Genomic DNA, 57,671 nt, shown 5'->3' with positions numbered 1-57,671 from the left:
GAAGAGGGCGAAGTGAAACGTTTACTCAATGAGTTCTGGACGCGCTACCGTCATTCTGTTGGCAGCACCAATGGTAAAGACATGGACAGAGCGAAGGCGTTGAGTCTATTTGAACTTCATCATGATGCGAGCCAAACAGAAATTAGAAGAACATGGCGAAAACTGGCGCTCAAATGGCACCCAGATCGTGAGAAAGGAGACAGTGAACGTTTTCGAGTTCTCTGCGAAGCATGGAACGTACTACGCCATTAACGCGCTCATAAGCGGTTAAACTCTTCTTTGAGTATTGCAAGGATAGTCGTGTTCCACCAGCGTTGTTTAAAGTAGCGATTTTCAACCAGAGTCGCTTCAACCCGCATTCCAAGTCGTGAACATAGTCTGATTGCTGCTCGGTTTTCAGAGATGGTTTCCGCATAGGCTCGATGAATAGACAATTGGTCAAAGCCATATTGCAATAGGGCTCTCATTGCTTCTTCACTGGCTCCTTTTCCTTGTGTTCCACGCACCAAACCACAGCCGATGGACGCTTGTTGTTCGTTTTCGACGCGCAGAGCGGCAATGCCTAAGTAGCTACCGGTCATCTTATCGGTAATCGCCAAATGGAACTGTTGGCGCGGTTGTTGTTCAGCTTGTGTAATGAACATCTTAACCAGTTGCTCACTCTTGGTTTGTGAGCAATCTTGTTCATTGTAAAAACGTTGATACTTGGGATCTTGGCACTGTTTAACGTAGTGCTGAATGTCCTCTTGAGTAAAATCTCGTAAAATAAGATGTTCGGTTTCCAGTATAAAACTCATGATTCATGATCTAAAAAGCGCCAGTTAAGGCGCTTTATACATCAGTTACGGTTAAAACATCATTTCGATGGTTTAAATTGAGAGCTACGCATTCTATTTAGTGCTGCCATCACATCTAACGGGCGTGGTTTCGCTAGATCGCCTTGGTTTGGCATGAGCGCAGACCAATCACCATACAGCATTTCTTTAATTTCTTTCGCAGGATTATTTACCCAGCCAGGGCGCTGAGCCAGTTGGAACCATAGCCAGCCAATGGCATTGACTTCAGCGCTAGACTCTAGTTGTTCGAGCGCAGTCAGATCGGTGAACTCTTTGCCAAAGCGCAGTGAATCGATGCCTTTGGCTGCGACTCGAAATTTTCCATCGACTAAGATTTTTTGTAGAGCTGAACAGTTCAGTGCTCGTGGACGAAAGGTTTCTAACTCCGCTTCGCTTTCATTGTGACGCTCGGTTGGATGCTGAAGCACAACTTGTTTGGCTTTCGCGGTCACATCGACAGGCTGATAGTCATGCATCTGAATAACGGTATCGGCTACGTCTAGATAGTCACCTGAACCACCCATAACGATAATCGTCGATACATCCATTTGATCCCTTAGCTGACCGATGCGATCAACGAGCGGAGTAATAGGTTCATCGCCTTTACTTACCAACGCCTGCATTCGTTCATCACGAATCATAAAGTTGGTCGCTGAGGTGTCTTCATCGATGAGTAAACCACATGCGCCCGCTTCAATAGACTCTTGAAGCCATGCGGCTTGAGACGTTGAACCAGAGGCATCTTGAGTCGAGAAATCTCGAGTATCTTTGCCCATTGGCAGATGGTTAATGTAGTTAGACAGATTGAGATTGTGGACACAACGACCATCTTCAGCTCGGATCTTCATCGCTCCGTCGTTAGTGACTATGGTTTCACGACCGTCGCCAGGAATGTGATTGTAGATAGAGCGCTCAATTGCTGTTAGCAGCGTCGACTTACCGTGGAATCCACCACCGACGATCAGAGTAATGCCTTTCTTGATACCTAGGCCTGTGATCGCGCCTTGGTTTGGGGTCTCTATTGTCACCTCAAGTGATTGCGGAGCAACAAATGGGATGGCATCTTTCATTGGTAAGTCGCAGTTGCCAGCAACTCGAGGCAGTATCGAACCGTTCCCAACAAACGCGATAAGCCCTAATTTATTAAGTTGGCTACGCAAAGCATATTGGTCTTCAATGACCTCACAATGATGTTTCAAGGCTTCTAAGTCTAGTTCACGCTCAAGAGTGGCTCGACGTATGTACTTAGGCAAATGAAAAGTCAAAAGGTTATCCGCTTTTTTGCCTAACACTGAGCGTCCCTCTGCTGGCAGATTGACGCGAAAACGCAATTCTATGCCTTCATCGGTGAATAGAACTGCCGTGCTGTCGAGTACCGCTTGTCCTGTTAAACTGATACTGAGTAAAGAGTCTTGTTTGGCAAGTTGTGCGAAACTACGCGCAATAAAATCGCGCGCTGCAATCTGGTAGTGTGCAGATTTCTTCAGTAGCCAAGCGAGTCCTGTTAATGACCAAGGGCGAACGGCACGCACACGTGATGCTGAAGCGTATGGGTCACCCTGTACGTATTCAATATGGAATGTGTAGTCACCGAAGTCGTAATCGCCTTTGATTTGCTGGTACGCACGGTAGTTCTGTTTTTCAATTTTCTTTAGCTTTGCAGTTAACTGATCCATCTTGATATCGTCGGTTAGGAACACGAAAGGCGAGGATTATAGGAATCGCTCGCCTAAGAGTAAAGGACTAGTGTGGTTGTGATGAGTAACTATATTTCATCGACGAAGATATCTGATTGTAAAGATTGTTTTCGAATTCATCATAGGGCATTGGTTTACCATAAAGGTAGCCCTGACCGATATCACATCCTTCGGTGATGATAAACGCCTCGTGCTTTTCGTTTTCTATCCCCTCAACGGTAACTTGTAAGCTCAGCTTCTGTGCAATACTGATAATCGAGCGCATGATCTCTTTGTCTTGTTCACTTTCATCAAGTTGATGGACAAAGCTCTTATCGATTTTAATGGCGTCAAACGGAAATTTTTTCAGGTAATTGAATGATGCGTAGCCCGTACCAAAATCATCTAGTGACAGCGTCACTCCTAGCTTGTTTAGCGACTGCAGCGTGTTACGTGCAACGACTTCATCCGCAATCAGACCACTTTCAGTAATCTCAAGCTCTAAGTAGCGTGCAGGTAGTTCGTAGGCAGTGAGTAGATCTTCAATCTGATTGACAAATTGTGGACTTTGCAACTGCACTGCAGAAACATTGACACTGACGCGAAAGTTATCCACCTTGGCAGACCATTCTGCGGCTTTTTGAATCGCAGAACGAAGCACAAAGCTTCCCACTTCAAAGATGAGGCCGTTTTGTTCCGCTAAGTGGATTAGTGTTTCATTGGAAATATCACCGAGAATAGGGTGTCGCCAACGAAGAAGTGCTTCTGCTCCTACCCAACGATGGGTTTCCGGTGACACTTTAGGCTGGAAATAGAGAAGCAGGTCATCGTTACGAACAGCCTGAAGCAGGTAACTTTCAAGTTGGCTGATGTTTTTCTGTGTATCGGAGATGTCCTGAGAGTAAAAGCTGAATTTATGACCGGAATCTTTACAAGATTGCATCGCTTCAGAGGCGTATTTAAGTAGACTTTTAGCACACTGGCTTTCGTCTGAACTGGCGACACCAATATAGCTATGTAGGTGTAGGCTTTCCCCTTCGACAGTAAACTTTGATTGGCTGACATCGACCAACTCCTGACATAGCAGATAAATATCGCTGTCGTAGCTGTTGGTTTCAAAAATAAACACCAAGTCAGTGGAGCTTGGACGTGCGGTTATCACATTCAATGCTGAGTGTTGATGGAGTCGCTGACGAAATTCAATAAGGATGTGTTCCCAAGTTGAGTAGCCATACTTAGATTGAATACGTCGTCCGTTGGTAAAGCCGACGTGCAGTACACCGACTTTTCGGAATTGATTATCCGAGACATTTTGGATCAAACGACTTGCCTCTGACTCGAGTGCTGAACGATTCAAAAAACCTGTCCCCAAATCATGCAACTGCTGATAGCGTACTTGACGCTCGGCGGCGCGGCGCTTGTCGATCTCTTGGTTTAGAGAAAAGTTGAGTTTGACCAGATCTTGTGTTCGAGTTTGAACGCGCGATTCCAACTCGCTGTTGAGTTGTTGAAGGTGGTAGTTTTGAAAAACGGTTTTTAGTTGTGCCTCAATGGAGTCACGAAATGACATCAACAATTGTTGATAGGTTTGATTAAACGGGTTTTCAATATTATCGAGCGCGCAGATGGTTCCGAACATTTTACCGTTAGGCCAACGTAAGGGTAAGCCGCAATACGCTAGCATGCCGAATTTCATGTCAGGATTGTTTTGCCACTGGCTATCCTTGGACGCGTTAGGCACCAAAAGCAGCCGACTTTCGTTGATCACCGTTTCACAGTAAAGACCTTGGCCTAAACCCTCTTTGTCCCCAATGTGATAGGGATGGGCATTGTTATTGTTCACGCTAAACACTTCAATATGCTCTTTGTGCACGCGCATGATTAAAGCGGCTGGTACGGAAATAATCTCAGCTAAAAGGTTAACGATAACTTGCCATCCCGAGCTCATTTCATCAGGAATTACCATGTTGTCTGTATTTAACTTAGACATACAAACTCCCTGTTGTTAATTTTTTATAAGGGCAGTCCTTGCTCTCTGTTTTAAGGATAGTCGTTACGATGCACATACGGGTAAAGAAATGTTTAATAATTAAACGGTGGACGGCACAGGAGTTCAAGGATGCATGATGAAATAGACAAAAAAAAGCCCCAAGGCTCAGCTTTGGGGCAATCAATACACTTTGTCTTATTAATGAGACGTGGTTTTAAAACAATAACTTCATTTTATAAACTTATCAATATTGATGTCGGTTGAATAATCTACACCTTGCAAATCGAATCCGTTTAAATTGAGGAACTCATGCTTGAAGCCAGAGTAATCACCTAACTGCATGAAGTTGCCGCAATCCATTTCACTGATTAACTGCTTAACTTGTGATTGTGTATCCGCATCAAGTTCCCAGTCATCCATTCTAATCAGCCTTTCACCATCAACAGGGACAGGCTCAGAGCCGTAAAGTTTGCAACTAAACAGACGTAGCATTTGTTCGATACATCCCTCATGGGTGCCTTTCTCTTTCATCACTTTATACAGAGCGATAATGTATGGGCTTAGACCTGGTATAAAGACACTCGCTTTGGTCACCAACGCTTTACAGACGGTTGCGTATGCGCCGCCTTCGAAGTTCGCCATTTTCAGATTCAAGGCATGGCTGGTTTGATGCAGGTCTATTTTCGCTCGGCCTAATGTGCCATCAAGGTAGATTGGGTGAGTCAGTTCTGGGCCAATATAAGAAAAGGCGATCGTTTTACAACCATGAGCAAGCGACTCTGAATTGATCAGAGCATCGATCCATGCTTCCCAGTCTTCGCCACCCATGACCTTGCGTGTCGCTTCTGCCTCTTCTTCGCTCGCAGCTTCTAACTTTGAGTTGTACCACTTATCATTTTCAAGCAGTAGCGTAGTCCCTGACACAGGTTGACCAATAGGTTTAATAGCAGAGCGCCAGAACTGTCCTGGTTGTTCTTTTGGTCTCACGCCTGACGCAACACTGTAAATAATCAGGTCAACTTCACCTTCAAAATAGGTTTCGATCGCTTCAATGACGTCATCTTTTATCTGTTTAGAAAAAGCATCACCATGGATATTTACAGCGATTCGTCCCGCGCGTTTGGCGTGGCGTTTAAAATAGTAATTGTTGTAGAAACCCGCAGACCCTGTCCCTTGTTCAGAAGGTGCTTTTTCAAACGATACGCTAATGGTGTCAGCCTGAGCACCGAATGTCAGAGCAATTCGGGAGGCTAGGCCAAAGCCAGATGAACCACCGATGATTAAGACGCGTTGGGGCCCGTTGGTTATGAGTTGAGAAGACTTTACATATTCAATTTGGTTAAGCACGGCTTGCTCACAGCCTAATGGATGTGCGCTGCGTGCAACAACGCCATCTATTACAGGTTTTATAATCATTTTTTGTCCTTCACCTACTGAGGGTATTCGGAGAAAATTAACGTAAAGCTATGTAAACTTCATTGAGCTAGGGCAACTAGAAGTGATTAATTAACTGATTGGCAACAAAACTTGAAATCCAAGCTTGTGCCTCCGGCTTAGGGTGAAGGCCATCGTCCATCATCCACTCAGGTTTGATAATCACACCTTCAAGGAAAAAGGGCAGTAAGGGGACATCGAGCTTTGCGGCTAATGAAGGATAAACGGCTGAAAAGGCTTCAGTGTAACGCTTGCCATAGTTTGGCAGTACATGGATCTGCATAATAAGTGGTTTGGCATTTGTTTGCCTAATTAATGCCACCATTTGTGATAAGTTGTTTCCAATCAGACCCGGTGGAAAGCCACGCAGTCCATCATTGGCTCCAAGTTCTATTAGGACGTAGTCAGGTTTGTGCTGCTCTAACAGTTTAGGAAGACGTGCTAAACCATTGCCCGTTGTGTCGCCAGAAATGCTAGCATTGATTACGGTAACATGTTGATCCTTATTGGCGAGATCTTGCGTAAGAAGAGATGGCCATGCTTGCTCGATCGGCATTTGGTAGCCAGCGCTAAGGCTATCACCGAGAATCATCAGGGTTTTGCTATACGCAGGATTAATAAAAGTCAGTAAAAGTACAAAGGAAAGTAGTCGAAACATGCAAACATCCGTAATTAAAGCACACTCATTGTCTAAGATAGTCTCTACTAAACAAGAGCAATTAACAATCCTTGAAGACGTCAATCTCGACATCAAGGAAGGAGAAAGTGTCGCTATTGTAGGGACATCTGGTGCTGGAAAATCGACACTGATGACATTGCTGGCAGGTTTGGACATCCCCACCAGTGGTGAAGTGAACCTTCTAGGACAATCGTTACACACGCTTGATGATGAAGCGAGAGCGGCTATTCGCAGTGAATCGGTTGGCTTTGTGTTTCAAAGTTTTTTACTCATCCCGAGCCTTAGCGCGTTAGACAACGTCACTCTCCCTTGTTTGCTGAAAGGTGAAAGCGAAGATAAGCAAAGGGCGACGACGTTACTTGAATCTGTAGGGCTTGGAAATCGTATCCATCACTCTCCAACGCAGTTATCCGGTGGGGAGCAGCAGCGTGTAGCTTTGGCACGTGCTTTTATGATTCAGCCTAAAGTACTGTTTGCCGACGAGCCAACGGGTAATTTAGATGAACAAACGGCGAGCACGATCATTGAGCTACTGTTTGAACTGAATAAAAAGCATGGTACGACACTGGTTTTGGTGACGCATGATCAGAAACTCGCGAAACGTTGCGATAGGGTGTTGACCATGAAAGCAGGCAAGCTGGAGGCTTAGTGATGGGGAAATCAAATCACGGAGCATTTAACAGTCAGATGATACGCTGGAGCATTAGCGAGATCAGACAAGGCCAATTATGGCCAGTCTCGATTGCATTGGTGATGATCATCGCGTGTATATTTGCCCTCACCGCGCTTGCAGAGAGAATGGAACAAGTGGTGGTCAAGCAGGGTAAGCAAGCATTGACCGCAGACACAGTATTTACCTCGTCAAACCCTTTGCCTGCCACGCTCACAAAGCTCGTAGAACAAAGTGGTCTCACTGCTTCACAACAGACACGTTTTGCAACCATGGCATTTAGCGACAATGCGATGAAACTTATCACCGTTAAGTCTGTTGATAGTCGCTACCCGCTGCAAGGGGAGATGCGACTGAGTGATGACAAGCTTGAATATTCAAAAGTGGAACCTGGGCAGCTTTGGCTAGACGAACGGCTATTTGCACAGCTACAAGTTGAAATTGGTGACGCCGTCACAGTTGGCGACGCGGATTTTACCGTCAGTGGGCGAATAGTCGAGGAACCCGGACTGAGTTTTAACCCGTTTCAACAAATGCCATCTGCGTTTATTCATAGTGATGATCTAAGTAAAACAGGTGCGGTGCAAATCGGTAGCAGAGTTCGCTACAGCCTGTTCATTGACGCAAACCAGTCGGAGATTGAACAGCTCAAAGCGAACGTCACATTGACACCTAGTGACCGTTGGCGTGACCAAAATAGTGCTAGCCGAACCAATGAAGTATTTCAGAGAACGGAACAATACCTTTCCCTAACGGTGGCGATAGTGATCATCATGGCAGCGACGACATTGGTGTTAACTTGCCAGCACTACGTAGCAACGAGGAAAAGAGCCATTGCGATGCTCAAGAGTTTAGGGGCGAGCAAACGTTGGTTAACTCGCTGGTTGCTGACTCAGGTATCCATTCTTCTTATTTCTGCTATTGTACTGGGCACGTCTTTAGGCATACTGCTTGAGTTTTTGCTAAGAATACCATTGGTCGATTTATTACCTAATCCACTGCCTAGCTATGGTATCAAACCGGCAATAATAGCAATAACCACCAGTATTCTGATTGCCATTCCTGCGTTAGGAATTCCGCTGCTCAATTTGATTAACGTCAGTGCGGTAAATGTGATGCAAGCTGAGCAACATTCTCTGCAAAGCAAGCAAAGATATCTGTTACTTTTGTTCCCGCTAATCCCCATGTTAGTCGCGTATTACGATAATTTATTGGTGTGGATAGTGTTAGCCGGAATGGGCGTATTGTTCATTGTGTTAGGGCTACTGAGTGTAGTGATTACAAAATCACTCGCTAAGATGCCTTTGTCTCCTCCGCTCAAGTTAGCGTTGAGCAGAATAAATCGTTCTATGTCAGCGACAGGAATTCAGTTCGGTGCTTTAGCTCTCTCTTTGATGTTGCTGTCAACGATGTGGCTAGTACGAACCGATCTGCTATCCGATTGGAGTAGAACCATACCCAAAGATGCCCCCAACGCGTTCGCCCTTAACATTGCACCTTACGAAAAAGAGGGTTACTTGAAAGTTCTGGATGATAACGCTATTGAGCGTTCTCAGGACTATCCAATCATTCGCGGTCGCTTACTTGATATTAACGGGGTTGACGCTAAGTCGCTGGCCAATGGTCCTGAGTCGAGTGACGCGTTGAGAAGAGAGATAAACTTTACGTTTGCTGATGGCATTCCGGCTCACAATCAATTGATCACAGGTCAATGGAGTGAAACCAATGGTGTGTCCGTCGAACAGGATGTGGCCGATGAACTCAATTTATCTATTGGCGATGAGTTAGGTTTTGTCATTAATAGCCAAACCGTGACGGCAACAGTTAACTCGATTCGTTCTGTTGAGTGGCGGGATATGAAGCCTAACTTTTACTTTATCTTTACCAAAGACGTACTAGCCAACATACCGGCTACTTACTTAGTGAGTTTTCGGGTTGAAGATAGTCACAACGAATTGCTCAATGGTTTATCTCGTCAATACCCCACAGTCAGTCTGATGGATATACGAGTGATGGGCGCTAAGATTCAGCAACTGCTTGAACAGATTGTTTGGTCGATAACATTACTGGCAGCAATCGGTGTATTGTCTGGATTATTGTTGATTTTCACCTTGTTGCGTTTGAGCTTAGGGCAGCGACAGGATGAAATTCAACTTTACCGGACGCTAGGAGCGAGTAAAAAGCGTGTAGAACAAACCATTTGGGCTGAATATGGATTGATGTCTTTGATTGCGGCTTTAATCGCATCAATCGGATCAGAAGCTGTCGTTGGGGCTCTGATGGTGTACGGATTTGATCTTAAGCCCAACCTACATCTCGTGCTGTGGATTACACTGCCGTTAGGTACTTTTTTCACATTGGCGCTGGTGGTTAACAGCCTAATAAAAGGCCTACTAACCCCTATAAATAAGGCAGTTAGCTAAATCTATTCGGCCAAGTTGTTCAGTTATCCACAAAAACGGTGGATAAAGTTTGGGATAACTTGGCCTGTAGATAAGTTACAATTTGCCACAAGCCTCTATAGCAAAAGCCCGTCAACGATTTGTTATTCACAGAAGCAATTATTTCTGGTTTCACCATTTTTGAGTCAAGCACTTTTTTCATTTTTTTCGTCAAAATGTCACTAATTCACCATGCAAAAATTGTGATTTTATTCACTCGTTAATGGCAGTAAAATATCCTGAGAATGAACGAATTAGCCACATTAATGCAATCTGAATCGCAACAAATTCGCACTCCTAGCGTCGCCATTATTGGCGGCGGTATCGCAGGAGCAACGGCCGCTGTCCACATGGCGGAGTTGGGCCTAAACGTACACCTAATCGAGAAAGGATCTGGGCTGGTCGGTGGTCCGCCGATATGCCATCTCCATGCTGGTGGAAATTTGTACAGAGAGATCTCGACTGAACAATGTATCGAGCTACTAAAACAATCCATCGATACCATTCGCTTGTATCCGCAAACCGTCAATAAACGTCCAACGGTCATCGCGGTGCCATACAGTGATGGAGGCTCGCCTGAAGAGCTCTACGAGCGCCTTATTACGATTCAAGACTGCTATGCTGAACTTGTAAAACAAGACATAGCCAACAAGGTGCTTGGTGAACCCGCAGACTACTACAAGTTTTATAGTCGTGATGAAATTGAAGCCCTGGCATGCTTAGAGCAACCCCAAAATCCTACTACCATTGATGAATGGCTGATTCCTTTTGCCAAGCATGTTGATTTGGAGGTGTTAAAATTTCCGGTTGTTGCTGTTCAAGAGTATGGGTGGAGTGTTTTTCGAATTGCAGCAGCAGCGACGTTGGCTCTAGAAAAAATGCCTAACTGCCAACTTAAGGCACAAACTCAAGTGATAGGTGTTGAAGAGTCAGACCAAGGTTGGACAGTGGAGTGTATCGACAGAGAGGGAAACATTGAGTTTCTTCAGGTAGATTACTTGGTCAACGCTTGTGGTTATGAGACAGGATCAATCGATGACTTAGCGCAGAAACCACGTGAACGTCTGGTCGAGTTTAAAGCGGCCTATGTGACACATTGGCCACAATGCGAAGAACTTTGGCCTGAAGTAATTTTCCACGGACCACGTGGCACACCAAACGGAATGGCACAGCTGACACCTTATCCTGATGGTATTTTTCAATTGCATGGCATGACCAAAGACATCACATTATTTGAAGATGGTTTAGTTGCTTCTAGCGCTGATTCATCACAGCCAAGCTTACCACTGCGGTTGAAAACTAAAATCCAGAAAGGCTGGGATGAGGACGTTATTATTCAACGAAGTCGACGTGCAATAGAACATATGGCGCGATTTATCCCTGATTACTCCGTGGCTCATGAGTTCGGTACACCATTGTTTGGTGCACAGCAAATACCCGGCAAGGATGACACATTGCGTGCGGCTGATGTGACGTTTGAAGGCAAGCACTACGCGCGGGTGGAGGTGGTGAAAGGTTCATCAGCCTACGAAGCGGCGGTAAAACTCGTCCAGCAGTGGCAACTGTTTCACTACCAAGACCTGACGATTGAGCAGCTTCATCCGATCACGCTTGCTCTTAGTGAGGCAGAGATTGAGAGCAGAGCGAAAGAACTGGCGCAAGCGAGAACATATCCACAGCAACTCGCTCAATATTATGGTCAATAGCGGTTATTAGGGCCGCGTGGCCCTAATAGCCGAAGAATCGTGCCCATTGACACCACACATCCTGCAAACCCAGTAAATCACCCCGTACAAAGCGGACTTTTTGCCCAGGTTTCGCTTGCGCAAGGCGAGGCAGGTCAATCCTTGCCACACAACCGATTTTTGGATAGCCGCCGATAGTCTGCCTATCATTTAGAAGCACTATGGGTTCACCACTTGGCGGGATCTGAACTGAACCTAGTGCAATTCCTTCGCTTAAATATTCTTTTTCCGGCGCTGCAATCTTATTACCAGAGAGTCGATAACCCATGCGATTGATCAATTGGCTGACATCAAATTCAAGATTGTACAACCCATTAATAGCGTCACGTGAAAAATCACCTACCTGATAACCTTCTATTAGACGTAGTTCGATAGGCAGGTTGTAATCCGGTTTATAGCGGAACGTCATTTGTACTGGTCGACGATGGGGGACATGCGGCGCAAATTTGAGTACATCTCCAAGTGATAGTGGACAGCCTGATGCTAACCCACCCAACTGATCTCGCGTTACGGTTGCGGCACTGCCTAACTGAGGTGGAACGATGAATCCGCCTTTAATCGCTAGGTAACTGCGTAAGCCATTTTTAGGTAGTCCAAATGTAAGACGTTGACCTTTGCTCGCTTTAAACGTTGACCAGTTTTCAAGTGGTTGCTCATCCAGCCGTGCGGCAAGATCACCACCAGCGATGGCCATTTCACAGCTTGAATGAATAAGAAACTCTGCCTGACCTAAGGTTATTTCAAGTGTGGGCATGTTGACCGTGTTGCCCAGCAAATGGTTCGCCCAGCTATAGGCGTAGTCATCAACAGGCCCACCTTGTGTTATACCAAAATGCGCAAGGCCAAATCGACCAAAGTCTTGGATCAAAGTCTGTTGACCCGGTTTAATGACTTCAACGTAGCACTCGTTTATCATTGCCATCCCTCAGTTATTTGCCCGCCTAGACTAATAAATTCATCTAATTCAATGCGTTTTAAACGTACACGTGTACCGATAGTAAAAGGCAGGATAGGGTGACTATTGGGATGGTAAAGGTCGATAGGACAATTGCCTATGATGTTCCACCCTCCAGGACTATCGCTTGGATAAATCGCGGTTTGGTGGTTCGCGATACCGACGCTGCCCTTTGGTAAAGATACCCGAGGAGTGCGTTTTCGTGGCAGTTGAATAGCGGGGTCAACTTGGCTAAGAAAGGCAAATCCTGCTGAAAATCCAATCGCACCTACCGTGTACTCAGCATCGCAGTGGCGTGAAATCACGTCGTCAATGGCTATTCCTTTTTCAGTATAGAGTTCAAGGTCTGGACCCACTGAAACATCATAATAGATAGGCAGCTCTAAGATATCTGGCTGATGGTACTCCGGCATGTGATGTAACGCTTCGGTCACGAGTTTTTCCAAATAGGGGACGAACTCAAAAATTGAAATGCGGTGAGGAAGGTAGTCAATAAGGATTGAATCAAAGGAGGGAGTGACATTCATCACCCAGACCCCAAGCTGGTTGCTGAGATAATGACTGATTTCTCCAATGACCCAAGAAAGGTGGTCGTTAGGATCACTATGAAAACGGATTAAAATTGAACATTCCGCAACGGGATCAATGGACGTGTCAATGTTCATTAGCCCGACCTCTCTTGTTGGATTAACGATCTGATTTTCTCGATGATCTTGATTCCCTGTTCGTTATCACCATGCACGCAAATCGTGTCTGCATCGAGAGCAATAGAGAATCCGTCTATCGTGCGAACTTTCCCATACTGAACAATTTGTTGAACTTGATTGAGAATATCGTCTTCGCTGCTAATAACGGCGTTCGGCATACTGCGGGGCGCAAGTTGTCCATTGGCTTGATAGCGTCGATCAGAAAAAGCTTCAAATAACAGAGGCACATCATATCGATCGGCGATGTCGAGGAGTCGTTGATTATCTGTGATAGCGAGAGTCATTAAAGGTAAGTTAAAGCTAGAGACAGCATCAACCACGGCCTCAAAGATAACCATATCTTTTTGCATGTCGTTATATAGTGCCCCGTGGGGCTTTATGTAACTGAGCTCGCAGTTGTGGCTCTCACATAACCCTTTAATCGCTCCAATTTGGTAGATAAGCATCGCAGTAATTTCTTCTGCTGGCATTGGAATACTGCGTCTGCCGAACCCTTGCAGATCGGGGTAACTGGGATGCGCGCCGACCTTAACGTTATATTTGATCGCAAGTTTAATTGTATCACTCATGATCTTAGGGTCGGAGGCATGAAATCCGCATGCGATGTTCGCCATATCAATATGTGGCATGACTGATCGGTCATTACCCATTGTCCAAGAACCGAAGCTCTCACCCATATCACAATTGAGACTGATTGAACGTTTTATCATCAATGAAAGAATTCCCTAATCAAATCACCTAGTAACATGTTTCAATTGACTAAATTAAACAGTGATCGGTTTCATTTTTTAGCCAACAAACTGAAAAAACTAATTTGTTATGTGTGTAATTAAATATTGATAAGTGGAATAATATAATTTGCTAATATTGTCAGGTTCCTGAATGTATAAAAGATCACTATTCTCCATGGTTCTCCTCACAGCTTCGACGGTTGCTCATAGCGAGAGCGATCTCGATGAATTGGTATCAATGAGTTTAGAAGAGCTTTCCCTACTGCATGTAACTGTCGATTCTGCTTCGAAGTTTTCTCAAGATCTCGCTGATATTCCTGCTGCGGTTTATGTACTGAATGGAGAGCGGATTAAGCGAAGTGGCGCAAGATCGTTAGCTGACGCTCTTAATCTAGTGCCGGGGCTTAGAGTGAGTCACTATTCCGCGGCGGAGCCGATCGTATCTTCACGTGGCTTTCACAGTGGCCTATTTAATAAAATGTTGGTTCTTCAAGACGGACGTAGCCTTTATAGTCCGATATATGGTGGCGTCTATTGGGCGGATGTAGATTATCCGATGGATGACATTGACCGCATTGAAGTGCTTCGTGGGCCTGCTGGGAGTATTTGGGGAGGGAATGCGGAAAACGGTGTGATCAACATTGTGACGAAGTCAGCGACGGAAACGTTAGGCGGGCAAGTCTCCTTCAGTTATCAAAAGTATGGCAGTTATGATCTCTCGGTACGCCAGGGTTTATCGCTATCATCAGACATATATGCTCGTGCCTACTATAAGCATAAGTCTGAAGTCTACCAGCCCATCACGCCAGATACGCGCTGGAACATGCACAGTGCAGGCATTGTTGTCGAGCGGCCTCATCAGTGGATATTACGCCTAGGAGGAGAGAAAAGTAGCGTCATTCAAGATATGTTCACGGTTGACTACGCTAATGGCTTTGCCACTGGGACAAGTTATTCCAATGAAACCATCACTAGCCATTCCTATTACGCACAACTCGATACTCGCCAAACTCTCTCAGACAATACAGAAAGTAATTATCGCTTCTGGCTTCAACAAAACTACGACTCTGCTTATGATGCCCCCGGAAAATATTCAACTTTTGACGCCGAGTTCAACTTCTCGACGCAACTGACTCCGCGTCAGCAGATTATTTATGGCGGTGGTTACCGCTATATCGCTCTCGATCTAATGCATCAGTTCTCAGGCTATGATCTCAACTCAGTGGATTATTATGTACGGTTGTACAATATCGACTCTGCTGCCGACAGTATTGTAAATAGTTATATCCAGCATGAAGGACAATGGACTAACAAGCTAAAAACGGTTGTGGGTGTTAAAGCTGAGTATTTTGAACAGGGAGATAGCTTAGAACTTTCTCCGCAATTAAGAGCCATTTACGATGTTGATTTCATTAGCAGCGTATGGGCTGGAGTAGGCAGGGGTATCGTTGCTCCTTCTTATATGGATACCAACTCCATTTTCATTGCCAATCATCTGTATTGTCCAGCAGGAAGAGATTGTTCAAGTGATTTCCGTCATCTTGAATACTTCTATCAACTGACCCTGCCTTCGGCAGAGCGAGATCTAGAAACTGTCATTACCTACGATATAGGCTATCGCTTAATTACGGAGGATGTCGAGCTTGATGCGTCTGTGTTTTACAGCCATTACGACAATATCGATGGCGTCGAATATCAAGGGCGTTATCCGGGTTATGACCAAATTGACATCTACCAGTTAACTTATAGCTATGTTGTCGACTCTTATGGGGTAGAAATTGCCACTCGTTGGATGATCAACGAGTCTTTGTCCTTGTATGGTAGTTATAGTTATCTCACTCTAGATCATGATTGGCAGCCTTCGTCTACGAGTAACGGAAGTGCAGAAGGAAGCTTATCTATAGATTCTCAACATTTGGCGTCTTTGCAAATGTTATGGCAGGTCACTCAACAAATTCAGTTTGACCTTTTGCTCAAAGGGCAAGAGGTGAATTACGTGAGTAATGCCCATTTGGACAATTACCTCACGCTTGATGTGAGGTTGGCGTGGCAAGCTAACCCTAGTGCGCCGTTAGTTGAACTATTGGTACAAAACCTTGCCGAGAATCAGGGATTCTATGAAGACATAAACAGTTTCTATTTGCGTGAGGAACTCATCGCGTTGAGGCTGAGTTATGAATACTAAGCATTTTCGCTCATTCTGGCTTATTGTTATTGGACTACTACTGGGTAGTAAGCAAGCTTGTGCAGCGCCGTATAGTGAAGATCAAATTAAGGCCGTCTACCTCTATCGCATCGTGAGCTTTATTTATTGGGAAGCGGAGGAGCAGATGGATAGCATCAATATTTGTCTTCCCGACAGTGAAAAAATCCGAAGTCTACTCTCCGAGATTACCCAAGGAAAAATAGTACGAGATAAGCCTATTCGAATTACTAGCGATAATTGTAATCTTGTCTATTTATCGCAAAGAAGCAGTTTGTCGCTGCTCAACTCTTATCCCAAAAGCACGGTTACTGTCAGTGACGTTACGCGTTTTACTGAATACGGCGGCACCGTGGAGCTGGCGACTAAAGCAGGACGAATAAAACCTAAAGTTAACCTCGACAACCTTGGCAGCTATCGAATATCTTCAAATTTATTACGTGTTTCAGACGTTGAGGGGGAGCTATGATGAAATCACTCACCGATCTGTCACTCAAAAGTAAATTGATCATACCGATCATCGTGTTTACTGGACTTGTTTTCCTATTGTCTCAGGGGTATGCGTTTTACCATGCTGTGGATACACAGAGAGATAATCTAATCAACCGAGTCAGTGTGCTGGCCAAAGGTGTGGCGTATAACTTACAAGCGGCCATTCTATTTGATGACAGTTTAGCCGCGAAGGAAGTGTTGGATGCTTTCTCTGCGGATGAAGAAGTGGCGAGGGTTAAACTCTACACTCCTGACGGTCAATTGTTCGCTATGTATGAGAGAGAGGGTCCTGTAGCACCAGTTCCGACAGAAGGACAACGGAATGAGATCAACCGACAAGGGTATTCGATCGGTAAGGATCATATTTTCTTGCTGGTTCCTGTCGAGCTAGAACAAGAAGTGATTGCCAAACTGAGGGTGATTATATCGAAATCCTCCTTCCAAGAACTCTATGATCGCGCGTTGTTCGATAGTCTGATGTTCTTGCTCTTGATGGTGTTAGCTGGCGTTGTATTGTACATGACCGTGCAGAAATACATTGTCGAACCAGTCTACCAGTTAAATATCGGTATGCGTTCGTTTATCGACAGAAAGCAAAATACTCTAAATGTACACCCGACGGCTAATGACGAAATTGGTGCGCTGGTTCGTGCCTTTAACACCATGCTGGATAGATTGAAGCAAAGAGACCAACAAGTTGAATACACATTAGATAGGTTGGAAGAAGAGAAATCGTTCGCCAATGAAGTGGTCGAGGCGGTAAAACATGCGCTCATGGTGGTCAATTCAACCGGTGAAATTATTCATTTTAATGCTTCCGCTTGCCAAGTGTTCCGTTGTACGAGCGCGTTTCTTAAAGGTGCGAATATTCTCGACTTTATTGGTGGGCGAAACTCGGAGAGCATTAAGCAGGCACTCAAACAGCAGCATGAATTTATCGACCAACAGTTTTGGGTAACGGATGTGTTTGAACAGCGTCAGTTACTTCAAGTCAGTTGCGCCAAACTGACCAAGTTAGGTCAGCTTCTGTTTGCGATTCAGGACGTTACGGAGGTTGAACTAGCGCTACAAAGGCAGCGACTAGCTGCTGGCGTGTTTGAACACAGTCAGGACGCGTTGATAGTCACTGATGAAAATGACGTTATTACCATGGTCAACCCTGCATTGACATTGTTGCTTGGCTACCCTCAAGAGTCATTATTGGGAAAAAACACCGATGACATCTTCGAATGGCAGCAATTCCGCTCGCTTATGCCAACAATCAAAGAGGCGGTGATAAGTTATGGGCAATGGCAAGGTGAGGTATGGGAAAAACACATCTACGGACATCAAGTTCCTATGTTTGTAAAGGTTTCGCGTATCGTAAACAATGACGACGAGAATGCATTTGACTATGTCTATATTTTAACCGATTTGTCGAACCTTAAGGAGATGGAAAGGCTAGAACATCTGGCGCACCATGATTCCCTTACCGGTCTAGCGAATCGAGCCAAGCTTTATCGGGTACTGACGGAAGTACTCAAAAGTGAACAAGAAAACAGAACTGGTCTCGCGTTACTCTATCTCGATTTGGATGGGTTCAAAGGTGTGAATGACACCTATGGCCACGACGCGGGGGATGAGGTGCTTAAACAGGTATCAGAACGCCTTTTGTCACAGGTGAGAACCAATGACTTAGTCGCAAGGCTTTCCGGTGATGAATTTGTGGTGTTAATCAACAATACGACCAAGCAATCTATATCTTTATTAGCCGAGCGTCTAATTGCATTGATCCATAAAGACATTGTTTACAAAGGCCGTGTTTTGAACGTAGGTGCTAGTATTGGCGTACACTTTGTAGAGGACTACGACGAGAGTATGGACGAAATGCTTAAAGCAGCGGACATGGCAATGTACCAAGCCAAGGCGAGTGGAAAAGGTCGATTTGTCATCAATCAGGATTGATTGTTCTGCTAAGTGTATCCCTATCCTGTATTTTACCCCGACTTTTGGTTAATATTTGCCTTAATAATTCAGAAGGTTAGTGATATGAATATTTTGGTTACCGGCGGCATGGGTTACATTGGCAGCCACACCTGTATACAGATGATTGAAGCGGGTATGACGCCAGTCATCTTTGACAATTTGTACAACAGCAAAGCATCTGTACTGGATCGTATCCAAGATGTAACGGGCGTTCGACCGATGTTTATCGAGGGCGATATCCGCGATAAGGCGCTGCTCGTTGATGTGCTAAAGAGTAATGACATTCAGGCGGTTATTCATTTTGCTGGGCTTAAAGCGGTCGGTGAGTCGGTCGCGATGCCGCTGGAATACTATGACAATAACGTCAATGGCAGCCTGGTCTTGGTTGCCGCGATGCGCGAGGCCAATGTGAAAACACTCGTTTTTTCGTCTTCTGCAACTGTGTATGGCGATCCGGCGAGTGTGCCAATTACTGAAGACTTCCCGACTAGTGCGACGAACCCTTATGGTCGTAGTAAATTGATGGTTGAAGAGTGTCTATCCGATTTTCAAAAAGCAAACCCTGAGTGGAGTATTACGCTTTTGCGCTACTTCAATCCTGTTGGCTCACATCCATCAGGTGAACTCGGTGAAGATCCGCAAGGCATTCCAAACAACCTTATGCCGTTCGTCTCTCAAGTCGCTGTTGGTCGTCGAGAATTCTTGTCTGTATTTGGCAATGATTATCCAACCAAAGATGGTACGGGTGTTCGAGATTACATTCATGTGATGGATCTATCAGATGGTCACGTTGCCGCGTTAGACAAGGTCGGTCAAAAATCGGGTCTACATATCTATAACTTGGGGACAGGCAATGGCTACAGTGTTATTGAAATGGTAAAAGCTTTTGAACTTGCCTCTGGTAAAAATGTGCCTTACCAGATTGTCGCGCGTCGCCCCGGTGATATTGCAGAGTGTTGGGCCGATCCAAGTAAAGCCATCAAAGAGCTTGGTTGGCAGGCGAAGCGAACTCTTGAAGAAATGACGAGTGACACATGGCGATGGCAGTCGAACAATCCACAGGGTTACCCAAATAAATAGCAAAAAAAACCACCGCAAATGCGGTGGTTTTTTTTACGCTTGATACAAAATAGGCAAAATTGTGTCAGCGCGGAGGGGAAACGTTATTCCGCCTCTTTATCTTTACCTAGCGATAGTATCCATAGAGAGATTGCAGCGACTACCGCAAAGCCAGATAAAATGATAAAAGGCATGGCACCATAGCCGAGGATATGCCAGATAACGGATTCTAAAGTACTCATTTTCTGTGCTCCTTATTGCCAGCCTTCAACACCGTGCATGTCAGGCAGTTTGTGTGCAATACCTTTGTGACAGTCTACACACGTTTTCTCACCAGAGGCTAGGGCAGTAGAGTGCTGTTTTGCACTACGCTGACCTTGCTCAGAGAAATCCATATACTCAAATTCGTGACAGTTACGACATTCAAGTGAGTCATTCTTCTTCAAGCGAGACCATTCTCGTTCAGCTAAGTACGCTCGACGCTCCTCGAATTTCTCAGGTGTGTCGATGGTATTTGTTACAAAATGCGCAAACAACTCTTTCGATGCTTGAACCTTACGAACAATCTTATCTGTCCACTCGTGTGGTACGTGACAGTCTGAACAGACTGCACGTACACCAGAGCGGTTAGAGTAGTGGATTGTTTCTTGAATTTCCTCGACGATAGGTGCGTGACAGCCAGAACAGAATTCCTCTGTATTGGTTGCCTCCATCCCCGTGTTAAATGCGCCCCAGAATAGAAGACCACCAGCGAAACCCATAAATAGAACTACACCGACCGCAGCTTTACTTGGGGTTGCCAATCGTTTCCAAAACGCTTTCAATAATTTCATAGATAACCTCTTATTTACTCACGTGCTGCTTATTTAAGCGCATCGACACTCTTGAACTCATTTTCAACAAGCGGTTTTGCATTGGCTTGAGGAACGTGACATTGAAGACAGAAGTAACGGCGAGGTGATACGTCAGCCAGTACTGCGTCTTCGCGGTTAACGTAGTGCGTTACACTGATCTTAGTTGCGCCCATCTCTTTTGCATTCTTCCAGCTGTGACATGCGAGACATTTGTTCGCATTCAGAGATACCTCATAGCTACGAATGTTGTGAGGGATCAACGGTGGCTGGTAAACAAAGCTACTGTCGAGTACTTGTTCGCGTGGGTATTTTTTAAACTCATCAGCAGAGCGAGTTGCTTCTAATTCACTCACACCACGTAATGACTCTAAGCCACCGATACCACCAGGATTCTCAAGCTCAGCTACAGCCGCACCACTCATTAAAGCACCAACAGATAACAGTGCAATTAGGAATTTTTTCATTATTCATTCTCCGCCTATCGGCTAAATTCTTATCCCTGACTGACGAATCAGTCAGGGCATGCAAACTTACGCAATCTTAGTGATCTTGACTGGACATTTCTTGAAGTCAGTCTGTTTAGACAGAGGATCAGTCGCGTCTAGGATCAGTTTGTTAATCAGAATGCGTGCATCAAAGAACGGTACAAAGACCAAGCCTTCTGGTGGACGGTTACGGCCGCGAGTTTCAACACGTACACGTACTTCACCACGTTTGTTCGCAATCAGAACTTCATCGCCACGACGGATACCGCGTGTTTTTGCATCCGCAGGGTGCATGTAACATACGGCGTCTGGAACCGCTTTATACAGTTCAGGAACACGACGTGTCATGGTACCTGTGTGCCAGTGTTCTAGAACACGGCCAGTACATAGCCACATGTCGTATTCAGCATCAGGCGACTCTGGTGGCGCTTCGTAAGGCGCAGAAATAATCAGTGCTTTACCATCTGGCTTACCGTAGAAGTCCCATCCTGAACCTGCCTTCGCATATGGATCTGAGCCTTCTTTGTAACGCCATAGTGTTTCTTTGCCATCGACAACAGGCCAGCGTAGACCGCGAGTTTGTTGGTATACATCGTATGGGGCTAAGTCGTGTGCTTTACCACGGCCAAAGATCGCATATTCTTCGAAAAGACCTTTTTGAACGTAGTAACCGAAGTGGTGAGCATCGTCATTTAGCTCACGTGCTTCTTCAATTGGGAACTTGTTGATAACGCCGTTGGCGAACAACATGTCATACATAGTCTTACCGCGGTATTGAGGTGCTTTCGCAAGTTGTTCTTCTGTCCAAACTTCTTCCATCTTGAAGCGTTTAGAGAACTCCATCACCTGCCATAAATCAGATTTAGCTTCGCCAACCGTACCGACTTGTTGGTACCAAGCTTGTGTACGACGTTCTGCGTTACCATAAGCGCCTTCTTTTTCGATCCACATTGCTGTAGGTAGAACAAGATCCGCTGCTTGTGCTGTTGCTGTTGGGTATGGATCAGAACATACGATAAAGTTTTCTGGATTGCGGTAACCTGGAAGACGTTCGCCGTTGATGTTTGGGCCCGCTTGCATATTGTTGTTACACATAACCCAGTAAGCATTCAACTTACCATCTTTAAGCATACGGTCTTGCAATACAGCGTGGTAACCCGGTTTAGGTGGGATAACGCCATCTGGAATGTTCCAAATACCTTCTGCGATCTTACGGTGTTTCGGATTTGCTACGACCATATCTGCTGGTAGACGGTGAGCAAATGTGCCAACTTCACGCGCAGTACCACATGCTGATGGCTGACCCGTTAGTGAGAATGGGCTGTTACCCGGAGTCGCAATCTTACCTGTCAGTAGGTGGATGTTGTAGATTAGGCTGTTCATCCATACACCGCGAGTATGTTGGTTCATACCCATTGTCCATAGAGACATCACTTTAGTGTTTGGATCTGCGTACTGTTTAGCCAGTTCAATCAGTTGTTGTTGAGACACGCCTGACATTTCAGACGTTTTTTCAACGGTGTATGGCGCGACAGATTTCTTGTACTCTTCAAACGAAATCGCAGACATCTTGCCTGAGTTAGGATTTGCCGCCGCTTTTTGCAGTGGGTCATCGTCACGTAGGCCGTAACCGATATCAGTATCTGCTTGCTTAAAGTTGGTGTGTTTGTTTACAAAGTCCCAGTTTACCGCGTTATTTTGGATGATGTAGTTAGCGATGAAGTTTGCAATTGCTAGGTCAGACTGAGGTTCAAAGATGTAACCTTGGTCAGCCAATTCGAATGAACGGTGGTAGTAAGTTGATAGCACGTTGACTTTAACGTGTGGGTGACTTAGACGACGGTCAGTGATGCGAGTCCAAAGAACTGGGTGCATCTCTGCCATGTTTGAACCCCAAAGAACGAAAGAGTCCGCGTTTTCAAAGTCATCGTAACATCCCATTGGTTCATCAATACCGAAGGTACGCATGAATGCGACTACAGCGGAAGCCATACAGTGACGAGCATTAGGGTCGATGTTGTTAGAGCGGAAGCCAGCTTTCATCATTTTAGCGGCTGCGTAACCTTCCATCACAGTCCATTGGCCTGAACCAAACATACCTATGCCAGAAGGACCTTGCTTTTTAAGTGCTTCTTTCCACTTTTCAGCCATGGTGTCAAATGCAACATCCCAAGAGACAGGAGTGAATTCACCCTCTTTGTCATATTGGCCATTTTTCATGCGTAGCAGAGGCTGTGTAAGACGGTCTTGACCATACATGATTTTTGAAAGGAAGTAGCCTTTGATACAGTTTAGCCCCTTGTTAACAGGCGCTTCTGGATCACCTTGGGTAGCCACTACTTTGCCGTTTTGTGTCCCTACAAGAACAGAACAGCCAGTACCACAGAAACGACAAGGCGCTTTGTCCCAGGTAATTTTTGTTTGGTCTGAGCTAGCGATCAGGTTGGTTGCAGACGCTGGTAGAGTGATACCTGCGACTGCCGCTGCTGATGCTGCTGCGTTTGCTTTCACAAACGCTCGTCTTGTCATCTTCATACTTCACCCTCGATTTGGGAATGTTGAGTTCCAGTGTTATTGTCGTTTAATTCGTTGTCATCGAGACTACTTTCAATTTGGTGGTAAACCAACGCAGTGCTCAATACATTCGGTAAATTGTTTATTGCTTCGATTGTGTCGGTGATAAAACCTTGGTTTTCTGTTTCTAAAACCACGACTATTTTCCCTTCAGGGCTATCACCATAAATCTCTGCATTATCGTTTTGCTCAATCTGTTGCTTAACTTCGTTAAGATGTTCAGGAGAGCAGTGGACGACTAAGCTAGAAATATGCACTTCGTTAAGTGACATGATGGATTCCGTTTAAACTAAATTGCTCACATTGATTGACGAAGTAGGGCATACAGAAACACATGCGCCACATCCGCTACATTCATCAAACTCTATTTTCGGTTGTGCGACTTTGCCGATTTGTAATTTGAATTTGATTGCCATGGTTTCGCACATATCGCCACAGCTTCGGCATTCGACATTATTAGTCGCCAAACAGCTTTCGCTGATTGACGCTTTTGCATTCCAAGGTTGTTGTGATTGAGGCAAAAATAAGGGTTCAGGGCACGCTTGGGCACACTGATAGCAAAATGTGCATTCATCAATCGAAAAATCGACAGTTGGAAAACCACCGTCACCTTTTACAATGATGTTCGTTTCGCAATTTTCGGCACATTTTCCGCAACGGGTACATAAATCTGTAAAAACACCAGAATTTGCCAACCAAGGGAGCCTGATTGAGGTATCATCGATTTTGTTACGAGAAAAAAAGCTGCGCTTTGCTAGATCGACCACTGAAATCCTTAATATCACGATTATTATGAACTAAGCATAGCTCACAATTGTCATTAACAAACTGTCATTTAAGTTCATACAAATTGTAGTTTTTGACATATTTGTATAAATACCCCTTAGGGGTTAATTAGCAGGGGTTCTTGTTTTAGATCAATTAATTCCGACGGCTTTGATCACATATTGTGCGTGTCGCACAAACTAGGTAGAACAAATATCAGCGATAGATTCAACAAGTGGTGAGACAGTGTTAAAAAGTGTGAAAAACTCCGTTACTAGAACCATTGCCAAAGCGATGGGTCTTATCCTTGCACTCTCGGTGGCGACAACGAGTTTTGCCATCATCACTTTGGCTTCCAGTCTTAATGATGCTGAGGCAGTCAACGTAGCAGGATCGATGCGTATGCAGAGCTATCGACTTGCTCATGATATCCAGTCTGAATCTGTCGATTATGAAGCGCACATTACCATGTTTGAACGTTCTGTTTATGCTCCGTCAATGAAGGCATTGAAAGGCTGGACGGTACCTGACGATATTACCCATGATTACTACCGCCTGATTGTACGTTGGCACGAACTCAAGCAGGTGTTAAAGAGCCATGACAGGGATCGTTATTTGCTCCTCGTTGCTGGATTTGTAAATCAAATTGATGCTTTTGTGTTCAAATTACAAAACTTCTCGGAGCAGAAACTGATCAAGCTCGCATGGGTTGGGGGATTAGGTCTTGGTGGGATTCTTATAGTCGGCATCTTTGTGGTTCATTACACACGACGTGAAATCGTAAGACCTTTGAACGCATTGGTTTATGCCAGTGAACAAATTCAATCGCGTTCATTTGACGTTGAGCTCAATGTTTCGAGCGACAATGAGATGGGAATTTTAACCCGTACTTTCAACAATATGGCCGCGGAACTTGGTAAGCTGTATCGAGGGCTTGAAAAAGCGGTTAATGAGAAAACGCAGAGGCTTCAGCATGCCAACAACTCGCTGAAAGTACTATATAAATCATCGCAGGAACTCACTGCTTCCAGGATTGGTCAGGATAACTTTCAAGCCATCTTAGCTCACATTGCAAGCTTAGAAGGCATCGCGGCGGTTAAATTAGAAATCACTGCCGAGGGTGAACGCCCACTAATACTGACACAAGGTGACGAATGTGCCGGATGCGATTCGAACTGCCAGAGCCAGCCGTTGTCATTAGATGGCGTGGAGTTAGGGACGCTTTACTGGAAAGTATCATTGCCGTGTCCGGATCAAGCTCTGATCGATAACTTTGTCCAAATACTCTCGCGGGCAGTCTATTACAATCAGACGCAAAGACAGGCTGAGCAGCTGCTTCTGATGGAAGAGCGTGCGACCATTGCCCGTGAGTTACATGACTCATTAGCGCAGTCGTTATCGTATCTCAAGATTCAAGTCTCTTTGCTTAAAAGAGGAATTGCTAAACTACCTAATAGCAAAGAGCTTGATAAAACGACGCCAATTCTTGCTGAACTTGATACCGGGTTGTCGGCGGCTTACACCCAGCTAAGGGAACTTTTGACAACCTTTAGATTGACGATCAAAGAGGGCAGTTTTGGAAACGCACTGAGTGAAATGACATCTCAATTGGCAGAGCAGACTGATGCAAAAATCATTTTAAGCAATGAATTATCATCCATTGAACTAGATGCAAATCAACAAGTACATCTACTTCAATTGATAAGAGAAGCAACCATAAATGCTATAAAGCACGCAAATGCACAACACATTTGTATTCAATGTCATGAAACCGATACACACGTCCTAGTCTCGGTCAGTGATGATGGTGTAGGGTTTGATCAATCAATTGAAAAGCTCAACCATTACGGATTAAGCATTATGAAAGAGCGCGCCTCTCGATTAAGTGGAAATCTTGTCGTTAACAGTCGTGACAATAAAGGTTGTGAAGTACTATTAGAGTATCCCAAGATTAAGGAAACGAACATTGACCGTATGTAGAGTATTACTAGTGGATGATCATCCACTGATGAGACGTGGTATTCAGCAGCTTTTGAGCTTTGAAGACGATTTTGATGTGGTGGCGGAAGCAAGCAATGGCGCTGATGCCGTTGCCAAAAACCATGAGCATATACCTGATCTCGTGTTACTCGACCTCAATATGAAGGGGATGTCTGGACTTGATACGCTCGGGGCACTTCGTGCAGATGGTTGCGATGCAGCAATTGTTATCCTAACAGTATCAGACAGCCCGGCAGATATCGAAGCGATCGTCAAAGCAGGCGCTGACGGTTATTTACTTAAAGATACGGAACCTGACGAGCTGGTGGAGCTACTGCGTTTATCGTTACGCGGTAACAAAGCATACAGCCGAGAAGTAGCCAAATATCTTAGCGAACGTGAGAACAGCACGGACGTCTTTGATGAACTCACAGACCGTGAGTTACAAATCTTAAAAGAAGTGGCAAAAGGCTTTCGTAACAAACAGATTGCAGACACACTTTTTATCTCTGAATCGACGGTGAAAGTGCACATGAAGAGCCTACTTAAGAAGCTCAAGGTTCCATCTCGCACAGCAGCAACCGTGTTATACCTAGAACGATACGGTGATAATAAGTAACTGTCACCAATACAAAAAAGGGCGCTGATAGCGCCCTTTTTAGTGCCTAGTCGGCGAACTACGCGTTCATTGGAACCAGTACTATCGTACTAATGATGACCGTTGCCAAACCACACAGTACAGGAACCGAAGTACGTTTCACGACTTCGAACGGACTGATGTTTGCCATGCCTGAAGTTGCTACGATAACACCTGATACTGGCGAAATAGTACGACCTAGGTTAGACGCCTGTAGCATCGGAATGATTAGGAATGCTGGGTTGAGGCCCATTTTAGCGGCTAATGAAGGAGCAAGCTCTACGAATGCGTAAAAAGGCGCATTACCTGAACCCGTCGCAATGGCCGCGGCAACTGTTAGACCAGTCAAGATCAGCATCAATGCAATACCGCCTGCGCCCGCTGTTTCTGCTAAGTGCAGTAGGTTATCAATAGCGCCGACAGACATAAGACCTTGAGCGAACACACCAGCTGCGACCAATAGCATCACAACACCTTTAAACGCGTCAGCCATACCTTGGTAACAAGACTCTAGGTCTTCAAGAGTTCTTTGCCCGTCAAAACGCTTAACAACATAATCAACCAAAGCGCCGATGAAAATCGAAAGCACTACAATGGTGTAGATGTCTAGTTTGAGGCCTGGGATAGTACGACCGTTAAACAGGAACACACCAATAATCGGTAAGAATGGTAACACGGCATAAAACGCTGGCGCGTTTACTTCAATCTCAGAAACATCGACTCGCTCCATTGGAGAGTTTTGCTTTTGATCGAGGTATTTGTTCCAAAAGAAAGCGGCTACTGCCATCACGATGATCGCACAGATTGAGACTGGAAGTACGGTTTGGACGGCGAATACATCCAAATCTAATCCTGACTTCTCAGCTGCAATGACCACATCTCCAGACGTTGGTGAAAGAATGATCGCAGCAGGGGACGCACAAACAGCAACCGCAGCTGGACGAGAAATGCCCATAGCCGTCATCATTGGGAATAGTGTTGCCATTAATAGAACACCAAGGCCTGTTGCAGAACTCACGGCTAATGACATGAGACACGCGACAATATAGGCTGCAACGAGCAGTACGTATGGAGACTTGATGACAGAGAGTGGTTTTGAAAACTGTTTTACTACAACATTGTTAGCACCAATATGAGTCATATAAGCAGCAAAGCCACATAACAGCATGATCTGCATACCTAAACCGCCACCACGGTACTGAAGCATGTATTTGACGTACTCTAGTGCGTCAGTGACCATGTTTCCTGTTGATGTGATCTTTGCGGGCAATACGGTGTGGCCGATAATCCCCGTAACAATCAACAGAAAAATACCGGCAGTGAGTAGGACACCAGCGGGTTTGTAGCCTTTGACAATGAAATAGCCAACGGTGATCGTCACAACGAGGCCAATCAAGAGTTCCAGCATAGAAATCTCCTCAAGATATGAAAAATATAAAGAAACTGTTTCAAACTATGTCAAAGAATGTACAGAATTCTATCTTGTGGCACGAGGGCAATTTGCCGTTCTAATGATCTGGAACAATAATTCGATAAAGCTTTTGCAGTTAGAGATATGTATTGTAAGTGTGTGGTTTCTTGGATGTTAAAATTACAGCCAATGATTGATGGGGCATATACAAAATGGGGAGGAGGTATTGTTCTCAGCGAGAGTTTTAGGACAACTTATTTAAATCGCCGTTTGTCACATTTTACTTACTCAATTCCTCAAAGTTGTGTGTTGCGAACGGATGGATGGCCTCTAGTGGAGCCGGCATTGCGAGAAAATACCCTTGGAACATATCGATCTCTAACTGACGCATTGCATCAAGCTGCTGTTGAGTCTCAATACCCTCAACTACCGTTTTTGCATTGAGTTTTTTTGCAAGGTTAATGCTAGACAGCAAGCCACTTTTATCGCCGTCCATGCACGATAGCATCAATGTACGATCAATTTTTATTATTCCGGGTCTTAACGCTTCAACCCGCTTTTGGTTTGAGGCATTTATACCATAGTCATCTACCGCGATTGTGAACTTATTCTCAGCAAGTTTGTCCATCGCTCGGCGCAGGTTCTCTTCACTCGATGCAGCGAGTTCAATCACTTCCATGACAATTTGCGAGCTACTTAGCTCAAGAGCTTTGAGACGCTGATTTAGCAAGCAAGAATCAATACTTTCGATGGCGAGATATTCCCCAGCGGACGGGAGGACATTAAGGAAGAGTTGCAGATGACGGTATTTTGAACGCGCAAAGTTTCGAATGTGAATGACTCGACTTAAACGCTCTACATTGATCTTGTCATCAAAGTCAGTCTGGTCAGAATGGAAAAAGAGATCAGGGCGGACGCAACCATGTCCTTCACGGTGAATCCTTACCAAAGCTTCAACACCGATAACTTGGTCCTGGCGGTCGAAAATCGGTTGGAACACACTATTGAGTTTTAGGTCTTTATAAGTGCCGACGTACTGCGAATTTTCATTGATGGAAAGGCAATCCACAAATTGCTGCTTAGTGGATAGAATCATACCTACAATAGACCTCGATAATCGACAAAGTTAACCACAGTGGGTTGTTCTCAACATTGCGACATAATATTGACACGGCCGTAAATCTGTCAATTAAACTTTGGGCTAAAGACTCGAATTTTGAAGGCATATCCAACTATTGGTTAATTAATCGTTTACTAGCAGACAGATTAACTGAACGTTTTGTCATTAGTGGCTAAGTAGTAAACATGGTTTGATGCGTTTTTGTCCACGCTAGAGGGGAAATTAGCGGGCGATACTATCGTTCGTCAAAAAAATCTTTATTGCGAATATATTTGGACATCAAATGATAGGAAAAAGGGCGTATTGCCCAAGAAATAATCGATAGCACAAGCCGGCGTATCGTTGGTGTATTTTCGTGAATTTTTCCATTATAGAGCCAGAGCAACTTACCCACATGACGGTAGGCTAGAGGGATAGGGGGTAAGAAAGTAACGACATCGAGATCACAGCAAATACGATAGGTTTTATGGGAGAGTAGATAGTGTCGGGTAAAAGAACCACCCCCTATCGCTGGCTGGCCAAATGTCACTACTCGTTTGATCCTATGTGGATGCATTCGCTCGACGCAATCAGCCATAACACAAGCCAGAGCTCCCCCTGAAGAGTGCCCTGTAAAAGTCACCCGTTTACCTTGTTCAATGAGTGGGGAGAGTACGTCGAGCAGTTTATCTATAACTGTGGTTCCTAAATGGTCACTGTTTTTATTCGGATTGCTCTCTTGATTAAGCAAATAGAAGTAGCCAGCATGAATTGCGTATGGCAACAGGGTATGATCATGAGGCGATCTTTTCCAAATCGCGAGATTGAGTAACCAGTCGTAGGGATTGTGAGACCCTTTAATGACAACGATGACTTCTTCTTGTTGCTCATTCCACAGCACACGAATCATTGGCTGACCAAAGCGGTTATGGATAACCCTTTGTCCTCTAGGCGAAAAACCAAATTGAGTTTGCCTAATGGCAGGACGATAGGCGAGATTACACAAAATAGCGTATCGTTCGTACTGGTAGCGTTTAAGAGCTTTCACTTCAACCTCTTTATCTCGACAAAGAGGGAGTAGTATTGTTGGAGAACGTGACCTTACGATGACATGACGGCGTTTAACTAAGTTGTATGACTGAATAGAGCTGAATGTATTTACGCACCAGCTGTTTATCCGTAGCGCGCTTTAATGGATGGGTAAACTTTACGAAATAAGGGCTGAGGCTAAAATGCTGTTCTAGAGATTGAGCCAGTAGAGATTCACTTTCATACAGAGTGATCCCCTGAACACGGTATTCATCTATCTCGTCTGGTAATTGGCCTGTCCACCAATGTAGTAACTCTCGACTCTGTTTGCTACGCGTTATCCAATGGTCAGTAAGTAATAGTAATAGATCGTTCGGTTGGACGGCGTATCCATACTCTTCTTGCCAATGGGCTATGGTTTTAAACAGCTTCTTACGACATGAAGGCCCAGCGCTAACAAGGTGAGAAGTCAAAATCCACACCGTGCCTATTTCTGAACTGACTCGATAGTGATGGGGAAGATCGATGTTGTTTACCGTATCAAGAGACTTATAGTCGTAGTCATGACCAAACTCATTCAGCGTGCGTGAAAGACGACGCGCAAAGGCTAAACCCAAATGATGCTCGTTCATCCCCTTATTGTGAATTGTTGGGTAGTGCTTTTCACATAACGCCATGCAGTCAGCCTGAAATTCGTTGACGCTCTGTACTAATACATCCAATAACAAGATCAATCTCTCCATAATAAGCACTAAGCGTAACTAGACTAACATGCTGCGATAAAGTTTCGTTACACTTAATCGATTAAAACTTGAGGAGCTTTAGGGGTTTATGTCTAAGATTGAATTTACATCACAACAAAAACAGGCGATGGCGCAGCGGCTTCAGAACTACTTAGAAGACGAACTTGATATTGAAATTGGACAATTCGATAGTGAATTTCTGCTTGAGTTTATTACCAAGAATTTTGGTGGCGCTTTTTACAACAAAGGCCTATCTGATGCGCAAGCGGTAATGGAAAGAAGAATGTTAGATATTGGCGATGAAATCTATCAAGCCGAGCAATTGAGTGATTATTAAGTTCCTTCAAATTTTTTGAACGACTTAATCAACACCAACGGATGTCGTGAAAGTAAAGAATAGTAAATAATCTGTTGCAAGAAAGACGGGAAATGTAGTCTAAAGAGCACAAAAGTAACGCTAAGGTATAGGGCTGTTGAATGAAATCAGACGTAAAAAATTACAACCCAGTAGCAAGAGCAATCCATTGGTTGTCAGCGATTGTGGTTATCGCCATGTTCGGCGTCGGACTGTGGATGGTCGATCTATCCTATTACAGTCAGTGGTATAAGACCGCACCGCACTGGCACAAATCAGTTGGATTATTGCTAGCAGGGTTAACCATCTTTAGATTTGTATGGAAATTAGTGACGCCGTCACCACGAACTGAAGGCAGCCCGCTAGAAATCATTGGCGCCAAATTGGCTCATATGGCGATGTACGTTCTGTTTATCGTGCTGTTTGTCTCGGGATATTTGATTTCGACGGAAGACGGCCGAGCGATTGACGTTTTCAACTGGTTTAGTGTACCCGCGCTAGGGGCTCTGTTTGAAAATCAGGCAGATATCTCTGGTCAGGTTCATTTCTATACGGCTTGGGCACTCATTATTCTTGCTGCTGTTCATGCAATTGCAGCTTTAAAACACCACTTTATTAATAAAGACAATACGTTACGTAAAATGCTAGGCATAAACTAGTTATTACGTGCACAACGTTATCAAAAACGTGAAAAACAACACGCTACGTAAGATGATAGGAGCTTCATAATGAAAAAAACAATTTTTGCTGCAGGACTGGCTATGGTTATGGCATTGCCTTTTGGTGCGAGTGCAGCAGATTACATGATCGATACTAAAGGTGCTCACGCTTCAGTTAACTTTAAAGTAAGCCACCTAGGTTACAGTTTTATCAAAGGTCGTTTTAACAAGTTCGATGGTGAGTTTTCTTATGATCCTGCTAACGTAGCGGCATCAAAAGTAATGGTAAATGTTGATACGACAAGTTTAGACTCGAACCATGCAGAGCGTGATAAACATATTCGTAGTTCTGACTTTATTGACGCTTCTAAGTACTCTACAGCAACCTTTACCAGTACCAGTGTTGTTGATAAAGGCGACGGCAAACTGGCTGTAAATGGTGAACTGAATCTTCACGGTGTGACTAAGCCAATTACAATTGACGCTGAGTTCATTGGTGCAGGTCAAGATCCTTGGGGTAATGAGCGTGCTGGCTTCTACGGCACAACGCGTCTTGAGCTTGCAGACTTCAATATCGCAGTGATGGGTGCATCAAGTTATGTAGACATGGAACTGCACGTTGAAGGTGTTAAGAAATAACACCAGCAGCGGAAGTGACAAAAAAGCCCCTTAGCCTGAGCTAAGGGGCTTTTTTTGGTCAAGCGACTTATTTCCCGACCAAAACTTCTAGCCAACGTGTTGTTATTCTGTCTTTTACGCTGTTTCTAGATGGCGTTGTTCAACGATGCTCACTCGTTCACCGTAAATAGGGCGCAGTGCGGCAAGAACAGTTTCTCGTGAGACCACACCGACCAATTTACCTTGCTCAAGAACAGGCAGTACATGCGGTTGGTTTACTTTCATCGATTTCGCACGCTCTTCTAAAGAGAGTGTGGTGAAGCGAGTCGCCATCCCCATGCTCGTTGTTGGGTATAGCTGTTCTTTGTCGATACAAAGGAATTCAGCGATATCAACCAGTTTGTCTTTGCTATCGATAGCGATAACTTCGCGTGACATTAAATCAACCACTTTTTGATCGCTCGTTGGAATGTAATCCTGACACCATAGGTCGACCATCACGTCATGTGCAGAGAAGAAACCTACTAAACGACCTTCGATATCACAAACGGGTGCACTGGCAAGATGGTTGTCTAAAAGAGTGTCGATCGCTGTTGGAGTTGGCATGTCTGCGCGTAGTACGACCGGCGCGCTATTCATAATGTCTTTAGCCGTTAGGTTGTTGTTCATAGTTAGTTCCTTAACCGTATTTAACTGAGTTGTTGTAATGGCCGATACATTGGCTGCTTTTAGATGTGGTCTGCGATAAATTCCCCAGTTCGCAAGTCCCACCAAAACTGCTCCCCCAACAATGTTTCCAAGTGTCACTGGAATCAGGTTGGCGAAGACAAATTGCTTAACGTTTAGGTCTGCATAGTGTGTCGCTGATACGCCGACTTGTTGCCAAAAACTATCGGGAGCAAAGTTCTGGATAACGATCCCCAATGGCACCATAAACATGTTGGCTACGCAGTGTTCGAAGCCGCTTGAGACGAACATGGCAACAGGCATAATGGTCATTGCTGCCTTTGTCATTGCGTTTGCACTGCTAAACGTTAACCATATTGCTAGACAAACCAATAAGTTACATAACACACCTAATGCGAATGCCTGGATGGTGGTGTGGTGTAGTTTATGCTGAGCAATGTTGAGCGCATTCAATCCCCACTGACCTTGATCCAATTGATACATGCCAGCGGCACTGACGATGATCAACAGCAGCATTGCACCAATAAAGTTACCGAAGTAGACCTTGCCCCAGATAGAGATCATCTTGGTAAAGCTAATCTGTTTATTGGCCCAAGAGATGCTCGATAACACTGAACTGGTAAACAGTTCTCCACCACATATGACGATGAGAATGAGCCCCATACTGAAGGCCAAGCCTCCAGCTAATCGGCTTAACCCCCAACCACTGTCAGCACTGCCTGTTGTGACTGTTATGTAAAACAGAAATGCCAGACCGATAAACGCGCCAGCCATAATCGCTAGGCTTAACGTCATGCCGCTGCTCTTTTTGGCTTTGCTTAACGCAAATTTTTCAGCTTCGGCCATCATTTCGATGGGCGAAAAGTACTGATTATTGACTTGAGTTGATGACATAGCCGCTCCTCAACGTGTACTGCATAAATCTCCTCCTGTGTGTATGCAGCGAATAACTCACCACTGCCCAACCAGATTAGGGTCAGGAGCACTAGAGGTAAAATTGATAATTTTTAAAAACCACATCAAAAATATTGATATGCCGTGGCAGGAGCGTAAAATGAAACGGTTTGCGTATATGTCGGGTCAATCTGACATTTGAACGTAGTAATGTGTGTAGAAAACACCATCAATAGCAAAGGATTGGATCGCTATGCGATATTCATTAAAACAGCTTGCAGTATTTGATTCAGTTGCCGATACCGGCAGTGTCAGTTTGGCTGCTGATAAACTCGCATTAACTCAGTCTGCGACAAGCATGTCTTTGGCTCAATTGGAGAAGATGCTCGGCCGTCCGCTCTTTGAGCGCCAAGGAAAGCAGATGGCTCTGACCCATTGGGGAATGTGGCTTCGCCCCAAAGCAAAACGCCTCTTGCAAGATGCTCAACAGATTGAAATGGGCTTCTATGAACAGCATTTACTTAGTGGCCACGTTAAGCTTGGCGCAAGCCAAACACCAGCAGAACATTTGGTGCCTGACCTTATCAGTATTATTGATAACTCTTTTCCTGAAATGCGTATTTCACTTAACGTCAAAAGTACCGACAGCGTTATCGAGGGTGTACTCGACTACAAATATGACCTGGGTATCATCGAAGGACGTTGTGATGACAACCGCTTGCATCAGGAGGTTTGGTGCCGGGATCATCTCACAGTGGTTGCTGCTGCTCATCATCCTTTCGCTCGCCATGAAACAGTGAGCTTGGCACAGCTTGAGCAGGCTCGTTGGGTATTGCGAGAGCACGGCAGCGGGACACGAATGATTTTTGACAGTTCGATACACCATTTGATTGAAGATCTCGATGTATGGCGTGAATACGAACACGTTCCAGTGCTTCGCAGTATGGTTGAAAACGGTCAATATCTTACTTGTTTACCCTATCTTGATGTTGAGCGATTCATTGAAAGTGGTCAGCTTGTCGCTCTGAATGTCCCAGAACTCAGTATGGAGCGGACTCTCTCTTTTATATGGCGAGCCGACATGATTGAAAACCCGCTTGTCGAGTGCATTAAGCGAGAAGGGGCACGCATGATGAAAGGCAAACCGTCAGTGTTGTAGCCAACGACCCTGCACCTTATTAACTAAAACTGTTGAAATATCGATTACGTCACAAGTTTAATGATTTTTAATGCAATTTCATTATTAATTGTGTGATCTTCGTTGTGTGTTATTGGCGTGAAATTGCCTAGTATGCTTACTTGAACTTTTGATGTGTGGTTAAACACACCGAGCGAGGCGTAATGAGCACTCTAGTCGCAATTTCACTTACAACAGGCATTTTATCCGGACTTTGGGGGTGGGTAGCTATCTCTCTAGGGCTGCTTTCATGGGCAGGTTTCTTGGGCTGTACTAGCTATTTTGCGTCGCCAAACGACGGAATAAAAGGGTTATCAGTTAGTTTGATAACTAATATGAGTGGCGTTTTTTGGGCAATGGTGATCATTTACGCATCTCAATTCGCTTCACTGGAAATCCTTGGCTACGTGATTACAGCCCTTGTTGCATTTTTGATGTGTGTGCAGGCGAAACAAGCTTGGCTCGGTTATATCCCTGGCACCTTTATTGGTTCATGCGCAACCTTTGCAGCCGATGGTAACTGGAAGCTAGTGATTCCTTCCCTGATTTTAGGTGGCATTTTTGGTTACCTAATGAAAGCGAGCGGCATGTGGCTTCATCAGAAGTTGAACCAATCTCAGGCTAATAGCCGTTTACAAGCGCGTTCTTAGCTTTAGATAACCATCCTGACTGCTATACCGAAGCTGTTCAGGAACCCCCGATTGATTTGTATCAGTATTTTTTGATACGCGGCATCTAGTTATAGATGCCGCTTTTTTATGTGTTGCCATTTGCCATTGTGACGACACGCTTCAATGTCCAGCGTAATAAGATTGGAATGCATTCGTTACCTTTGGTTTCGCAGTGGGAAACGATGGCGAGCGCGAGATCCGGTTTGGCGTATTTTTTCAGCACTCGAGTGACGACTTTTTTCGCGGGAATAGGGTGATCTAGTGGAATCTTGACCATATTTTTAAAAAACGGCTCGAATCCATTGTTATACAAGAAGTGCTCTATATCTCGATCCGGCAGTTCGGTGAGTCTGTGTCGCTCTTGGTCATGACCCAACTGAGCTTTAACGGTGGCTGCGTACTTTTTACCGGCGGCATCGCCATCTGTTACAACATGCCAGTCAATTCCAAATGCTTTGGCAACTTTGATCAGCGACTTTAGACCTGACTGAGCAAACTCGATGATTTGCACGCCTTCCGCGGCGAGGTTGTAGCCGCACTGGTTAGCCAATTCGTTAAATAGCCACACCTCAGTCTCGCCCTCAACCAATAGCCAACACCGAGCAAACAGCGCACCTGAGCGATGGAAACGAATATGGAATCCGATGCGGCGCAAATCGTCGCGGCCAAATCCTTGCTCAGACAAGTAAGTGGTAATAGTACGATCCGACTGTCTAACTAAGCGTCTAATGCTGGATAATGGAACCTGACCAAGTAACTCGCCACTATTGGTTGTTAATATTTTTTGCATAGGTAAAAGTTGCAGTAAACCCCATGCGCGCGCGAGGTGGGTAGGGTGCAAACGGCCTTCTGGATCTTCAATGATCAACAGTGGGCGAGCGCAACGTCTTAGTGTCGTTGGGCCTTTTGCTTGAAGATAGGCATTTAACAGCCCCATAAACAGCAAGCGAGTTTGTTTGTCTTTTGTTTCCTCAACTACCTGAGAAATACTTTTGGTACCTTGAGGCGCATTAAAGAAAATACCATCACGCTGTTTGCGTGGATTCTTGCGTGAATTGGATTTAAAAGAAAAGTAGTGTTCGACTAAGGCATTCATTGAATTCAGGCTACTACGCATTTCACCTTTGTTGACGTGGCCGGGAATCGCCATTAAACGGCGGCAAGTATTGTCTATCCGTTTCTCTACACGGGAACTGACACTGTTTCCGTTGTGAATAGGGCGTTCAAAACGACGTGAATCCTTGAGTCGAATAACAGGATGGAGACTCATCAGTTCTTGTGCCAGCTTTTCGGAGTGATGCAACGGCAATGGGTTTCCTTCGATATCGAGAAAACTGTACTTAGTCTCGATATCATACGCCACACGTGATGCACTCAATCGATAGATAATACGATGAACCCCTTGTTCGTCTTCAACCCAAACGGGTTTGATCTTTCGATAGCGACCTGCGTGAATTTCGTTTTTATCAGTAGAAACCAAACTTAGTACGATTTGTAGGTGCTGAGTCTGGGGATGGGCGATGGAATAATCGACGTGGAAGTCTGTCATTTCGAAACTATACGGTGTGCCCTCTGGTGGGAGTGAAACAGAAAGCGCGTCTAGGAGTGATGATTTACCCCAAGTATTTTCACCAATGAGGGTGGTGAGTTCATCGAATGCGATTGAAAGACGTTTGATTCCACGAAACCCGGAAATCTCAATTCGCTCTAGCTTCATAGAGTGACCTCAATGACTGTTGTTATGATAAGCATAATAGAAAAATGCTGACATAGCAGACATTTAGCTCACAAAGTCTTAACCTGACATCAATCTCAACTCGTTTTATAACTATGACCGTCATCATACATTCAGATGTATATGACATATCGTTCTCAATATAAATGTGAAATATAATGAATCTGTCATGTTGGATAAGGTAGGATGTAGCGGAAAAGAGAGAAAAGATATGACAGATAAAAAAAATAAAACAACACGGCTGCGGATAGCTCACATCAATGATACACATTCCTATTTTGAACCTACATCTCTTCAGTTATCTATCAATGTCGATGGACACTCGTTAGCGCCCTATGTTAGTGCCGGGGGCTTTGCTCGTATCGCCACGCGAGTAAAACAGTTGCGTGAAGAGGCACAATCTCAAGAGCAAGAATTTGTTTTTCTTCATGCGGGAGATTGCTTTCAAGGGACCCTGTACTTCTCTTTGTTTAAGGGAGAAGCAAACGCCACCATGCTTAACGGCTTAGATATTGATGCGATGGCGTTAGGCAATCATGAACTAGACATGGGCAATGAACCCGTCGCTCAGTTTGCAACTCAGATTAATTTCCCGCTGCTTGCTGGCAATTGGGATCTAAGTAACGAATCCCTCAATAAGGCACATAGGCTGTCAATCAATCCAAAGGTGGTGAGCTATAACGCCGTCACTCATAGCGCTGGTTGGATAGAGAAACCGTTTGGTGACGATAAGATTGCTATTTTTTCTTTAGCGCTCGACAAGATGGCCGACATCTCAAATCCAGACTGGGACACGCCCTTTATTAACGCGATTGAAACGGCAAAAAATACGGTAGCACAGATGCACCTCGCAGGAATCAACAAGATTATCTTGCTCAGTCATATGGGATACGAAGCCGATTTAGATCTCGCCAACCATGTCGATGGCATCAGTGTGATTGTTGGCGGACATAGTCATCGCTTGCAGGGGGATTTCAGTGATTTAGGTTTAACCAAAGACGATGATTATGGCGTAAAAGTCAATCAAACCTACGTAGTACAAGCGGGCTATCATGCCTTGAGCCTTGGTCATTGCGACTTGGAGTTTGCGGCCAATGGTGAACTGATCTCATTCAACGGTCAAAATGAGCTACTCCTTGGTCGACGACTGTTTATTGATGCCAGCATGAGCGAAACTCATGACGACACACCATATCAACAAGCACGTGAGTTTATTCACGTACATCCAAATGTTGTTGTGTGTAAAAAAGATCCTGCACTCCAGACGGTGTTGCAAGAGAAGTATCGTAATCAGGTGGTGGCTTTACAAGGTAAGATATTGCGACAGCCGATAGAAAATTGCGTCACATCCGCGTCCCAGATGAGCAAGGCCCAAGTCAACTCGCCCCTTTGGTAGCACAGTCATTCCATTACAAGATGACCCAGATGGGGTACGACGTAGATTTTGCGCTCCATAATGCCGGAGGAGTGAGGAACTCACTTAATGCGGGAAACGTATCTGTTGCGGATGTGGCAGGTAAGCTACTGCCATTTGCCGTACCGATCGGTATCTACAAAATTAAAGGTCAATACTTGCCGCTCATTTTAGAAGGGGCAATTAATAACGCGCTAAACAATGGTGTTGAAGGGACAGGGGATGGCTCATTTCCTTACACACATAATCTGCGCTTTACTTATCTGTCTGAGGCGGAAATCGGTAAGCGTATACAGGATTTAATGATTTTAGATTCGAGTGGCAACTGGCAGCCAGTTGACCACCAGCGTATATATCACGGTTCTTCATCGGCATATACGATGAAAGGTAAAGAAGGTTACGACGCGATTTTGAATATGGAAGATGAAGGGGTTATAACCTCAGTCTCCATGGCCGACTGCTTCATTCGACTGCTGGAAGATAAGCCGCAAACGCTCAATCGTCTACAGCCCGAAATCAGTTCTATTCAATGGCACAAAGGTTGCTAGTTACTCCTTGGGTTCATGCTATGTATCAATAATACTCAAGGGGGTATTATGTGGAGTAAAGATTGGATAGACGTTGCAGTGGTCATTAGCTGGATTAGCGTATGGTCTGCATTAGTTTACTTTATTCCTGTGGGTGGCGTTTAACCGTCACAACGAACACCACAGGGCACCAAACAAAAGGAGCAAGTAAATTTGCTCCTTTTCGAATTTAGCTATGGACGAATGCCTGATTGAGGCATAGAATCCGCCTTGTTTGGGGAGTAGTCGCCTCTGGTTTACTTATCGTCATCTCGTTAGATTCTATCTTTCCGGTAAGTATAAGTAATTCTGATGGAATCCATCGGGATTATTTCGACGAGACCAACGTAATCAAATGGCACTTAACATAAAAAAGTTAGGTGAATTGTTTGCTTGCGGTTGGGATCGTTACATTTCATGACTCTGTTGATCCCTCCGCATTTGGAGGACATATGACCCCTATTACTTACATCTGCTTCGGCATTCTGATCCTTTCACTGGTTGCCCTTGATATCTGGCAAACTCGTGGTGGGAAAATTACCATCAAAAAAGCCGCAATCTGGAGCATCTTCTGGTTTGCATTTGCTTTTCTTTTTGCTGCGTCTATCTACTTGTTCTGGGATCTCTATGCGCCTAGCAGTCTATACACGCCGGAAAAAGCAACCGTCTCATTCATCACCGGTTACTTGTTAGAGAAGTCTCTGAGTGTTGATAATCTGTTTGTGTTTGCAATCATATTCCATCAATACATGGTCCCTGAGCATCTTCGTCCACGTGCGCTTCTATGGGGTGTGATTGGGGCGTTGATCTTACGTGCAATTATGATCGCAGTAGGGGCTCAACTGCTCGCTCAATATCACTGGATACTGTATGTATTTGCTCTATTCTTGATTTGGACCGGTATCCAATTGGCGCGTGATAAAGGCGATGAGGAAATTAACCCATTACCAGAGCGCATTATCCGCAAATTCGTCCCAGTCAGTGACCAGTTTGCTGGTAATGCTTTAACTGTTGTAGAGCAAGGTAAGCGCATTGCAACGCCGATGTTTATCGTTATCGCGGTTATCGCTTTTATGGATGTTATGTTTGCTCTCGATTCCATCCCAGCCATCTTCGCAGTCACGCAAGAGCCTTTCCTTGTATTAGCCGCAAATGTATTTGCACTTCTTGGGTTACGCTCGCTTTACTTTGTATTGCAGGGCATGATGGATAAGTTTATCTATCTCAAGCCTGCGCTGTCCTTCATCATGGTGTTTATCGGCATTAAGATGATGTTAGTAGGTTCGGCATGGGAAATACCAACAGCGGTCTCGTTGTGCGTATTGTTGGTTACGATGACGGTAGCTGTGGTGGCTTCGATCATGAAACAGAGAAATGACCCAGAACAAATCATTGTGACTACCAATAAATAAACTAATTAGTTTTCGAGTAACATCCCGTTTTGAAATGCGAAATGTTGTAAAATATTTGTGATACCAAAACGGGATACACCACTGTGACTGACTAAGTATTCATTATAAGTGGCAAATTACGGTTTTTTATTTACTTAATCTGGATTAAATAAAACGCAGGGTGTTAATGGGTTGTTTTATTAAAAAATCTAATGTGAACATCCAAAAATTGTCATTTTTTGCGCGAAAAAATATTGCCTATCATTAGCGCAACAAAACGAATTAAGCAGTTTATAGAGAGGCAATCATGGCACAAGCAATGCAAATGGGTACTATCGAAGCACCTATCTCTATGGATAAAAAAACCTACTCGGTTTCTTTCAAAGGATTGATTGCACACCTACTAGATATTCTATTTACAGATAACAGCGAACCAAGTACGCAATACGCGACTGATTTGTCTGGTCATATGCAAAAAGATATCGGTCTATACCGCTAATAGAAATATTAGAAGAAATGCTAGCCATGTTGCAGGCATTTTTTTTATCTGTACATAGAAATAAAAAAAGCGTTCATTTGAACGCTTTTTTCGTACTCGGGGGAATTACTTCTTACGGCAGTATTCTGCGATAACGTACATAGATTGACCACCGTTCGCTTTACCAGAAACAAGCTTAGGATCATCGCCGATGCTAATGCCACGGATAACCGTGCCTTGCTTGATGACTTGGTTAGTGCCTTTAACTGGCAGGTCTTTGATAACTGTTACGTCGTCACCTTTTTTAAGTTCAACGCCGTTGCAATCAAGAGGTTTGTCATCAGCCGACATACCTGTCATTGCCCAGTTCATTTGATCTTCTTCCATGTACATCATGTCTAGCGCGTCTTGTGCCCAGCTTTCTGAGTTCAAACGAGTTAGTTGACGCCAAGCCGTTACCTGAACAGCCGGTACCTGGCTCCACATGCTGTCGTTTAGACAACGCCAGTGGTTAATGTCTTTTGGCTCATCGATTTCACCCAGACATTTGTCACAGACCATGATGCCGTAATCTACTGTCACGTGGCTGTGCGGTGGAACAGCGTATGCCGTTAATGGTGCATCAGCAGCACATAGTTCACATTTAGATTGGCAGCGTTCTAGCATAGTAGCTTCAGAAGACATAATGGACTCACATATATTAGGTGTTAATAACGCGGCTATTATGCACTTTATCCATCGAAATGAAAGGGCTATTGGGAATAGCAAAGGTTTTCCCTCTGTAAAATTGCCAAATACTGACTTTTGTAATCAATCGAGTAACAAAATGCATCGTGTCAATAGCTTACGTTGTGTGACAATGTCACATTGTTAGCATTTTCTTTACCTCTTTAGTCTCAATAGGCATAATCAAGCGCGTCTTTATTTCAAATTAATAGGTCACGGAAGTTGGAATTACTATCCATTGATTTCTTAGGCAAGCCCCTTCGTCTAGAAGGTTCTATGGCTGGCTGGCAACAATTGTTTTGGAACAATCAGCTTGTCTCTCAGCTCGATGCGGATTGTGAACGTGGAAGGGATACGGAGCATATGTTCACGCTAATGAATGGTGAACAAACGCTTGAATGCCGATTAAAAGCGACCTTGGTGTGGCAACCTTTCACTTTGGACTTCCAAGCCAGTGCAAATGGGGAAGTTATCGCTAAGGGCAGTCGTAACACCAAGGACATCGAGCAACAAGTCCCGTATACGCCACCGCCGCAAGAAAGGCGTTTTAGCCTTATAGGATTAATCTCGCTAGGCATGAAAGCGATCAAGAGCGCCAAGTTGATTAAAGTTGTTCTTGCCTCTGCTAGCCTTGCAGCTTACTCCTGGTTGTTCTCTTTTCAATTTGCGCTCGCTTTGATTGCTTGTCTGGTTTTTCATGAGTATGGGCATGTTAAAGCGATGAAATACTTCGGTATGAAAACCAAGGGTATCTACCTAGTGCCATTTCTCGGTGGATTGGCTCTGAGTGATGAGAAAATAAACACCCGTTGGCAGGACGTCGTTATCTCGATAATGGGGCCTATGTTTGGATTGATTTTGTCTGTCGTACTGTTAGTGATTTATTTGATCACAGGCGAAATGTTCTTTGCGGGTCTAGCGGTGTTCAATGCATTCCTAAATCTATTTAACTTGTTGCCGATTTTGCCTCTCGACGGCGGGCACGTGTTAAAAAGCATCAGCTTTTCGATGAACAGCGTTGCGGGTATTGTTTTATGTACCGCGGCTGCCTCTGGTGGCGTGGTACTAAGTTACTCACTTGGCCTAACGCTATTTGGTTTTTTACTCATCATGGGCATGTTAGAGATCGTATTTGAGTGGCGTGGTCGTCACCATAGTCACTTATTGCCGCTCGATCGTTATGGTCAGATTGTATCCGCAGTTTGGTATGTCGGCTTAGTGGCAAGTTTGATTGGAATTATTTGGTTCTTTGCTTCAACGGGTGACCAACTGCTTCAACTTCCGCTACTCATTCTTGGTACATAGTAGAGAAAAGGGAGCCAATAGCTCCCTTATTGTTATGAGCAGTTGACGCGAGCAACGGAATAGTTAGGCAAGCTGTTGATCTTGGCCGTCAAATCTTGAATACGTGTACTGTGGGAAGGGTGAGTAGAAAGAAGCTCTGGTGGTTGACTCCCGCCTGATGCTTTGGCCATATTTTTCCATAGTTCGATGCTCTGGTTCGGATCAAACCCAGATTTAGCCATCAACTCTAAACCAACCAAATCTGCTTCGGACTCTTGGGTACGACCATAAGGCATCAAAACCCCGTACTGAACGCCTAGTCCGAGCGCGGCCATTGTTGCTTGTCGATATTGTGCGTAATCTGACGAACCAAGAGCGATGCTTGTAATCTGTAAGCCGGCATTGGCGATTTGGGACTGAGATAGACGTTCATTGCTATGATCCGCCAATACATGAGCAATCTCATGACCGATAACCGTTGCCAACTGGTCCTGATTAACTGCGACATTTAGTAACCCAGTGTAAACGCCTATTTTCCCCCCAGGTAGAGCAAAGGCATTGACTTGGTCACTATCAAAGACCACCACTTCCCAATCAGTAAACCCCGGTTGCTTTGGGACATGCTGAGTGATTGCCTTGGTTACACACTGGACGTAGGCGTTGGTCTTAGAATCTTTACTCACCGTTTGCTGTTGTTTCATTTGTTCAAATGATTGCGCGCCTAAGGAGCTCATATCCTGATCGGAAAACAGCAATAGCTGATTGCGTCCTGTAGGAGATGAAGTACAGGCAATCGCGGTCAATGCCGCAGCAATCGTTGAAATTTTTAACCACGTTCTCATCGAATTCTCCATTTCAAACGCAATATTACAATTGGTAAATCATAACATTAGGGTACAATCCTTGTTAACCATAGTTAAAAGTAGATTTAATCATGAGTATTTGGAAACAGCCGATCAATTTAGAGCTTCTTAACCACACATCAAAAAATACTTTGATAGAGCACCTCAATATCGTTTATACCGATTTTGGTGATGATTTTATTTGTGCGACTATGCCGGTATGCTCCTTTACTCATCAACCTTTAGGCATGCTGCATGGAGGAGCATCGGTTGTTCTTGCGGAAACGCTCGGGTCCGTTGCTGCAAATTTCTGTGTACCAAAAGGAAGCTATTGTGTTGGTTTAGATATCAATGCTAACCATGTACGTTCAATGCGAAGCGGGCACGTGATTGGAACGGCGAAACCCATTCATTTGGGCGTTTCTACTCAAGTATGGCAGATTAACATTACCGACGAACGAGAAAGACTGGTCTGTACTAGCCGACTGACGATCGCCGTAAAATCAAAGCGTAAGACATCGGTTGACACTGAAGGTGCCAGCAAATGATGATCCCGTTTAGTGGCGGTAAGATCATCGCTACGGCATTTGAAGTGGTCATTAGGCTCGACGGGGTACACATGGTGAGCTTGCAAGCACAGAACGATGCTGTGACTTTAATTGGTAGAGGTGCGAATGTAATTTCAGCCAATGGTAGTGAGACCAAGTGGTCGGTTAAATTGGATAGTGAACAACAATTAATCGAGTTGTCTCAGCAAATAGGCTGTGAGATACAATAATTGATTTATCGCTTGATCCATTGCTACTAAATGGGGAAACTCGTTGTTAGATTAATAATAACGAGTTTTCCTCTTTATGAGCAGCCCAAGACTAAGAGTCCAATTTGAAACCCTGTTTGAACATTACAAAGGTCAAGACTGTGGTGTACAGCTCGAAGAAATCACAGAGATCTTATTCTGCACCCGACGCAATGCCCGTATCGTTCTCAACAAAATGGAAGAAGAAGGCTGGTTAGAGTGGCATCCAGCTCCTGGAAGAGGAAAACTTTCGCAACTGATATTCAAGCGCAGCCGAGCCGATGTTAGTGAGAATCTTGCTCGACGATACTTGGAAGAGGGGAAAATTGGTCAAGCACTAAAAGTACTAGACCATGATAGTGCTAAACTGGCCCAAGTGGTGGAGAGTTATCTCGGCATCGTCCATCAAGAGGGTCAACAGGTTGTTCGTCTCCCTTATTACCGCCCATTGACGACGCTTAACCCAAGCGTACCGATGCGACGTTCTGAACTTCATATTACTCAGCAAATCTTCAGTGGTTTGACTCAGATCGATGAATCTGAGCAGCTAAAACCCGACCTTGCCCATACATGGGAAATGCTCACTCCAACCCATTGGCGTTTCTATATCCGACCGAGTGTACGTTTTCACAATGGTGATCTACTCACCATGCAAAACATTGTTGATTGCCTTTCGTCTCTAAAAAGTAAAAATCTTTATTCCCATTTTTCACGAGTAGAATCTCCAGCACAGCAAATAATCGATATTCACCTAACACAAAACGATTTCCATCTGCCGCTACTGCTCTCCGAGTCCTGCGCAAAAATCATGCTACCAAGTGAGAGCAGGGCTGACAATTTCGATCTGTTTCCGATCGGAACTGGTCCTTATAAAGTGGTACAAAATGATAATAAACGATTGGTATTGCAAGCATTTGATGGCTATTTCGGCTTTAGACCTTTACTTGACAGAGTGGAAGTGTGGGTAATTGACGAAGCGCATTCATCGATGGTGTTTCCAAGCCTAGCAAAGCCGATTAAGCCGGACGTTGCAAACTATGGAGATGAAGTAGAACTTGATCCTGGATGCACACTGCTATTGCTCAATCGTAAAAATGGGCTGGCGGTGAGTGATGAATGGGCGAGTTATTTTAGCCATCGATTAAGTACACTCAACTTGTTCCAGCAGCTACCACAGGAAAAAATCGTTGAGCTAGGTGTTCTGCCTGCGCATGGGCTAAAGCCAGGCTGGTACCATCATACAAAACAGGGTTACACCTCTCCACCATCTTACCGAACTGTTACGATTGCTTACCACGCTCAACACCCAATGTTTCCAACGTTAGTGAAGTGTATTGAAGCGATACTCAAGCACGATGGATTGAGCGTGAATCTGATTAAGTATGAGTTGACAGTTGACGATACCGCGGAAGTGGATATTTGGATAAAACCGATGGGAATTGCAACCAATCGAGATGACGCGCTAGCAGGTTGGTTGCTCAATTACAGTGATATCGAAGCCTTAAGCATGAGTAAAGATTTCGAATATTGGACAAAAGTAGTAAAACAGTGGCAAGCAACAGAAAATGCTAGTTTTCCAGCGAAAGAGCTCGGGAAATCTCTGGCTGAAAAGATGCAACTTATCCCAATGTTTCATTGTTGGCTAGGAGTTAGCAAAGACCAGTGTGGGGCGTTACAAAACGCTAAATGTAACGCTTTAGGCTGGTTCGACTTTAGTAAAGTATGGGTAAAACCAGCCTTGGATCTCACTTTTGAACAAAAAGAAGAGTAGTTATTTTGGCCAAACCCAATAAAAAACAGCCCTCTAAGACCATAGACGTATTGTGTACGAAATGTAAGTGTCACCTGTTTAAATACCGAAAAGGAGGCAAGGGGGCTTTAGTTAAATGTTTTAAAGAGCGAATAGTTGAAGATCACACGGATAACCCATGTTTTTGTCCGAGTTGTGGTATCGAATTCGCGAGGGATACATTAGTTCGAGGCACGCCAGCATTCAAGATTATTGGCGGAAAAGTCACTATGAAGTAACCGATATTCAGAATATTCTTTTGTGACATTTTCTCCAATCATGAATAGCGATAATTGTTTAAAACACGCTTGAGAGTGCGGATTTTGATCTGAGTCGATAAAAAACGTAAAAATCTCGTTAATAGGTATCATTGTTTTGTAAAGGTGTTAGAATAGCCGCAGTTTCGGTTTTTCCAACTTTACATTAAGGGTTTACAATGGAGCTAGGTCTCATCATCGCTTTCATCGTTGCAGCAGCTGTAATGGTTAAGAAAGAGATGGCAAGCGCAAAATAATCGGTTTATTCATACCAATTTTCTTTTCCTTTTTTGAATAAACTCCAAAAAGCTCCTTAATAGGGGCTTTTTTAGTTTCTGGCTTCGCTATCAACCATTTTGTTATCCGCATAGCTTTCTCGTACTAGGTAGTAAAATTACTTAATGAAAGTGGTAGTAATTATCATTTGTATTTGTATAATGAGCGCGAGAACTATAACTTAACATGAGAAATTACGGATAATGAAAGCCAACTTCAGCCTTATAGCATCAGCAGTGGTGCTTGCTCTCAGCGCAACTAATGTCCATGCTCAGGACACCACCACATTTGATGAATTCGTTGTCACAGCTTCTTTAGCTGATAAAACAAATCAAGATAAAAGTCGTTCTTTGAGTCGTATAGATGGTCAACAGCTTGAAGAAATGCAACCCAATTCTGTTGCAGAAACCATTAAGTATGAACCTAACTTAACTGCCGTTGGCGCGAATGTGGCTGGGAACCAGTCCATCAACATCCGCGGCTTAAGTGGTAATAAAGTTCTACAAGTCATTGATGGAACGCGACAAAATATTCAATATGAACATCGTCCAAGCTACTTTTTAGATCCTGCTCTACTGGGTAGTTTAGAAGTGGTCAAGGGGCCGACAAGCTCACTATATGGTTCAGGCGCGATTGGCGGTGTTGTCATTCAAAATACGCTGACTGCTGATGATTTGATTGAAGATCAGGGGCTTGGTGGACGAGTAAAACTCGGTTACCAAGACAATGGCGATGTATGGACAAATTCTGCTGCAATTGCAGCGAAGCAAGATGAAGTAGACTGGATTCTGGCCGGCAGTTACAGTGATTCTGGCGATATGCAGCAAGGTAACGGCGACACCCTTTATGGAACCAAGTCAGAAAGTCTAACTGGTCTTGCGAAATTAAACTGGCAAGTAAACCAAGCCCATAAATTGGGAGTAAGCCTCAGATACGCTGATCTCGATGGGCGTCCACCAGTCGTGGGCGATTCTAGTGGTCAGATTAATGATCCCGATAAGCTGATATCGCGAAAAGTGAAAGATTCATCTATCGCACTAAAATACGCCTATAACCCAGACTCGGAACTTATCAACTTAGAATCGTCTTTGTATAAAAACAGTTCCAAGATCTCTGAGCGTGACCCGAGCTACACGTCTGATGATATTTCAGAGATTAACACAATAGGGTTGAACCTAAATAACCAGTCTGAGCTAGGGAAGTGGAAAGTCCTTACTGGTCTGGACGCCTATCGTGATCAGCTTGATGCAACTCGTGCTGCGTCTGTGTCAGGTCGACCAGATCTTCCTCAGGACGCTGAGACAACGAATCTCGGTGCGTTTGCCTATATTAACTACGATATTTTACCTACGCTTATGCTAGATGCGGGTATGAGATACGACCGCTTTGAATCTGAAGCTAAGGGCTATGACAACAATACCAAAGATTCTTTATCATCTTCAGTAGGATTGGCATGGCAAGCTCAGAAGTGGATGCTATGGTCGTTACGTTACGATGAAGCATTCCGAGCGGCGAATACATCAGAACTGTTTATGTCTGGTACCCACTTCTCTATGGGGCCAGCATCCAATGACTTCGTACCTAACCCTGAGCTAAATCCTGAAAAATCTCATAACATTGAACTTAAAGGTCAGTTCGACTTTGAAAATGTTTTTGTCGAGGACAAACTGTCATTTACTGCGGCAGCATTTAGAAACAAAGTGGAAGATTTGATCAATCTTGATGTAACGGTACCTGACCGTGCGAGCATGATCTCATGTATCATGGCGTCAGGCACTTCGTGTGGTGGCACAAGTACGCAGAAAAACATCGAAAATGCTCGTATTGAAGGCTTTGAGTTAATGGCCAGCTATGCCGTATCAAATCTTGAATTGGGACTTTCTTATGGACAGACTCGTGGTAAAGACAGCGATACTCAAGAGTGGCTATCTTCGATGCCAGCAGATAAATGGGTTGCGAGTGCTGAATACGGACTGTGGGACTATGACACCAAACTTGGCACGAAAGTCACCTTGGTCGCCGATCAAGAGCGCCTACCTAACGATGATACGACAGGGCCTTACCAAGATTACACCTTAGTTGACCTCTATGCGTCTTGGGAGCCAAGTGAGCGACTTACGGGACTAAAGGTTGATTTCGCTGTGATTAACGCAACAGATGAAAACTACCGACAAGCTTGGACACAAGTGTATCAACCAGGTCGTTCATTGCGAATTTCCGGTCAATACAATTTCTAGTGAAACGAATGACATACCAGCCACCTCTTGAGGTGGCTTTTTTAATCTAAATGCGCATACTAGAGCCATAACGTGCTAACGTATCAGACAATCTTTGTCGGTAACAAGTTTAAAGGCGACTCACAACAACATGCAAAGTCCAATCACACTTGAAGCATTGCATATACTAGATGCTATCGAACGACGAGGCAGTTTTGCAGCTGCCGCCAACGAGCTAGACCGCGCCCCGTCATCGCTGAGCTACCAGATCCAAAAGTTGGAACAAGATCTCGACATTATGATCTTTGACCGTTCTGGTCATAAAGCGAACTTCACCGAAGCAGGTAAACTGATCCTTGAACGCGGCCGTACGATACTTGCGGCGACAGAAAAACTTGTCAATGATGCTAGCGTGCTTGCAAACGGGTGGGAGCTCGATATCACTCTCGCCTATGATGGCATTATTCCGGTTAATAACTTTTTCCAAATGGTCAACGACCTTGGCAACGTAAGCTCCACTCGTATCAAGTTGCAAGAGGAGATCCTTGCGGGCTGTTGGGAGGCTCTCAATACAGGTCGTGCCGATCTGCTCGTTTGCCCAAAGATGGATACCTTGCCTCAGGATGTTAAAGCAGAAGTGATTGGGAGTATGGAAATGGTTTGGGTTGCTGCGACGGATCATTACGTCCACAAGCGTAGTGGCCATTTTGATGACAAAGCGCGTGAAAAATATCGCGTCATCGCCATCGCTGATACGGCTCGAGAACAACCGGCGATCAGTGTGAATATTATCCAGAGACAGCCCCGTTTGACGGTGACCAATTTCGCCGCCAAGGTTGACGCGCTCAAAGCCGGCTTAGGCATAGGTACTTTACCTAAAGCCCTTGCGACAGCGATGATAGAACGCGGTGAACTCAAGGCAATTACCGATGTTGAATCACAGCCGATTGAGATTATCCTCGCATGGAAACGCAATAAGATAGGCGAAGCAAAATCTTGGTGTATTCAATACTTAATGAAACACTGGAAAGCAAACGCAAAGATGTAAAACAAAGGGAGCAGAATCGCTCCCTTGATATTAATCATTGAGTGGTAACACCATGTCGGCGATGCCGTCCTCAAACTGAACATCGAGTTTAAAGCCGAGTTTTTGTGCCAGCATTAGCATGCCGCGGTTGGTTGGCATTGTCATCCCAGACATCTGCTTGGTGCCTTTACTACGGCAGTACTCTATCACTTTGGTCATCAGTACTTTGCCCAAACCATTTCCTTTAAGATCTGAGCGAATCAAAATAGCGAACTCAGCATCTGTATTTTCTGGGTTAATCAGTGCTCGAGAAACACCGATAATAGGGCAACCTTCACGAGACTGACTGACTGCTACAAATGCCATCTCTCTGTCGTAATCGATTTGAGTTAAGTTTGCTAATGCCTCGTGATTAAACTCTCCGACGTCACTGAAAAATCGCTTGTAGAGATCTTCTTTAGAGACGTTGTGAATAAAATCGGCATGATAGGGCTCATCTTCAGGAAGTATTGGTCGTAGTAATACTTCTTCGCCATCTTTAAGGGTGATGAGTTCTTCCGACTCGACAGGATAAGGACGGATAGCGAGTCTCTCTTGAGCATCACCTTCATAGCGCTCTAGTATCAGGTCTGCATCTAAGATGGTAAAATTGGAGCCGTTTGCCAGTACTGGATGTATATCCAGCTCATGAACTTGCGGGCAATCGACCACCATTTGAGAGATTCTTACCAATAACTCCGACAATCCATGAATATCCATTGGCTCAGGAAGTTTCTGAGGTCGAATCTTGCCATTTTTGATCGCTCGGATGATCAAATAGCGAGCGAGTGCCATGTTGAGCGGAGGAAGGGCACTGGCTGCGTCTATCGACTCATCCCACTCAGAACCGCCTTGACCAATTAAAATGACCGGACCAAAGGTTTCGTCTGTTTTGACTTTAATTCGAATCTCTTCTCCGCCGGCCAGTTTAGCCATCCCCTGTACTAACAGACCATGGATATTAGCTGAAGGGTACGAGAGCTTCGTCCGATCGAGTATGGCTTCAGCCGCACTGGCTACCTCGGCACTGTTACGCAAATTGAGCATTACCCCCTGAACGTCAGACTTATGTGCAATATCAGGAGAACGAAGCTTGACCGCAACTGGGTAACCAATTTGCTCGGCGACATGGACGGCTTCGCTTGAATCTGACGCTATCCAAGTTGGCAGGACGTTAAAATTAAAGTGGCGTAAAAATGGCCCAATTTGGTGTGTATCTAGAGATACTGTGTTTTTGTCCAGTAGCTTTTCTTCAATCCACTTTTTCGCTTCATTTATCTCGGTCACGTGCACTGGCTCGGCAGTTGTGGGAGTTTCCATCAACTGCTTTTGGTTGCGCCTATATTCCACAAGGTGCATGAATGCAACCACCGCGCTTTCAGGAGTGCGGTATGTAGGAATGCCCGCCTGAGTAAAAATATCTCTTGCTGGTTTTGCGGTGAGTTCGCCTGACCAGTTAGTGAGGAAGTTAAAGCGTTTATGCCTTGGATGGGATTTAATCGCCTCAACTAAAGCGAGGGCGGTTTGCTCAGATTGGGCGACAGCGGACGGACTGTGCATGATTAAGATCGCATCGGCACAGTCGGTATCCATCAGCGCATTAAGAGTATCAACGTAGCGGGTATGATCGGAATCACCGACCATATCAATTGGGTTGTTATGGCTCCAACTGGCTGGCAAGATCGTGCTGAGTTTCTCTATGGTTTCCTCAGACAGCTCAGCAAGTTGGCCGCCACGCTCTAGTAATGTATCGACCGCCATGATAGCGGGGCCACCACCATTAGTGATAATGGCCAGACGTTCACCCCGTAGCGGTACAGAGTGAGTTAGAGTTTCAACCGCTGCGAATAACTCGTGCGAATTATTAACTCGTAGCATACCAGTACGTCTTATCGCTGAGTCATAAATAATATCGAGCGTATCGTCGCCACCAGTATGGGCCCTTGCAGCGATACGTCCGGCTAACGTTTTTCCTCCTTTTAGCACCAAGATCCTGCGGTTGCGTGATGCGGCACGAGCGGCAGACATAAAACGCCGTGCATCTTTAATGGTATCGACATAAAGCAAGATTGCTTCTGTATGCGTGTCGGTACTCAAATGATCGAGTAAGGCTGCAAAATCAATATCAAGCGCATTACCAAGTGAAATGAACGCTGAAAATCCGATGTTTTTGTCATTAGCCCAGTCGAGTATTGTTGTGCACATAGCCGCAGACTGAGAAATAAAAGCGATTTTGCCTTGTTTGGCAGTTACGGGCGAAAAGGAAGCATTAAAATTGGCCCAAGGTAAGATTAGTCCAAGGCTGTTAGGGCCTAGGATTCGCATGCCACTCTGTTTTGCTATTTCCAAACAGGCATCTTGGATACTCACACCCTCGTCGTTGGCAAAATGCATATCGGCCGAGAGAACAATGACCATTTTTACCTTTTTGTGCGCCATTTGCTCAAAAAGCCGGTGATTATAGCGCGCATGGGTACATAAAATCGCAACATCAGGAACGATTGGTAGATCATCTATCGTGGGGTAGGCGAGTACACCACAAACCGATGAATATTTCGGTGTGACAGGCATGATTGCACCTTCAAATCCACCATGTAATAGATTTTTCATCACGATATTGCCAGCGCGCATCGGCTTAATTGACGCGCCGATAACGGCAACAGAACGAGGTTTCAAAAGATGATTCAAGTGACTCATTACGGATGCTCCAAAGCGGGCGATGAAGAATATCCTATCTAACCTTGGCTGTGATTGCTTGGAAGATTTGATGTTGTTTTAATCAGATCACTTGGGTTCCAGCTCAGTTTGTGCCTTATGTCACAGAGTATTGATATATAATTAGAATGTTGGGTTGATTCTCAGCGTATCTAACGGCATGATTTACAGTAATTTCTAGTTAAGGCATTTGAAAATTTCATGAAAAAAATTGCGATTGTTGGCTTATCAATGGTGCTTTCTGCATGTGTGTCGAACAAATACGTTACTGACGTCAGTTCAGAAAGCTATCGTGAAGAATACAAAGCAGCGAAGGTTGAACAGCCTGTTGTGACACAGCAAGGAGCGACTGCAGACATTACTGAGAGCAATGTCGTGGCTATGGAGAAGCCAGTGGTTCAAACTAAACCACAAACTAAGCCAGCCGTAGCAATTATCCCGCCGACATCAAAACAACAAGCAATGAACCCACGCTATGGTTTCACGATTCAGGTCGTTGCGGTAGGTTCCCAAACAAAAGTGGATCACTTTGCGCGTAAACTTCCTCGCGATAATCAGCCGATTTGGGAAAACTATAAAGTGGTCAACGGTACCAAATGGTATACTGTGCTCTACGGTGATTACGCAACGCGTACCGATGCTAAAGCGGCAATAGCTGAACTACCTGAAGAATTCCGTACGCTTCAGCCTTTTGTTAAGAGCATTGACGAAATCAAGAACTCGCAATATCCAACACTGAACAAGCTAAATTAATCAAGAAGGGGCATCTAGCCCCTTTTTTCATGCTTAATTAATGGTCATTCAAACGTTATTGTTGCTTTTTACGGCCTAAAACCGTGTAAGTTAGCGTACTTTTTATTATCATGGCTAAACTAATCCCTCTGTTGTATCACGGAAAGATCTACTAAATGACTAATACGACAATTCTACTTCTTTGTGGCGGTGGCTCATCAGAGCACGAAGTGTCACTCGTTTCCGCTAACTTTATTCAATCTCAGCTCGAGCTTACACCAGAGTTCAAGGTTATTCGTGTCGAGATGAAAACAGATGGATGGTATACCGAGAGCGGTCAACTTGCGTATCTAGACACTAACTCAGGAACGATTAATACGGATAACGATTCGGTTAAGCTTGATTTCATTGTTCCGTGCATCCACGGCTTCCCTGGAGAGACTGGCGATATCCAATCTATGTTAGAGTTGGCTGGCATTCCGTATTTAGGTTGCGGCCCTGAAGCAAGTTCGAACAGCTTTAATAAAATCACGTCAAAACTATGGTACGACGCGCTAGGCATCCCAAACACACCTTACATCTTTTTATCAGATAATAATGAACAAGCATTCCAAGCGAGTAAGGAAGCATTTGAAAAGTGGGGCAGCGTATTTGTTAAAGCGGCTCGCCAAGGATCTTCGGTTGGTTGTTACAAGGTAACTAATATCGAACAGTTACCGCAGGCGCTTAACGACGCGTTTAGTTATTCTGATCAAGTGTTGGTCGAACAAGCAGTTAAGCCTCGTGAACTTGAAGTCGCAGCGTATGAATATCAAGGTAAGCTTTATATTTCTAAACCAGGCGAAGTCATTGCACCGGAAGATGCTTTCTACACCTACGAAGAGAAGTACAGCGCTTCAAGCCATTCAAAAACAGAAGTTGAAGCATCCAACTTAACTTCACAACAGCTCGAGATGATTCGCTCTAGCTCAGAAAAAGTATTTACTCAGATGCGACTAAGACATTTATCACGTATCGACTTTTTCCTCACTCCGGAAGGTAATATCTACTTAAATGAGGTTAATACTTTCCCGGGAATGACGCCTATTTCGATGTTCCCTAAAATGCTTGAAAACAATGGCCATAAGTTCGCTAATTTCTTAGCCGATTGTGTGCGTCGTTCACTTTAATTCCAAGGTTTGAAGCTTTTAAAAGCTAACCGTTCAGCAGCTGCTTGTGTCCTGTTGCCAAGATATTGATAGGGCATAGCAGCACTTTGCCATCGACCAAAGTGTTGAATTTCTTTTACTTTAACACCTTGAGCGGCCATTTCTGCCACAGCGCCCACCCGAAGCGACTGCCCCGAAAACTGTAGATCCAATCCCAGCTTATCGCTGGCAGCCCTCAGTATGCGATAGATTGAAGAGTCATCGAGTGATGAGCTGTTTAAATTGCCGTGTTTATCAATCGCGCTGAATAGTGCACCTTGATGAAGGCCTCGGTATGTCAGCCACTTATTCATATACTGCGTTGCTTGAGATGATAACGGATACCGGTTTTGACCCAAAACCACGCCTATATTTTCTTCCGCGCAATCTAAATCTTGGAAATTGAGCTTCTTTAACTCTGAACGCTTTAACATGCACTCAAACATCACAAAATAGATAGCGAGATTCCGAATATGGCTTAGCTGAGTAGAGTGGGCTAACTTCTCGGCAAGCTCGTCTAGATGCCAGCGTGTAAAAGGTGTCGTAGATTTAGCATCTTGCTTCTTATTGATACGAAGTTGCGATAGTACCGTTCTAACGGCGACGCTAGAGGTTGGATCACTGTCTGCAAGAATTCGGTGTATAAGGCTTATTGTTACACTGTAGCGTTTTATCGTTGCTAGCTTTCGATGCGTTGATTCTTTCTCTAGGAATAACCTGACCGCAGTGGCAGAAGCAGGAAGAGGACATACATGCTTATTTTCACAGAATGCTACAAACAAGTTCCAGTCTTTGCGCATAGCTAACAGTGAGTTACGTGCATAGTTACCCCCTGTTAACTCATCAACATCGTCTAAACTAACGCATGAAGAGAACTTTAAAACTAGGTTCTTTTTTAATGCTTCATCTGTGATGACACGAACAGTTTTCCTCATAATCACGCACTATAACCAATAAACTTGTACTAAATATACTTGAAAATGAGCAATTTACAATTATTATTAAACTTACTGTATAAGAAGATAATAATGATTATGGCTGCTGCAACTTATCGAGGCTTTACCCTCAAAACTGCTGGAAACTCTACAGATATTTGGCAAGTTCAAATTAAAAATCATCTGCTGACAGGAAGCATGGCGGCGGTGAAGAAAAGTATTGATTGGTTTTGCGACACTGCAACAATCATTGATCCAAAAGAGTTTAGTTCTCTCGCCAATAAAAAGGCAGGATCAGGTAAACCATCCCAAGAAAATTTCCACGGTTTTACAATCAAGAATGATACTGGTGAACCCAATTCATGGTATTGCTTCTTCAATGGCCGCCTAATCAAAGGCGGAAAACTTGCTATTCAGAAGCATATAGAGGCATACTTGCTGGCCAAACAGAAAGCGGAACAGCTACAGAAGAAATAATATGACTCTTGTATATAGTACTGACGTTGGTCGTATCACACCAGAAGTTCAAAAGCCCGAAAGAGAAAAGGGCGATGGTATCGTTCGAATCGAGCGCCAAACTAAAGGTCGCAAAGGAAAAGGGGTTTCAATCGTAACAGGTCTAGATCTAGACGATGCTCCGTTAAAACTACTCGCTGCCGAGCTAAAAAAAGTTTGTGGCTGCGGTGGTTCCATTAAGGATGGAAAAATTGAGATTCAAGGCGACGCTCGCGAAAAAATCAAAGTGTTCCTCGAAAAAAGAGGCTACACCGTAAAGTTAGCGGGTGGTTAATTCGCCTCAATTCCTCCTTCTGTAGAGCAGTTTGGCTGCTCTACTTACTTTCATGAATCATCCTTCCTTTCACTAGTTACCCGTTTTTATCATCAGTTTTACTCAAATCAATATGCATTAGCCGCGATTAAAAACGATGGCACGCTAGTAACGTATAAACGACAGATAAGTAATGATCCTAATAATCAGTAAATTAATCTTTGATTATCTTACTGATTATTAGGTATTTTATGCACCCTAGATGTCATCTTTAGA

The 57,671-nt window shown here is 44.4% G+C and carries 52 protein-coding genes and 1 pseudogene (1 of these 53 running past the window's edge); 29 read left to right on the top strand and 24 right to left on the bottom strand.

The genetic code is table 11. The features are described from left to right. Nucleotides 1-252 carry the 3' end of a DNA-J related domain-containing protein gene (locus tag ACQEXR_RS08165; protein WP_427020094.1) on the top strand. The gene continues 366 nt to the left of window position 1, outside the view, so only the last 252 of its 618 coding nucleotides appear in the window; its start codon lies beyond the left edge, outside the window; it ends in the stop codon at nucleotides 250-252. Nucleotides 253-257: 5 nt separating this feature from the next. Here ACQEXR_RS08165 and ACQEXR_RS08160 read toward each other — a convergent pair whose 3' ends face one another. The 5 genes from ACQEXR_RS08160 to tesA all read right to left on the bottom strand — a co-directional run bounded on the left by ACQEXR_RS08160 (nucleotide 258) and on the right by tesA (nucleotide 6,594). After that, nucleotides 258-797 (bottom strand): GNAT family protein, encoded by a 540-nt coding sequence (locus tag ACQEXR_RS08160; RefSeq protein ID WP_331426737.1) that lies wholly within the window; start codon nucleotides 795-797, stop codon nucleotides 258-260. Between the two features lie 59 nt (nucleotides 798-856). Continuing rightward, on the bottom strand, nucleotides 857-2,512 hold the full coding sequence (locus ACQEXR_RS08155; protein ID WP_427020093.1) for an ABC-ATPase domain-containing protein: 1,656 nt from the start codon (nucleotides 2,510-2,512) through the stop codon (nucleotides 857-859). A gap of 67 nt (nucleotides 2,513-2,579) precedes the next feature. Next, nucleotides 2,580-4,502, bottom strand: a complete 1,923-nt coding sequence (locus ACQEXR_RS08150) for a sensor domain-containing phosphodiesterase (RefSeq protein WP_427020092.1) — start codon at nucleotides 4,500-4,502, stop codon at nucleotides 2,580-2,582. A gap of 228 nt (nucleotides 4,503-4,730) precedes the next feature. Beyond that, entirely contained in the window at nucleotides 4,731-5,918 is a 1,188-nt protein-coding gene (fabV, locus tag ACQEXR_RS08145) for an enoyl-ACP reductase FabV (protein ID WP_331416581.1), read from the bottom strand. 76 nt (nucleotides 5,919-5,994) lie between these two features. After that, nucleotides 5,995-6,594, bottom strand: coding sequence for a multifunctional acyl-CoA thioesterase I/protease I/lysophospholipase L1 (gene tesA / locus ACQEXR_RS08140; protein ID WP_331416582.1), 600 nt, complete (start codon nucleotides 6,592-6,594; stop codon nucleotides 5,995-5,997). Here tesA and ACQEXR_RS08135 point away from each other — a divergent pair. The 3 genes from ACQEXR_RS08135 to ACQEXR_RS08125 all read left to right on the top strand — a co-directional run bounded on the left by ACQEXR_RS08135 (nucleotide 6,593) and on the right by ACQEXR_RS08125 (nucleotide 11,432). Next, nucleotides 6,593-7,264, top strand: coding sequence for an ABC transporter ATP-binding protein (locus ACQEXR_RS08135; protein ID WP_331416583.1), 672 nt, complete (start codon nucleotides 6,593-6,595; stop codon nucleotides 7,262-7,264). The genes tesA and ACQEXR_RS08135 overlap by 2 nt on opposite strands. 2 nt (nucleotides 7,265-7,266) lie before the next feature. Continuing rightward, entirely contained in the window at nucleotides 7,267-9,708 is a 2,442-nt protein-coding gene (locus ACQEXR_RS08130) for an ABC transporter permease (protein WP_331426743.1), read from the top strand. A gap of 284 nt (nucleotides 9,709-9,992) precedes the next feature. Further along, nucleotides 9,993-11,432, top strand: a complete 1,440-nt coding sequence (locus tag ACQEXR_RS08125; RefSeq protein ID WP_331426807.1) for an FAD-dependent oxidoreductase — start codon at nucleotides 9,993-9,995, stop codon at nucleotides 11,430-11,432. Between the two features lie 22 nt (nucleotides 11,433-11,454). Here ACQEXR_RS08125 and ACQEXR_RS08120 read toward each other — a convergent pair whose 3' ends face one another. Genes ACQEXR_RS08120 through ACQEXR_RS08110 form a run of 3 tightly spaced genes read right to left on the bottom strand, consistent with a single transcriptional unit; the run spans nucleotide 11,455 to nucleotide 13,843 of the window. Then, nucleotides 11,455-12,387, bottom strand: coding sequence for a biotin-dependent carboxyltransferase family protein (locus ACQEXR_RS08120; RefSeq protein ID WP_331416585.1), 933 nt, complete (start codon nucleotides 12,385-12,387; stop codon nucleotides 11,455-11,457). After that, a complete protein-coding gene (locus ACQEXR_RS08115; RefSeq protein ID WP_331416586.1) occupies nucleotides 12,384-13,091 on the bottom strand; it encodes a 5-oxoprolinase subunit B family protein in 708 nt (235 codons plus the stop codon). Before ACQEXR_RS08115 ends, ACQEXR_RS08120 begins: the two co-directional genes overlap by 4 nt. Continuing rightward, the gene (locus ACQEXR_RS08110; RefSeq protein WP_331426745.1) at nucleotides 13,091-13,843 is read right to left on the bottom strand and encodes a 5-oxoprolinase subunit PxpA; all 753 of its coding nucleotides are present in this window, start codon (nucleotides 13,841-13,843) and stop codon (nucleotides 13,091-13,093) included. The genes ACQEXR_RS08115 and ACQEXR_RS08110 overlap by 1 nt, the downstream gene beginning before the upstream one ends. Before the next feature lie 172 nt (nucleotides 13,844-14,015). On the opposite strand from ACQEXR_RS08110, the gene ACQEXR_RS08105 reads away from it, so the two are divergent. From ACQEXR_RS08105 to galE, 4 genes are all read left to right on the top strand, one after another. Continuing rightward, nucleotides 14,016-16,049: a TonB-dependent receptor plug domain-containing protein gene (locus ACQEXR_RS08105; protein WP_331416587.1), complete on the top strand. Its 2,034-nt coding sequence runs from the start codon at nucleotides 14,016-14,018 to the stop codon at nucleotides 16,047-16,049. Next, nucleotides 16,039-16,536 (top strand): YfiR family protein, encoded by a 498-nt coding sequence (locus ACQEXR_RS08100; protein ID WP_331416588.1) that lies wholly within the window; start codon nucleotides 16,039-16,041, stop codon nucleotides 16,534-16,536. The genes ACQEXR_RS08105 and ACQEXR_RS08100 overlap by 11 nt, the downstream gene beginning before the upstream one ends. Beyond that, nucleotides 16,536-18,503 (top strand): diguanylate cyclase, encoded by a 1,968-nt coding sequence (locus ACQEXR_RS08095; protein WP_331416647.1) that lies wholly within the window; start codon nucleotides 16,536-16,538, stop codon nucleotides 18,501-18,503. Before ACQEXR_RS08100 ends, ACQEXR_RS08095 begins: the two co-directional genes overlap by 1 nt. A gap of 84 nt (nucleotides 18,504-18,587) precedes the next feature. Continuing rightward, a complete protein-coding gene (galE, locus tag ACQEXR_RS08090) occupies nucleotides 18,588-19,604 on the top strand; it encodes a UDP-glucose 4-epimerase GalE (RefSeq protein WP_331426746.1) in 1,017 nt (338 codons plus the stop codon). An 83-nt stretch (nucleotides 19,605-19,687) separates the two neighbouring features. On the opposite strand, the gene ACQEXR_RS08085 is transcribed toward galE, so the two are convergent. The 6 genes from ACQEXR_RS08085 to napF all read right to left on the bottom strand — a co-directional run bounded on the left by ACQEXR_RS08085 (nucleotide 19,688) and on the right by napF (nucleotide 24,263). Continuing rightward, nucleotides 19,688-19,825 (bottom strand): TIGR02808 family protein, encoded by a 138-nt coding sequence (locus tag ACQEXR_RS08085; protein WP_331426748.1) that lies wholly within the window; start codon nucleotides 19,823-19,825, stop codon nucleotides 19,688-19,690. A gap of 12 nt (nucleotides 19,826-19,837) precedes the next feature. Then, nucleotides 19,838-20,416 carry a NapC/NirT family cytochrome c gene (locus ACQEXR_RS08080; RefSeq protein ID WP_138971216.1) on the bottom strand — a complete coding sequence of 193 codons (579 nt, stop codon included), beginning with the start codon at nucleotides 20,414-20,416 and terminating at the stop codon, nucleotides 19,838-19,840. 29 nt (nucleotides 20,417-20,445) lie between these two features. Next, entirely contained in the window at nucleotides 20,446-20,901 is a 456-nt protein-coding gene (locus tag ACQEXR_RS08075; protein ID WP_331426750.1) for a nitrate reductase cytochrome c-type subunit, read from the bottom strand. Between the two features lie 66 nt (nucleotides 20,902-20,967). Further along, entirely contained in the window at nucleotides 20,968-23,457 is a 2,490-nt protein-coding gene (gene napA / locus ACQEXR_RS08070) for a periplasmic nitrate reductase subunit alpha (RefSeq protein WP_331426751.1), read from the bottom strand. Next, nucleotides 23,454-23,768 (bottom strand): chaperone NapD, encoded by a 315-nt coding sequence (locus ACQEXR_RS08065; protein ID WP_269374805.1) that lies wholly within the window; start codon nucleotides 23,766-23,768, stop codon nucleotides 23,454-23,456. The genes napA and ACQEXR_RS08065 overlap by 4 nt, the downstream gene beginning before the upstream one ends. 12 nt (nucleotides 23,769-23,780) lie before the next feature. After that, nucleotides 23,781-24,263 carry a ferredoxin-type protein NapF gene (napF, locus tag ACQEXR_RS08060; RefSeq protein WP_331416593.1) on the bottom strand — a complete coding sequence of 161 codons (483 nt, stop codon included), beginning with the start codon at nucleotides 24,261-24,263 and terminating at the stop codon, nucleotides 23,781-23,783. 244 nt (nucleotides 24,264-24,507) lie between these two features. Here napF and narQ point away from each other — a divergent pair, with 244 nt between their 5' ends. Further along, on the top strand, nucleotides 24,508-26,241 hold the full coding sequence (gene narQ / locus ACQEXR_RS08055; RefSeq protein ID WP_331416594.1) for a nitrate/nitrite two-component system sensor histidine kinase NarQ: 1,734 nt from the start codon (nucleotides 24,508-24,510) through the stop codon (nucleotides 26,239-26,241). Continuing rightward, a complete protein-coding gene (locus tag ACQEXR_RS08050; protein WP_331416595.1) occupies nucleotides 26,228-26,860 on the top strand; it encodes a response regulator in 633 nt (210 codons plus the stop codon). Before narQ ends, ACQEXR_RS08050 begins: the two co-directional genes overlap by 14 nt. A 58-nt stretch (nucleotides 26,861-26,918) precedes the next feature. Here ACQEXR_RS08050 and dcuC read toward each other — a convergent pair whose 3' ends face one another. The 4 genes from dcuC to ACQEXR_RS08030 all read right to left on the bottom strand — a co-directional run bounded on the left by dcuC (nucleotide 26,919) and on the right by ACQEXR_RS08030 (nucleotide 31,145). After that, nucleotides 26,919-28,286 carry an anaerobic C4-dicarboxylate transporter DcuC gene (gene dcuC / locus ACQEXR_RS08045; protein ID WP_427020091.1) on the bottom strand — a complete coding sequence of 456 codons (1,368 nt, stop codon included), beginning with the start codon at nucleotides 28,284-28,286 and terminating at the stop codon, nucleotides 26,919-26,921. Nucleotides 28,287-28,569: 283 nt separating this feature from the next. After that, the gene (locus ACQEXR_RS08040; protein WP_427020090.1) at nucleotides 28,570-29,385 is read right to left on the bottom strand and encodes an EAL domain-containing protein; all 816 of its coding nucleotides are present in this window, start codon (nucleotides 29,383-29,385) and stop codon (nucleotides 28,570-28,572) included. Between the two features lie 259 nt (nucleotides 29,386-29,644). Then, entirely contained in the window at nucleotides 29,645-30,436 is a 792-nt protein-coding gene (locus ACQEXR_RS08035; protein WP_427020089.1) for a lipase family protein, read from the bottom strand. Nucleotides 30,437-30,509: 73 nt separating this feature from the next. Beyond that, on the bottom strand, nucleotides 30,510-31,145 hold the full coding sequence (locus ACQEXR_RS08030) for a hypothetical protein (protein WP_138971237.1): 636 nt from the start codon (nucleotides 31,143-31,145) through the stop codon (nucleotides 30,510-30,512). A gap of 103 nt (nucleotides 31,146-31,248) precedes the next feature. Between ACQEXR_RS08030 and ACQEXR_RS08025 the strand changes: the two genes are divergently transcribed. The 3 genes from ACQEXR_RS08025 (at nucleotide 31,249) to ACQEXR_RS08015 (ending at nucleotide 32,813) form a co-directional block, all read left to right on the top strand. Next, nucleotides 31,249-31,497, top strand: a complete 249-nt coding sequence (locus tag ACQEXR_RS08025; protein ID WP_427020088.1) for a DUF2164 domain-containing protein — start codon at nucleotides 31,249-31,251, stop codon at nucleotides 31,495-31,497. Nucleotides 31,498-31,637: 140 nt separating this feature from the next. Then, the gene (locus tag ACQEXR_RS08020) at nucleotides 31,638-32,174 is read left to right on the top strand and encodes a cytochrome b (protein WP_426951318.1); all 537 of its coding nucleotides are present in this window, start codon (nucleotides 31,638-31,640) and stop codon (nucleotides 32,172-32,174) included. Between the two features lie 69 nt (nucleotides 32,175-32,243). Beyond that, the gene (locus tag ACQEXR_RS08015) at nucleotides 32,244-32,813 is read left to right on the top strand and encodes a YceI family protein (RefSeq protein WP_427020087.1); all 570 of its coding nucleotides are present in this window, start codon (nucleotides 32,244-32,246) and stop codon (nucleotides 32,811-32,813) included. Between the two features lie 114 nt (nucleotides 32,814-32,927). On the opposite strand, the gene focA is transcribed toward ACQEXR_RS08015, so the two are convergent. Then, nucleotides 32,928-34,373, bottom strand: coding sequence for a formate transporter FocA (gene focA, locus ACQEXR_RS08010; RefSeq protein WP_426951321.1), 1,446 nt, complete (start codon nucleotides 34,371-34,373; stop codon nucleotides 32,928-32,930). 253 nt (nucleotides 34,374-34,626) lie between these two features. Between focA and ACQEXR_RS08005 the strand changes: the two genes are divergently transcribed. Together ACQEXR_RS08005 and ACQEXR_RS08000 are read left to right on the top strand one after the other, a co-directional pair. Further along, nucleotides 34,627-35,532 carry a LysR substrate-binding domain-containing protein gene (locus ACQEXR_RS08005; RefSeq protein ID WP_138971231.1) on the top strand — a complete coding sequence of 302 codons (906 nt, stop codon included), beginning with the start codon at nucleotides 34,627-34,629 and terminating at the stop codon, nucleotides 35,530-35,532. A gap of 182 nt (nucleotides 35,533-35,714) precedes the next feature. Beyond that, nucleotides 35,715-36,200, top strand: a complete 486-nt coding sequence (locus tag ACQEXR_RS08000) for a DUF1097 domain-containing protein (protein ID WP_427020086.1) — start codon at nucleotides 35,715-35,717, stop codon at nucleotides 36,198-36,200. Between the two features lie 106 nt (nucleotides 36,201-36,306). Here the strand turns inward: ACQEXR_RS08000 and ACQEXR_RS07995 are convergent, their stop codons facing one another. Beyond that, entirely contained in the window at nucleotides 36,307-37,938 is a 1,632-nt protein-coding gene (locus ACQEXR_RS07995) for an ATP-dependent endonuclease (RefSeq protein ID WP_331416604.1), read from the bottom strand. A gap of 229 nt (nucleotides 37,939-38,167) precedes the next feature. Between ACQEXR_RS07995 and ACQEXR_RS07990 the strand changes: the two are divergent. The 3 genes and pseudogenes from ACQEXR_RS07990 (at nucleotide 38,168) to ACQEXR_RS07980 (ending at nucleotide 41,826) form a co-directional block, all read left to right on the top strand. Beyond that, nucleotides 38,168-39,918: pseudogene (locus tag ACQEXR_RS07990) on the top strand (bifunctional metallophosphatase/5'-nucleotidase). A gap of 470 nt (nucleotides 39,919-40,388) precedes the next feature. Beyond that, complete coding sequence (locus tag ACQEXR_RS07985; RefSeq protein ID WP_427020085.1) at nucleotides 40,389-41,348, top strand: TerC/Alx family metal homeostasis membrane protein; 960 nt, start codon at nucleotides 40,389-40,391, stop codon at nucleotides 41,346-41,348. Between the two features lie 286 nt (nucleotides 41,349-41,634). Beyond that, nucleotides 41,635-41,826: a hypothetical protein gene (locus ACQEXR_RS07980; protein ID WP_138973567.1), complete on the top strand. Its 192-nt coding sequence runs from the start codon at nucleotides 41,635-41,637 to the stop codon at nucleotides 41,824-41,826. A gap of 105 nt (nucleotides 41,827-41,931) precedes the next feature. Here the strand turns inward: ACQEXR_RS07980 and ACQEXR_RS07975 are convergent, their stop codons facing one another. Then, nucleotides 41,932-42,489: a PhnA domain-containing protein gene (locus tag ACQEXR_RS07975; RefSeq protein ID WP_138973568.1), complete on the bottom strand. Its 558-nt coding sequence runs from the start codon at nucleotides 42,487-42,489 to the stop codon at nucleotides 41,932-41,934. Between the two features lie 264 nt (nucleotides 42,490-42,753). Here ACQEXR_RS07975 and ACQEXR_RS07970 point away from each other — a divergent pair, with 264 nt between their 5' ends. After that, nucleotides 42,754-43,836, top strand: a complete 1,083-nt coding sequence (locus tag ACQEXR_RS07970; RefSeq protein ID WP_427020084.1) for a site-2 protease family protein — start codon at nucleotides 42,754-42,756, stop codon at nucleotides 43,834-43,836. Nucleotides 43,837-43,868: 32 nt separating this feature from the next. Here ACQEXR_RS07970 and ACQEXR_RS07965 read toward each other — a convergent pair whose 3' ends face one another. Continuing rightward, a complete protein-coding gene (locus tag ACQEXR_RS07965) occupies nucleotides 43,869-44,657 on the bottom strand; it encodes a M48 family metallopeptidase (RefSeq protein ID WP_331416608.1) in 789 nt (262 codons plus the stop codon). 92 nt (nucleotides 44,658-44,749) lie between these two features. Between ACQEXR_RS07965 and ACQEXR_RS07960 the strand changes: the two genes are divergently transcribed. The 6 genes from ACQEXR_RS07960 (at nucleotide 44,750) to ACQEXR_RS07935 (ending at nucleotide 51,039) form a co-directional block, all read left to right on the top strand. Then, on the top strand, nucleotides 44,750-45,205 hold the full coding sequence (locus ACQEXR_RS07960; protein ID WP_138971483.1) for a hotdog fold thioesterase: 456 nt from the start codon (nucleotides 44,750-44,752) through the stop codon (nucleotides 45,203-45,205). Next, on the top strand, nucleotides 45,202-45,435 hold the full coding sequence (locus tag ACQEXR_RS07955) for a DUF3389 domain-containing protein (protein ID WP_138971484.1): 234 nt from the start codon (nucleotides 45,202-45,204) through the stop codon (nucleotides 45,433-45,435). The genes ACQEXR_RS07960 and ACQEXR_RS07955 overlap by 4 nt, the downstream gene beginning before the upstream one ends. A gap of 76 nt (nucleotides 45,436-45,511) precedes the next feature. Then, entirely contained in the window at nucleotides 45,512-47,224 is a 1,713-nt protein-coding gene (locus tag ACQEXR_RS07950) for an SgrR family transcriptional regulator (RefSeq protein ID WP_138971485.1), read from the top strand. 5 nt (nucleotides 47,225-47,229) lie between these two features. Further along, a complete protein-coding gene (locus ACQEXR_RS07945) occupies nucleotides 47,230-47,481 on the top strand; it encodes a hypothetical protein (RefSeq protein ID WP_331416609.1) in 252 nt (83 codons plus the stop codon). Between the two features lie 497 nt (nucleotides 47,482-47,978). Continuing rightward, entirely contained in the window at nucleotides 47,979-50,012 is a 2,034-nt protein-coding gene (locus tag ACQEXR_RS07940) for a TonB-dependent hemoglobin/transferrin/lactoferrin family receptor (RefSeq protein ID WP_427020083.1), read from the top strand. 130 nt (nucleotides 50,013-50,142) lie between these two features. Beyond that, nucleotides 50,143-51,039, top strand: coding sequence for a LysR family transcriptional regulator (locus ACQEXR_RS07935; RefSeq protein WP_331416611.1), 897 nt, complete (start codon nucleotides 50,143-50,145; stop codon nucleotides 51,037-51,039). A gap of 30 nt (nucleotides 51,040-51,069) precedes the next feature. Here ACQEXR_RS07935 and ACQEXR_RS07930 read toward each other — a convergent pair whose 3' ends face one another. Continuing rightward, nucleotides 51,070-53,754 (bottom strand): bifunctional acetate--CoA ligase family protein/GNAT family N-acetyltransferase, encoded by a 2,685-nt coding sequence (locus ACQEXR_RS07930; protein ID WP_427020082.1) that lies wholly within the window; start codon nucleotides 53,752-53,754, stop codon nucleotides 51,070-51,072. 219 nt (nucleotides 53,755-53,973) lie between these two features. Here ACQEXR_RS07930 and ACQEXR_RS07925 point away from each other — a divergent pair, with 219 nt between their 5' ends. Next, a complete protein-coding gene (locus ACQEXR_RS07925; RefSeq protein ID WP_138971490.1) occupies nucleotides 53,974-54,525 on the top strand; it encodes an SPOR domain-containing protein in 552 nt (183 codons plus the stop codon). A gap of 155 nt (nucleotides 54,526-54,680) precedes the next feature. Then, nucleotides 54,681-55,673: a D-alanine--D-alanine ligase gene (locus ACQEXR_RS07920; protein WP_331416612.1), complete on the top strand. Its 993-nt coding sequence runs from the start codon at nucleotides 54,681-54,683 to the stop codon at nucleotides 55,671-55,673. Here the strand turns inward: ACQEXR_RS07920 and ACQEXR_RS07915 are convergent. Next, nucleotides 55,670-56,626 (bottom strand): tyrosine-type recombinase/integrase, encoded by a 957-nt coding sequence (locus tag ACQEXR_RS07915; RefSeq protein ID WP_427020081.1) that lies wholly within the window; start codon nucleotides 56,624-56,626, stop codon nucleotides 55,670-55,672. The genes ACQEXR_RS07920 and ACQEXR_RS07915 overlap by 4 nt on opposite strands. A 99-nt stretch (nucleotides 56,627-56,725) precedes the next feature. Here ACQEXR_RS07915 and ACQEXR_RS07910 point away from each other — a divergent pair, with 99 nt between their 5' ends. Continuing rightward, nucleotides 56,726-57,103, top strand: a complete 378-nt coding sequence (locus ACQEXR_RS07910) for a DUF3319 domain-containing protein (RefSeq protein WP_426951389.1) — start codon at nucleotides 56,726-56,728, stop codon at nucleotides 57,101-57,103. A 1-nt stretch (nucleotide 57,104) separates the two neighbouring features. Beyond that, nucleotides 57,105-57,416 carry a stress response translation initiation inhibitor YciH gene (yciH, locus tag ACQEXR_RS07905; RefSeq protein ID WP_138971493.1) on the top strand — a complete coding sequence of 104 codons (312 nt, stop codon included), beginning with the start codon at nucleotides 57,105-57,107 and terminating at the stop codon, nucleotides 57,414-57,416. Nucleotides 57,417-57,671: the final 255 nt, after the last annotated feature.

The organism is Vibrio sp. TRT 2004, assembly GCF_050113735.1.
Taxonomy (GTDB): domain Bacteria; phylum Pseudomonadota; class Gammaproteobacteria; order Enterobacterales; family Vibrionaceae; genus Vibrio.
This window is presented reverse-complemented; position numbering and strand designations above follow the sequence as displayed.

Bases quoted from the DNA above. Each gene is read 5' to 3' on its own strand.
- ACQEXR_RS08160 (WP_331426737.1), bottom strand. From the start codon at position 797: ATGAGTTTTATACTGGAAACCGAACATCTTATTTTACGAGATTTTACT.
- ACQEXR_RS08155 (WP_427020093.1), bottom strand. From the start codon at position 2,512: ATGGATCAGTTAACTGCAAAGCTAAAGAAAATTGAAAAACAGAACTAC.
- ACQEXR_RS08150 (WP_427020092.1), bottom strand. From the start codon at position 4,502: ATGTCTAAGTTAAATACAGACAACATGGTAATTCCTGATGAAATGAGC.
- fabV (WP_331416581.1), bottom strand. From the start codon at position 5,918: ATGATTATAAAACCTGTAATAGATGGCGTTGTTGCACGCAGCGCACAT.
- ACQEXR_RS08135 (WP_331416583.1), top strand. From the start codon at position 6,593: ATGCAAACATCCGTAATTAAAGCACACTCATTGTCTAAGATAGTCTCT.
- tesA (WP_331416582.1), bottom strand. From the start codon at position 6,594: ATGTTTCGACTACTTTCCTTTGTACTTTTACTGACTTTTATTAATCCT.
- ACQEXR_RS08130 (WP_331426743.1), top strand. From the start codon at position 7,267: ATGGGGAAATCAAATCACGGAGCATTTAACAGTCAGATGATACGCTGG.
- ACQEXR_RS08125 (WP_331426807.1), top strand. From the start codon at position 9,993: ATGCAATCTGAATCGCAACAAATTCGCACTCCTAGCGTCGCCATTATT.
- ACQEXR_RS08120 (WP_331416585.1), bottom strand. From the start codon at position 12,387: ATGATAAACGAGTGCTACGTTGAAGTCATTAAACCGGGTCAACAGACT.
- ACQEXR_RS08115 (WP_331416586.1), bottom strand. From the start codon at position 13,091: ATGAACATTGACACGTCCATTGATCCCGTTGCGGAATGTTCAATTTTA.
- ACQEXR_RS08110 (WP_331426745.1), bottom strand. From the start codon at position 13,843: ATGATAAAACGTTCAATCAGTCTCAATTGTGATATGGGTGAGAGCTTC.
- ACQEXR_RS08105 (WP_331416587.1), top strand. From the start codon at position 14,016: ATGTATAAAAGATCACTATTCTCCATGGTTCTCCTCACAGCTTCGACG.
- ACQEXR_RS08100 (WP_331416588.1), top strand. From the start codon at position 16,039: ATGAATACTAAGCATTTTCGCTCATTCTGGCTTATTGTTATTGGACTA.
- ACQEXR_RS08095 (WP_331416647.1), top strand. From the start codon at position 16,536: ATGAAATCACTCACCGATCTGTCACTCAAAAGTAAATTGATCATACCG.
- galE (WP_331426746.1), top strand. From the start codon at position 18,588: ATGAATATTTTGGTTACCGGCGGCATGGGTTACATTGGCAGCCACACC.
- ACQEXR_RS08085 (WP_331426748.1), bottom strand. From the start codon at position 19,825: ATGAGTACTTTAGAATCCGTTATCTGGCATATCCTCGGCTATGGTGCC.
- ACQEXR_RS08080 (WP_138971216.1), bottom strand. From the start codon at position 20,416: ATGAAATTATTGAAAGCGTTTTGGAAACGATTGGCAACCCCAAGTAAA.
- ACQEXR_RS08075 (WP_331426750.1), bottom strand. From the start codon at position 20,901: ATGAAAAAATTCCTAATTGCACTGTTATCTGTTGGTGCTTTAATGAGT.
- napA (WP_331426751.1), bottom strand. From the start codon at position 23,457: ATGAAGATGACAAGACGAGCGTTTGTGAAAGCAAACGCAGCAGCATCA.
- ACQEXR_RS08065 (WP_269374805.1), bottom strand. From the start codon at position 23,768: ATGTCACTTAACGAAGTGCATATTTCTAGCTTAGTCGTCCACTGCTCT.
- dcuC (WP_427020091.1), bottom strand. From the start codon at position 28,286: ATGCTGGAACTCTTGATTGGCCTCGTTGTGACGATCACCGTTGGCTAT.
- ACQEXR_RS08040 (WP_427020090.1), bottom strand. From the start codon at position 29,385: ATGATTCTATCCACTAAGCAGCAATTTGTGGATTGCCTTTCCATCAAT.
- ACQEXR_RS08025 (WP_427020088.1), top strand. From the start codon at position 31,249: ATGTCTAAGATTGAATTTACATCACAACAAAAACAGGCGATGGCGCAG.
- ACQEXR_RS08020 (WP_426951318.1), top strand. From the start codon at position 31,638: ATGAAATCAGACGTAAAAAATTACAACCCAGTAGCAAGAGCAATCCAT.
- ACQEXR_RS08015 (WP_427020087.1), top strand. From the start codon at position 32,244: ATGAAAAAAACAATTTTTGCTGCAGGACTGGCTATGGTTATGGCATTG.
- focA (WP_426951321.1), bottom strand. From the start codon at position 34,373: ATGTCATCAACTCAAGTCAATAATCAGTACTTTTCGCCCATCGAAATG.
- ACQEXR_RS08005 (WP_138971231.1), top strand. From the start codon at position 34,627: ATGCGATATTCATTAAAACAGCTTGCAGTATTTGATTCAGTTGCCGAT.
- ACQEXR_RS08000 (WP_427020086.1), top strand. From the start codon at position 35,715: ATGAGCACTCTAGTCGCAATTTCACTTACAACAGGCATTTTATCCGGA.
- ACQEXR_RS07995 (WP_331416604.1), bottom strand. From the start codon at position 37,938: ATGAAGCTAGAGCGAATTGAGATTTCCGGGTTTCGTGGAATCAAACGT.
- ACQEXR_RS07985 (WP_427020085.1), top strand. From the start codon at position 40,389: ATGACCCCTATTACTTACATCTGCTTCGGCATTCTGATCCTTTCACTG.
- ACQEXR_RS07980 (WP_138973567.1), top strand. From the start codon at position 41,635: ATGGCACAAGCAATGCAAATGGGTACTATCGAAGCACCTATCTCTATG.
- ACQEXR_RS07975 (WP_138973568.1), bottom strand. From the start codon at position 42,489: ATGTCTTCTGAAGCTACTATGCTAGAACGCTGCCAATCTAAATGTGAA.
- ACQEXR_RS07965 (WP_331416608.1), bottom strand. From the start codon at position 44,657: ATGAGAACGTGGTTAAAAATTTCAACGATTGCTGCGGCATTGACCGCG.
- ACQEXR_RS07960 (WP_138971483.1), top strand. From the start codon at position 44,750: ATGAGTATTTGGAAACAGCCGATCAATTTAGAGCTTCTTAACCACACA.
- ACQEXR_RS07955 (WP_138971484.1), top strand. From the start codon at position 45,202: ATGATGATCCCGTTTAGTGGCGGTAAGATCATCGCTACGGCATTTGAA.
- ACQEXR_RS07950 (WP_138971485.1), top strand. From the start codon at position 45,512: ATGAGCAGCCCAAGACTAAGAGTCCAATTTGAAACCCTGTTTGAACAT.
- ACQEXR_RS07940 (WP_427020083.1), top strand. From the start codon at position 47,979: ATGAAAGCCAACTTCAGCCTTATAGCATCAGCAGTGGTGCTTGCTCTC.
- ACQEXR_RS07935 (WP_331416611.1), top strand. From the start codon at position 50,143: ATGCAAAGTCCAATCACACTTGAAGCATTGCATATACTAGATGCTATC.
- ACQEXR_RS07930 (WP_427020082.1), bottom strand. From the start codon at position 53,754: ATGAGTCACTTGAATCATCTTTTGAAACCTCGTTCTGTTGCCGTTATC.
- ACQEXR_RS07925 (WP_138971490.1), top strand. From the start codon at position 53,974: ATGAAAAAAATTGCGATTGTTGGCTTATCAATGGTGCTTTCTGCATGT.
- ACQEXR_RS07920 (WP_331416612.1), top strand. From the start codon at position 54,681: ATGACTAATACGACAATTCTACTTCTTTGTGGCGGTGGCTCATCAGAG.
- ACQEXR_RS07915 (WP_427020081.1), bottom strand. From the start codon at position 56,626: ATGAGGAAAACTGTTCGTGTCATCACAGATGAAGCATTAAAAAAGAAC.
- ACQEXR_RS07910 (WP_426951389.1), top strand. From the start codon at position 56,726: ATGGCTGCTGCAACTTATCGAGGCTTTACCCTCAAAACTGCTGGAAAC.
- yciH (WP_138971493.1), top strand. From the start codon at position 57,105: ATGACTCTTGTATATAGTACTGACGTTGGTCGTATCACACCAGAAGTT.